The organism is Clostridium sp. MF28 (genome assembly GCF_002969175.1).
Taxonomy (GTDB): Bacteria; Bacillota; Clostridia; order Clostridiales; family Clostridiaceae; genus Clostridium; species Clostridium beijerinckii.
Genome location: NZ_CP014331.1, coordinates 4086237 through 4143907, shown reverse-complemented (window position 1 = coordinate 4143907; position 57671 = coordinate 4086237). Strand labels below are relative to the sequence as shown.

Annotated in this window: 47 protein-coding genes, 2 pseudogenes, 2 riboswitches and 2 other annotated features (2 of these 53 cut by a window edge); of the genes and pseudogenes, 3 read left to right on the top strand and 46 right to left on the bottom strand. The window is 30.3% G+C overall.

Features of this window, described 5'->3' with window-relative positions:
* Window positions 1-170, bottom strand: partial view of a diguanylate cyclase gene (locus AXY43_RS18255; RefSeq protein ID WP_105411915.1) — the start only. 5185 nt of this gene lie to the left of the window's left edge; the window shows 170 of its 5355 coding nt (coding positions 1-170); its start codon is at window positions 168-170; its stop codon lies beyond the left edge, outside the window.
* A 177-nt stretch (window positions 171-347) separates the two neighbouring features.
* On the opposite strand from AXY43_RS18255, the gene AXY43_RS18250 reads away from it, so the two are divergent.
* Window positions 348-1064 carry a polysaccharide deacetylase family protein gene (locus AXY43_RS18250; RefSeq protein WP_017212459.1) on the top strand — a complete coding sequence of 239 codons (717 nt, stop codon included), beginning with the start codon at window positions 348-350 and terminating at the stop codon, window positions 1062-1064.
* Between the two features lie 72 nt (window positions 1065-1136).
* Here AXY43_RS18250 and AXY43_RS18245 read toward each other — a convergent pair whose 3' ends face one another.
* From AXY43_RS18245 to thiF, 6 genes are all read right to left on the bottom strand, one after another.
* A complete protein-coding gene (locus tag AXY43_RS18245; RefSeq protein ID WP_011968000.1) occupies window positions 1137-1655 on the bottom strand; it encodes a tryptophan transporter in 519 nt (172 codons plus the stop codon).
* Window positions 1656-1831: 176 nt separating this feature from the next.
* Window positions 1832-2064: a binding site (T-box leader), on the bottom strand.
* A 46-nt stretch (window positions 2065-2110) separates the two neighbouring features.
* Complete coding sequence (locus AXY43_RS18240) at window positions 2111-3856, bottom strand: putative bifunctional diguanylate cyclase/phosphodiesterase (protein ID WP_011967999.1); 1746 nt, start codon at window positions 3854-3856, stop codon at window positions 2111-2113.
* Window positions 3857-4048: 192 nt separating this feature from the next.
* Window positions 4049-4240: a DUF4250 domain-containing protein gene (locus AXY43_RS18235; RefSeq protein ID WP_011967998.1), complete on the bottom strand. Its 192-nt coding sequence runs from the start codon at window positions 4238-4240 to the stop codon at window positions 4049-4051.
* An 89-nt stretch (window positions 4241-4329) separates the two neighbouring features.
* Window positions 4330-5196 carry a tRNA 2-thiocytidine(32) synthetase TtcA gene (locus tag AXY43_RS18230; RefSeq protein WP_011967997.1) on the bottom strand — a complete coding sequence of 289 codons (867 nt, stop codon included), beginning with the start codon at window positions 5194-5196 and terminating at the stop codon, window positions 4330-4332.
* A gap of 171 nt (window positions 5197-5367) precedes the next feature.
* On the bottom strand, window positions 5368-6030 hold the full coding sequence (locus AXY43_RS18225; RefSeq protein ID WP_023973634.1) for a thiamine phosphate synthase: 663 nt from the start codon (window positions 6028-6030) through the stop codon (window positions 5368-5370).
* Between the two features lie 7 nt (window positions 6031-6037).
* Window positions 6038-6841: a sulfur carrier protein ThiS adenylyltransferase ThiF gene (gene thiF, locus AXY43_RS18220; RefSeq protein ID WP_023973635.1), complete on the bottom strand. Its 804-nt coding sequence runs from the start codon at window positions 6839-6841 to the stop codon at window positions 6038-6040.
* 186 nt (window positions 6842-7027) lie between these two features.
* A riboswitch (TPP riboswitch) is annotated at window positions 7028-7135 on the bottom strand.
* Window positions 7136-7463: 328 nt separating this feature from the next.
* Here thiF and AXY43_RS18215 point away from each other — a divergent pair.
* Window positions 7464-8060 (top strand): ECF transporter S component, encoded by a 597-nt coding sequence (locus tag AXY43_RS18215; RefSeq protein ID WP_011967994.1) that lies wholly within the window; start codon window positions 7464-7466, stop codon window positions 8058-8060.
* A 267-nt stretch (window positions 8061-8327) separates the two neighbouring features.
* Here AXY43_RS18215 and clpB read toward each other — a convergent pair whose 3' ends face one another.
* Window positions 8328-10919, bottom strand: a complete 2592-nt coding sequence (clpB, locus tag AXY43_RS18210) for an ATP-dependent chaperone ClpB (protein WP_105411914.1) — start codon at window positions 10917-10919, stop codon at window positions 8328-8330.
* Window positions 10920-11184: 265 nt separating this feature from the next.
* Here clpB and AXY43_RS18205 point away from each other — a divergent pair, with 265 nt between their 5' ends.
* Window positions 11185-11571: a CBS domain-containing protein gene (locus AXY43_RS18205; protein ID WP_023973637.1), complete on the top strand. Its 387-nt coding sequence runs from the start codon at window positions 11185-11187 to the stop codon at window positions 11569-11571.
* 157 nt (window positions 11572-11728) lie between these two features.
* Here AXY43_RS18205 and AXY43_RS18200 read toward each other — a convergent pair whose 3' ends face one another.
* The 38 genes and pseudogenes from AXY43_RS18200 to AXY43_RS18020 all read right to left on the bottom strand — a co-directional run.
* Window positions 11729-12994 carry a transcriptional regulator gene (locus AXY43_RS18200; RefSeq protein WP_023973638.1) on the bottom strand — a complete coding sequence of 422 codons (1266 nt, stop codon included), beginning with the start codon at window positions 12992-12994 and terminating at the stop codon, window positions 11729-11731.
* Window positions 12995-13011: 17 nt separating this feature from the next.
* Window positions 13012-14322 (bottom strand): tetratricopeptide repeat protein, encoded by a 1311-nt coding sequence (locus AXY43_RS18195; protein ID WP_011967990.1) that lies wholly within the window; start codon window positions 14320-14322, stop codon window positions 13012-13014.
* 253 nt (window positions 14323-14575) lie between these two features.
* A complete protein-coding gene (locus AXY43_RS28055; RefSeq protein ID WP_011967989.1) occupies window positions 14576-14749 on the bottom strand; it encodes a hypothetical protein in 174 nt (57 codons plus the stop codon).
* Between the two features lie 221 nt (window positions 14750-14970).
* Window positions 14971-15921 (bottom strand): ribonuclease H1 domain-containing protein, encoded by a 951-nt coding sequence (locus AXY43_RS18190; protein WP_105411913.1) that lies wholly within the window; start codon window positions 15919-15921, stop codon window positions 14971-14973.
* A 101-nt stretch (window positions 15922-16022) separates the two neighbouring features.
* Window positions 16023-16984, bottom strand: a pseudogene (locus AXY43_RS18185) (YkvA family protein).
* Window positions 16985-17297: 313 nt separating this feature from the next.
* Entirely contained in the window at window positions 17298-18128 is an 831-nt protein-coding gene (locus AXY43_RS18180; protein WP_011967986.1) for a MetQ/NlpA family ABC transporter substrate-binding protein, read from the bottom strand.
* An 11-nt stretch (window positions 18129-18139) separates the two neighbouring features.
* On the bottom strand, window positions 18140-18778 hold the full coding sequence (locus AXY43_RS18175) for a methionine ABC transporter permease (protein ID WP_017212473.1): 639 nt from the start codon (window positions 18776-18778) through the stop codon (window positions 18140-18142).
* Entirely contained in the window at window positions 18778-19743 is a 966-nt protein-coding gene (locus tag AXY43_RS18170) for a methionine ABC transporter ATP-binding protein (protein WP_011967984.1), read from the bottom strand. Before AXY43_RS18170 ends, AXY43_RS18175 begins: the two co-directional genes overlap by 1 nt.
* A gap of 143 nt (window positions 19744-19886) precedes the next feature.
* A riboswitch (SAM riboswitch) is annotated at window positions 19887-20005 on the bottom strand.
* A gap of 423 nt (window positions 20006-20428) precedes the next feature.
* The gene (locus AXY43_RS18165; protein ID WP_023973641.1) at window positions 20429-23686 is read right to left on the bottom strand and encodes a bifunctional metallophosphatase/5'-nucleotidase; all 3258 of its coding nucleotides are present in this window, start codon (window positions 23684-23686) and stop codon (window positions 20429-20431) included.
* A 218-nt stretch (window positions 23687-23904) separates the two neighbouring features.
* Window positions 23905-24375 carry an SsrA-binding protein SmpB gene (smpB, locus tag AXY43_RS18160; RefSeq protein ID WP_011967982.1) on the bottom strand — a complete coding sequence of 157 codons (471 nt, stop codon included), beginning with the start codon at window positions 24373-24375 and terminating at the stop codon, window positions 23905-23907.
* 148 nt (window positions 24376-24523) lie between these two features.
* The gene (gene rnr / locus AXY43_RS18155; protein ID WP_023973642.1) at window positions 24524-26731 is read right to left on the bottom strand and encodes a ribonuclease R; all 2208 of its coding nucleotides are present in this window, start codon (window positions 26729-26731) and stop codon (window positions 24524-24526) included.
* A 434-nt stretch (window positions 26732-27165) separates the two neighbouring features.
* Window positions 27166-28524 carry a nitrogenase component 1 gene (locus tag AXY43_RS18150; RefSeq protein WP_039773292.1) on the bottom strand — a complete coding sequence of 453 codons (1359 nt, stop codon included), beginning with the start codon at window positions 28522-28524 and terminating at the stop codon, window positions 27166-27168.
* Between the two features lie 25 nt (window positions 28525-28549).
* On the bottom strand, window positions 28550-30082 hold the full coding sequence (locus AXY43_RS18145) for a nitrogenase component 1 (RefSeq protein WP_017212478.1): 1533 nt from the start codon (window positions 30080-30082) through the stop codon (window positions 28550-28552).
* Window positions 30083-30289: 207 nt separating this feature from the next.
* On the bottom strand, window positions 30290-31204 hold the full coding sequence (locus AXY43_RS18140) for a PLP-dependent cysteine synthase family protein (protein ID WP_039773290.1): 915 nt from the start codon (window positions 31202-31204) through the stop codon (window positions 30290-30292).
* Window positions 31201-32361, bottom strand: a complete 1161-nt coding sequence (locus AXY43_RS18135; protein ID WP_039773289.1) for a trans-sulfuration enzyme family protein — start codon at window positions 32359-32361, stop codon at window positions 31201-31203. Before AXY43_RS18135 ends, AXY43_RS18140 begins: the two co-directional genes overlap by 4 nt.
* 243 nt (window positions 32362-32604) lie before the next feature.
* Complete coding sequence (locus tag AXY43_RS18130) at window positions 32605-33477, bottom strand: radical SAM protein (protein WP_039773288.1); 873 nt, start codon at window positions 33475-33477, stop codon at window positions 32605-32607.
* Window positions 33478-33614: 137 nt separating this feature from the next.
* Window positions 33615-33962: a NifB/NifX family molybdenum-iron cluster-binding protein gene (locus tag AXY43_RS18125; RefSeq protein WP_011967975.1), complete on the bottom strand. Its 348-nt coding sequence runs from the start codon at window positions 33960-33962 to the stop codon at window positions 33615-33617.
* A 13-nt stretch (window positions 33963-33975) separates the two neighbouring features.
* On the bottom strand, window positions 33976-34821 hold the full coding sequence (locus tag AXY43_RS18120; protein WP_011967974.1) for a MetQ/NlpA family ABC transporter substrate-binding protein: 846 nt from the start codon (window positions 34819-34821) through the stop codon (window positions 33976-33978).
* A gap of 16 nt (window positions 34822-34837) precedes the next feature.
* Window positions 34838-35506, bottom strand: coding sequence for a methionine ABC transporter permease (locus AXY43_RS18115; protein ID WP_011967973.1), 669 nt, complete (start codon window positions 35504-35506; stop codon window positions 34838-34840).
* Entirely contained in the window at window positions 35503-36282 is a 780-nt protein-coding gene (locus AXY43_RS18110; protein ID WP_039773286.1) for a methionine ABC transporter ATP-binding protein, read from the bottom strand. Before AXY43_RS18110 ends, AXY43_RS18115 begins: the two co-directional genes overlap by 4 nt.
* Before the next feature lie 77 nt (window positions 36283-36359).
* A complete protein-coding gene (gene nifH / locus AXY43_RS18105; protein ID WP_011967971.1) occupies window positions 36360-37214 on the bottom strand; it encodes a nitrogenase iron protein in 855 nt (284 codons plus the stop codon).
* A gap of 120 nt (window positions 37215-37334) precedes the next feature.
* Window positions 37335-38633 carry an O-acetylhomoserine aminocarboxypropyltransferase/cysteine synthase family protein gene (locus AXY43_RS18100; protein ID WP_105411912.1) on the bottom strand — a complete coding sequence of 433 codons (1299 nt, stop codon included), beginning with the start codon at window positions 38631-38633 and terminating at the stop codon, window positions 37335-37337.
* A gap of 225 nt (window positions 38634-38858) precedes the next feature.
* Entirely contained in the window at window positions 38859-40187 is a 1329-nt protein-coding gene (locus AXY43_RS18095) for a nitrogenase component 1 (RefSeq protein WP_105411911.1), read from the bottom strand.
* Window positions 40171-41652 carry a nitrogenase component 1 gene (locus tag AXY43_RS18090; protein WP_105411910.1) on the bottom strand — a complete coding sequence of 494 codons (1482 nt, stop codon included), beginning with the start codon at window positions 41650-41652 and terminating at the stop codon, window positions 40171-40173. The genes AXY43_RS18095 and AXY43_RS18090 overlap by 17 nt, the downstream gene beginning before the upstream one ends.
* 289 nt (window positions 41653-41941) lie before the next feature.
* Window positions 41942-42094 carry a YezD family protein gene (locus tag AXY43_RS18085; protein ID WP_023973655.1) on the bottom strand — a complete coding sequence of 51 codons (153 nt, stop codon included), beginning with the start codon at window positions 42092-42094 and terminating at the stop codon, window positions 41942-41944.
* A 121-nt stretch (window positions 42095-42215) separates the two neighbouring features.
* Window positions 42216-42454: a binding site (T-box leader), on the bottom strand.
* A 233-nt stretch (window positions 42455-42687) separates the two neighbouring features.
* A complete protein-coding gene (secG, locus tag AXY43_RS18080; protein WP_017212495.1) occupies window positions 42688-42921 on the bottom strand; it encodes a preprotein translocase subunit SecG in 234 nt (77 codons plus the stop codon).
* 220 nt (window positions 42922-43141) lie between these two features.
* The gene (eno, locus tag AXY43_RS18075; protein ID WP_011967950.1) at window positions 43142-44434 is read right to left on the bottom strand and encodes a phosphopyruvate hydratase; all 1293 of its coding nucleotides are present in this window, start codon (window positions 44432-44434) and stop codon (window positions 43142-43144) included.
* A 388-nt stretch (window positions 44435-44822) separates the two neighbouring features.
* Window positions 44823-45428 (bottom strand): protein kinase, encoded by a 606-nt coding sequence (locus AXY43_RS18070; protein WP_023973656.1) that lies wholly within the window; start codon window positions 45426-45428, stop codon window positions 44823-44825.
* Window positions 45429-45805: 377 nt separating this feature from the next.
* Complete coding sequence (gpmI, locus tag AXY43_RS18065) at window positions 45806-47344, bottom strand: 2,3-bisphosphoglycerate-independent phosphoglycerate mutase (RefSeq protein WP_039773257.1); 1539 nt, start codon at window positions 47342-47344, stop codon at window positions 45806-45808.
* Between the two features lie 329 nt (window positions 47345-47673).
* The gene (tpiA, locus tag AXY43_RS18060) at window positions 47674-48420 is read right to left on the bottom strand and encodes a triose-phosphate isomerase (protein WP_011967947.1); all 747 of its coding nucleotides are present in this window, start codon (window positions 48418-48420) and stop codon (window positions 47674-47676) included.
* Between the two features lie 435 nt (window positions 48421-48855).
* Window positions 48856-50030 (bottom strand): annotated as a pseudogene (locus AXY43_RS18055) (phosphoglycerate kinase).
* 140 nt (window positions 50031-50170) lie between these two features.
* Window positions 50171-51172, bottom strand: coding sequence for a type I glyceraldehyde-3-phosphate dehydrogenase (gene gap, locus AXY43_RS18050; RefSeq protein ID WP_011967945.1), 1002 nt, complete (start codon window positions 51170-51172; stop codon window positions 50171-50173).
* A gap of 71 nt (window positions 51173-51243) precedes the next feature.
* The gene (locus AXY43_RS18045) at window positions 51244-52305 is read right to left on the bottom strand and encodes a sugar-binding transcriptional regulator (protein WP_031275614.1); all 1062 of its coding nucleotides are present in this window, start codon (window positions 52303-52305) and stop codon (window positions 51244-51246) included.
* Window positions 52306-52675: 370 nt separating this feature from the next.
* Entirely contained in the window at window positions 52676-54067 is a 1392-nt protein-coding gene (gene rpoN, locus AXY43_RS18040; protein WP_023973659.1) for an RNA polymerase factor sigma-54, read from the bottom strand.
* Between the two features lie 243 nt (window positions 54068-54310).
* Entirely contained in the window at window positions 54311-55147 is an 837-nt protein-coding gene (locus tag AXY43_RS18035; RefSeq protein ID WP_023973660.1) for a DegV family protein, read from the bottom strand.
* A gap of 20 nt (window positions 55148-55167) precedes the next feature.
* Window positions 55168-55629, bottom strand: coding sequence for a tRNA (cytidine(34)-2'-O)-methyltransferase (locus AXY43_RS18030; RefSeq protein ID WP_023973661.1), 462 nt, complete (start codon window positions 55627-55629; stop codon window positions 55168-55170).
* A gap of 272 nt (window positions 55630-55901) precedes the next feature.
* A complete protein-coding gene (locus AXY43_RS18025) occupies window positions 55902-57398 on the bottom strand; it encodes a VanW family protein (RefSeq protein WP_039770289.1) in 1497 nt (498 codons plus the stop codon).
* Between the two features lie 188 nt (window positions 57399-57586).
* On the bottom strand, window positions 57587-57671 hold the end of the coding sequence (locus tag AXY43_RS18020) for a glycoside hydrolase family 25 protein (protein WP_011967939.1). The gene runs 857 nt beyond the window's last position; only the last 85 of its 942 coding nucleotides appear in the window; its start codon lies beyond the right edge, outside the window — the gene reads right to left on this strand; its stop codon occupies window positions 57587-57589.

Genomic DNA, 57671 nt, shown 5'->3' with positions numbered 1-57671 from the left:
CTTGCGTCTCTCTCTGTATCTGTAACAATATAATTTGAAAAATTCTCTTCAATAACTATCTCATGCTCTATTAGATATTTATTATTTACATTTCTCAATTCTAATTCATCCCTTTTCTTCACTAACTTGAAGTTTACCAATCTATCTAAAATTATACCATATTTTAGCATAATCCTGAACACTATTATATCTAATTCAATTAATTATCTACTTTTTTACATAAATTCATATTTTTATAATTATATCTTCTTAATTATCATTGTAACCAAAAGTATATAAAGGCTTATAATATAAATTTAATTTTAGGACATAATACTTTTTGTAAAAACATTTAGGAAGGTGATAATATGAATCTAAAATCGCTAAAGAAATACATTCCTTTTGTTTTGATTATAATAACTATAATTAATTATCAAAATCTTCTTATGCATACGGTTCTTGCTGATGAAAAAAAAATAATATATCTAACTTTCGATGATGGCCCAGCTGGAAAGGTGACCACTAATGTTTTGGACATATTAAAACAAGAATCTGTTCCTGCAACCTTTTTCTTAATAGGAAGTCAAATCAAAGGACAAGAAGATTTAGTTAAAAGAATGTATAATGAAGGGCATGCCCTTGGTCTTCATAGTATGAGTCATAATCGAAATATCCTTTATCACTCTAATGAAGAATTTCTAAAAGAGATGTTGGATACCCAGCAAATAATTAATTCCATAGTTGGTATTAAGCCAACTATACTAAGATTCCCTTTTGGTTGTAATAATAACTGTTATAAAATTTCGCAGTCTATGGTGGATTTACTTCATCAAAATAACCTAAAAATTTACGATTGGAATACAGATAGTGGTGATGGTGCTCACCCTAATGCTAGTCCAAGTACATTTATTAAAAATTCCAAAAGTGACAAAGAGCGTGTAGTACTATTAATGCATTGTGCATATATGAGTAAAAATTCAGTAACGGCTTTACCTAGTGTAATTAAATATTATAAAGATAATGGCTATGAATTTAAAGCAATCGATGAAAATACTGATGAAGAATATCATTTCATGAAAAAATAATAATGGGTAAAATAAAGAAGCTATCTCAAAATTAATCCTTTTGAAATAGCCTCTTTAAATTATACAAAATATCTATTCTACCGCATAGCTTCCATTTACCGATGTAATCTTTTCAACAATTTTAAACATTATAATTCCTGATATTGTATTCACTATTATTGTTGGCACGACTACTGATATGAAAAGTACATTAAACGATAATCCTCCAGGTAATCCTACTATATTTGCTAGTAAAGTTAAAAATACTGTTCCGCTCACTAAAGTTCCTAAAGGTAATAATATTGATACTTGCACTAACTTATTAACTTTATTTCTTAAAGGCATTAATATCAAATACATGACATTACAAGTTATAAATTTATCTATAATATTTGGTAATTGTCCTCCTGGTGTTTTAGTTGTTAGTGCCGCAAACACTCCCATAATAATCCCACATAGTAATGTTGTTTTATAATCTTTATTAAACACTATTATTATAAATAACATTGCTAATGAGAAATCTGCCTGCATACCGAATGGTGGTGTAACCTGGTGTAATATTGCTCCTATTGCTATTAAAATTGCATTTGTTGCCATTTTCTTTGTATTCATAATAAAAATCCCCCTTGTTAATCTTTGCTTATTTTATTTTTAAGTTGAAACCACTTTCTTTCACAACATACTTATCACGCCCCAATATTTAAATATATTTCTTTGTTATGCTTCCAAATATAGAGTCTTTTGGTTAACAACTACTAAAAAAGAATATAAAAAAACCGTCCTATAATTAATAGGACGGATATTATCCGCGTTGCCACCTAGATTGCATAAAATGCCTCTCATTTCAGATACAAACATATCTTATTCGCTATAACGTGCGACTTACGGCTAAACTACTCTCAAAAGATTTCATCTCGCTCCTCAAAGGCCCATTCATCATTAACTACCGTACTGAAATCTCACCACCTTCAGCTCTCTTTAACATTGTTATATGATTACTATCCCTCTTCGTAGGATTTATTTTATAATCTTATATTATATCCTCAAATAGTGTTTGTCAACACTTTTTATAAAATTTCCTTACCGATTATATTCTTAATTGCGTCAAACATTCTTGGTTTACTGAAATAGTATCCTTGAACAACATCACATAATATTGTTCTTAAATATTCAACTTGCGATTTTTCTTCAACACCTTCTGCCACTACTTCTATCCCCAATTGATGTGATAAGTTTATTATATTCTCTACAATACATTTACTCTTAGGATTGTTCATCAAATCAATTACAAAACTCCTATCTATCTTTAGCACATCTATAGGTAATTTTGTCAAATAGTTAAGTGAAGAGTATCCCGTCCCAAAGTCATCTAAAGCAATGCTTACTCCTAATTTTTTTATCTCCTGAAGGATCTTAACGTTTCTATCAAATGATTTCATTAGCATACTTTCTGTTATTTCTACTTCTATATACTTTGGATGAATTTTATATTTCTTTATTAGTTTTTTAAAATCTGATAAAACGACATCCTCTCTGAGCTGCATTTCAGACAAATTAACTGCTATCTTAAAATTATCATTTCCCTCGTTTAAAAGACATTTCGTCTTTTTGAATACTTCTTCCAAAACAAAACTTCCAATTGGAATTATCATTTTTGAACTTTCTGCGATCGGAATAAATTCCGCCGGACTTACCATTCCAAATTCACGACTTTCCCATCTTGCTAAAGCTTCAAATCCGTTTACCAAAGAATCATCGAGTGATACTTTAGGTTGAAACATAACATATAATTCATTATTATTCAGTGCAGTTCTTAACCCTTTCTGCAAACTATAAACTCTATTTAGCTCATCAGAAAGGCTATCATCAAAAAAATCACACTCATTTTTACCATTTTTCTTTGCTTCATACATTGCTGCATCTGCATTTTTGAGTAATGTATTATAATCTATTCCGTGATCTGGAGATAGAGAAACACCAATACTTGCTGTTAAGTATATTTTTCTTCCATTCACTATATTAGGTTTTTCAAAAGACTTTGCTATAGCATTACCCAAAGTTATAATTTCTTGTATATCAATTATATTTGGCTTAAATAACAGAAAAGTATTGCCGCTATATCTTGATACTAATATATCTTCTGTAACAGATTCGACTATATTATAGCCCACTTCTTTTAACACTAAGTCTCCAAAATCATGCCCGTAGGAGTCGTTTACATATTTAAAATTATCTAAATCTATTATCAGCATCGCGGCTCTAGTATTACTATTAACAACATTTTGTAACATTTTGGCTACCGTGTTCTTGAAAAAATATTTATTAGGTAGCCCTGTAATTCTATCACTATGAATTATTGAATCTATTGTTTTATTGACCATAGATTCTTTCCAATTTTTCGTCAAAGAATCTATATCACCATATTCATTCTCTAAGTCCTTAAAGCAATAACTAGTTCCAGTAAAGTAATACTGTTCATTACTTTTAATTGACTTCCCGACAAGAATAAACTCAACAATGTTACCCCTAGGACTTTCCATCTTGTATTGTAGCTGCATTTGTTCTCTATTTATATAGTGTCTCTTTAAATCTTGAGAGAAAAAGCTTAAAACATTTTGTTTATCTTCTTCACCAACAAAATTTATAAATTGATCTAAAGTTTCATTCTTAGTATCATACTCTTCAAAAAAACTTTTCATTGTATCATCAATTATTAATTTAAGCTCTGATTGATTCCAAATTATATTAACGCCCAAAATTGGTATAGAATCAAATATTTCCTCATGATTTAATTGAAGTTCCTCCCTAATCATATATATACAATCCTTCACATAATTCTATAATTTGTACTATTCCTGTTTGTTAGAATCTTTAGATTTCTTATCATTTGCTAATGATGCTATTAAAGCTGCTGTTGCTGCTATAACAGTAATTAATTTGCCTGTCTTTTTTAAATTCATATAACATCACCTTCCTAACTTTATGAATAATTATTTATTAAGACTCTAATTCTTAAATTGATTTTCTTCTTCCTCGTATTTATATCCGATACTTATTAATATATTTATAATATCGTCTTTAGATAATTCTAAATCATCACAAAGAATATCTAATGAACCATATTGATCTCTTAATTTCATGTTTATTACACTTAACAATATGTTTGGATCACTGATCCCCATAGGATTATTTTCCATCTCTACTCTTCCTTTTCATCTATTGGTATATGGTTAATTATAGCATAGCATACATTTCCAAATTAATAAATACTTTTAGTTACTTAAGTCTACTCTTCATCGTAATAATCTAGAAAAGAATGCTTTTCTTCGCCCTTTTGCCAACCTAATATTGAATCCATACTAACATTTTCAGCTGCTTTAAAGATAGACTTTTCAACTCCGCTAAAATTCTTCTTTAATTCTTTAATAAGATCTTTTATTTCATATCTCTTATTACCTATTCTTTCAGCTGCAACCATACAAGCGCAATTCAATGGCCATATACCACTATAATTTATAAATCTTTTTATATACTCTTCCTCTATAAAATACATAGGCCTAATTAATTCTAAACCTTCAAAATTTTTAGCTTTTAATTTAGGCAACATTGTCTTAAAATTACCACCATATAAAATGTTTAGCATAGTTGTTTCAATTACATCATTATAATGATGTCCTAATGCAAGTTTATTACATCCAAATTCTTTTGCTTTTGCATAAAGAGAGCCTCTTCTCATTCTTGCACATAAATAACATGGGTAATCCTTAGCCATTTTATCAACAACATCAAAAATGCCTGATTCATACATATGAATTGGAATATTTAGATGCTCACAATTTTCTATTAGTAAATTTTTTATATCTGGATGATACCCTGGATCCATAGCTAAAAATACTAATTCAAATTTAACTTGACCATGTCTTTGCAACTCCTGAAATAATTTCGCCATAAGTATACTATCTTTTCCTCCAGAAATTCCAACAGCAATTTTATCTCCTTCTTGAATTAAATTATATTCTTTAATTGCCTTAACAAATTTTGACCAAATATGCTTTCTATAGCTTTTAATTATAGCTTTTTCAATCTCTTCTAGTGGCTTTTTTTCTCCATCTGGTATAATTCTTGGACAGCCTTTTCCTGCAATTGTACTCATTATTTCATTTCTCCTTATTATCTTAATAGTATCCAGATCATAGATACTAATTATTCTTGAATATATCTTTCTTTAAAGAGTTTATAATGAACACTTAAGATTTACAAGTGTTTTTAGGTTTTAATATTAGCTGATTTTAATTATTCGTATTTGTACTTTGATTTTCATATATCAAAGTAATGTTTCTTTAGAAAGAGATTTCACTAGTTCTTCAGGGTTTTTGTCTTTCATTAAACTAGACATTATAGCAATTCCACTTGCTCCAGCATCCAATACTTTCTTATAATTATCTTGATTTATTCCGCCTATCCCAATGACTGGAATGTCAATCTTCTTGGAAAGAGCCTCTATTTCCTTAATTCCTCTAGGAGGAAGACCTTTTTTACAATCAGTTTCAAACACATGGCCATAAATAACATAGTCTGCTCCTAATTTAGCCGCTTGTATACCTTCTTCGCAACTATGTATTGAAACGCCGATCATCTTATATATTTTATATTTATTCCCACTAAAATAAAAATTATCCACCATTTCTTTAGAATTTATTGCTCTTCCTGTGCATAACCTGTTACTAATATTTATAAAATCATTAAATGATAACTGAATTCCATCAACATTGGACTTTTTAGCAATATCTATATTGGAATTTAGTATTATTCTGATATTTGTATTTTTCAGTTCCTCTTTTACTTTCAAAACTAATATCATTAGCTCTTCACTGCTTAAATCTTTTTCTCGTATAATTAAGAAATCTAGATTAGATTCTGATATTTTTTTTATTTGATCAAAAAAGTCCCTACAAAGTTTTCTATTTGTTATTCCAATTACAGACATCTTTAGTTTATACCTCTTCTCCTAATATTAATCTAAGCGCCATATTTGCTTCATGACAAGCTGCGATACCAACCCTAGGTGCCATTAACCCCTCATTTACTTTTGCCTCATTTTTAAAGTCTCCACACATATATAGCCTTGTATTTATTTTTTTGCTAATTATTAGATTATTAGAATAATACCCTGCCATACCTGAGGCTGAAATAACCTTTGGTTTTTCTGTCTGAAGTAAAACTTCTCTAACTATCATCGCTTTATTTTCTGCGCCATCAAATGCTTCAATTACAATATCCATATCCTCAAATAAATCTTTAATGTTATCCTTATCTACATACGTATCAACAACTTCGATATTTATGAACGGATTGATTTCTAACAATATTTCTTTTAATGCATGGCATTTTTTCATTCCAATATGTCTTATAAAGTATTGTTGTCTGTTTAAATTACTAGGTTCAACCACATCAAAATCTATTATTTTTATATGTCCAACCCCAACTCTTCCCAACGCTAATGCTACTGTTGAACCAAGTCCACCAAGTCCAGCAATAGCTATCTTCGCCTTCTTAACTTTCTCATGAACCTTTGGAGTATGTCTACTTACCATTAGTGCCTCTAACTCTTCTTTTTTAGGCACCTCGCCTCTCTTAATTAAAGTAACTTTATCGCCTTCATTTAAAGAATAATCTTGTTTAATTGGAAAACCATTTAAAATAACTATATCCGCATCACTTTTTATCCTGCTTCTAACTTCAAATGCAGTAATTTCTCCCTCAATATCTATTTCTCTTTCATTTACTAAAACTTTCAAACTAATATCCCCAATCTAAATAAATTTTAAAACTTAATATATCTGTTCATTATTTACTCATTATTTTCTTATCAGTCTTTTTTCATAATTTGTACAACCAATGGGCAGAACCTCTACTTATTTGGCTTCCATAATAAATTACTAGATAATAAAAAGACTTACACTAAGGTAAGTCTTATAAATCTTCTAAAATATTTATTGCTTCCCTACGGTGGTATTAGCCACATCAGGTCAAAAGAGTTAAAGCAAATAAGCTTCTCTCAGCCAATTAAATTGGCACCCCTAGCCTTTTATACTATTCAATTTCTGTTATGGTTATATATTATCATTTTATTTCTTATAATTCAAATTTTTATGGATTAAATCCATAAATTAGATTTGTAAATTTATTCATATTTTGTATAAAAATCAACTTTTTCTAAGTTCATAGAATTAAATATAGAATCAGTAATTATTATTACTATATTTAAATTTATATTTTTAAAATATAATTGAACATTTTTTCTAACGTGGTAAAATAATATGTGTCGGTATTCAATTAGAAGCTGAACGGAAATTCGTATATATTATATATTTTTCCGAATTATATCCATATATCAAGGAATAAGAACGGAGGTACCTTATGGAAAGAGGCTATACTAAATCTAAATTTTCAGTTAGACAGATTGCAATGATCGGAATGCTTTCTGCAATTTCAATTTTCTTAGGATTAACCGGGCTTGGGTTCATACCAATTCCACCTGTAAAAGCTACTATAATGCATATCCCAGTTATTATAGGTGCGATAGTTGAAGGACCTATAGTTGGATCCCTAGTTGGATTAGTTTTTGGTTTATTCTCAATGTATCAAAATTTTACCGCTCCTGGTCCAACATCATTTATATTTTGGAATCCTATAATTGCATTAGTTCCTAGAGTCCTAATTGGAATTGTAGCATACTATGTGTATATACTTCTTAGAAAGAGATTTAAAAATCAAAGCATTAGTATTGCAATAGCATCAATCTGTGCTACATTAATTAACACTATAGGTGTTTTGGGTTTAACTTACGTATTTTACTTAGAAAGATACTCTGCTATTTTAAAGATAAATCCACAAACTGCTGGAATTGCAATTGCAACCATTGGTTTAACAAATGGAGTTCCTGAAGCTATAGTGAGTGCTGTAATATCAGTCCCTGTAATTGTAGCTATATTTAGAATTAAGAAAAAAATTTAACTAAACTCTAAACAAGTAAAATAAAATATTTTTTAAAGAATATAAATTATAAAGAGGCACTTGCTAAAAGCTGCCTCTTTTCTTGTTCTAATTATTGGTTACATATAAAACTATTATGAAGAATTAAAATATGGTATATAATACAAATATAACGATTCCTATTAACTACTCAAAAAGTTACTCACATTCTTTGATTATAATTTTCTAGAGAATAAAAATTCCTATAGATCACATTTATCTACAGGAATTTTACAAAACTTATTTTTACTAAAGTGGTTTTATTATTATTTCTTCATCTTTATTATCAATCATAACCTTAGATCCATAGCCTAGTTCGCCCTTAATTATCATCCTAGCGAGTCTATTCTCTAAAGTGTTCTGTATATATCTTTTTAACGGCCTTGCTCCATAAACCACATCATAACCTTCTCTTGCCATTATTGTTTTTGCTTTATCTGTAACTTCTATTTCGATATTTTTATCTTTTAACCTTAAACTTACTTCTCTTAAGAATATATCTATAATTTTCTTAATGCCAGACTCTGTCAAAGGTTTAAACATTATAGTATCATCTACTCTATTTAAAAATTCTGGTTTAAATCTTGATTTTAAAACACTCATTACTTTTGATTTTATTTCTTCATCAACGTGATCTTCATTAGTATTTTCTAATAAATATTCACTTCCGATATTTGAAGTCATAATTATTATAGTATTTTTAAAATCTACAGTTTTACCCTTATTATCAGTTAATCTACCATCATCTAATATTTGAAGGAATATATTAAACACATCTTCATGCGCTTTTTCAATTTCATCAAATAAAATTACGCTATATGGTTTTCTTCTTACAGCTTCTGTTAGCTGACCACCTTCATCATAACCTACATATCCTGGAGGCGCTCCAACTAATCTAGACACTGAATGCTTCTCCATATATTCCGACATATCAATTCTAATAATATTTTCTTCTGAATCAAATAAATTTCTAGCTAGTGTTTTTGCAAGCTCCGTTTTACCAACTCCTGTTGGCCCTAAGAATATAAATGATCCTATTGGTCTATTGATATCTTTAAGCCCAGCTCTTGCCCTGAGTATTGCATTAGTTACAGCTTCTATTGCCTCACCCTGGCCTATAACTCTATTACTCATATCATCTTCTAGTCTTAAAAGTTTTTCCCTTTCTCCTTCAAGTAAGTTAGTTACAGGAATTCCAGTCCATTTAGAAAGTACAGCGGATACTTCCTGCTCAGTTACTTCCTCTTTTAATAGAGCTCCCTCATAATTTTCTCTTAGTTCAATTTCTTTTTGCTTAATTTTTTCTTCTATAGCAGGAATCCTACTATATTGAATCTCAGCAACTTTATTATAATCAAAGTTTCTTTGCGCTACTTCTATTTCTCCTCTAGCATCATCTAGCTCACTTTTTAAGGTTTTAATAGCTGTGATTTGCTCTTTTTCTTTGGTATATTTTGCAGTCATTTCATCATTCTTTTCTTTTAATCCTGCAAGCTCTTTCTCTAAGTCATCTAACCTATTTTTTGAACCCTCATCTTTCTCTTTTGACAAGGCTTCTTTTTCTATTTCTAACTTAAATATTTTTCTTCTTATAACATCAAGTTCTGTTGGGAGGGAATCTATTTCAGATCTTATCATAGCTCCAGCTTCATCAATTAAATCAATTGCCTTATCAGGCATATATCTATCTTGAATATATCTGTCAGAAAGCTTTGCAGCAGCTACTATTGCTGAATCATGAATTCTAATCCCGTGATGAATTTCAAACCTTTCTTTTAATCCTCTTAGTATTGCAATTGTATCCTCTACTGTAGGTTCATCTATAATTACTGGTTGGAATCTTCTTTCTAAGGCTTTATCTTTCTCAATATATTTTCTATATTCATCAAAAGTTGTAGCACCTATACAATGTAACTCTCCTCTTGCTAATAATGGTTTAATCAAATTACCAGCATCCATTGCTCCATCAGTCTTACCAGCTCCAACTATTGTATGAATTTCATCTATGAATAGTAATATTCTACCCTCACTGCTTTGAACTTCTTTTAATACCGCTTTTAATCTTTCTTCAAATTCACCTCTATACTTAGCTCCGGCAATCAAAGATCCCATATCCAAAGCAAATATAATTTTATCCTTAAGGCCTTCTGGAACATCTCCTCTAACTATTCTTTCAGCTAATCCTTCAATAATTGCTGTTTTACCAACACCAGGTTCACCTATTAATACTGGATTATTCTTGGTTCTCCTTGATAAAATCCTTATTGTCCTTCTTATTTCTTCATCTCTTCCTATAACAGGATCTAACTTATGCTTTTTAGCAAGGTCAACTAAATTAGTTCCATACTTTGCTAATGCGTCATATGTCCCTTCTGGATCTTGCGTTTCAACTCTTTGGCTTCCTCTAACTTCAGAAAGAACTTTTAAGAAATTCTCCTTGGTTATATTATATTGCTTTAATATTTTAGAAACTTGATTGTTATCTATTTCTATAATAGCAAGCATTAAATGTTCAACACTAACATATGAATCTTCAAACTGTTTCGAAAATTCTTCAGCTTTAATTAACACTTCCTCTACTTTTCTAGTTATATATACATTGCCAACTCCTTCTCCTAAAACTTTTGGCATTGCATCTAATTCCTTATTTACTGACGCTTTTAAATTCTTTACTGATATACCCATTTTAGTAAGAATATTAGGGACTAACCCGTCCTCCTGCTCTACAAGAGCTGAAAAAAGATGAATTAAATCTATTTGCTGATGATTAAATTTAACAGCTGTAACATTGGCATCATTCAATGCTTGTTGAACTCTCAACGTCATTTTATCAATATTCATACTTATTCCTCCTAAATCTCTATGTTAAATTTCGAAATTATTATTAAAACTAGTTTATCACTATACCTAAATAATTCCTCTTTATCTATATAATAATACATAGGTCAAAGAAAGTCAAAGTTTATTTAGTCTTTTTTTTAATTTTTTTATCATCTAAAGATTTATTTTAAATTTTGTTGTTTTATAGTAAAATAGTAATATAAATATTATTAGCCTGTTATTTTACAGCTTAACGATATTAAACTTTTTTAAAAGAGGTGATGTTATGAAAATAAGTTCTATCATTAAACCAAATTTCCATACAATTAATGTAAACGATACTATAGATAAAGCTTTAGATTTTATGGACAAACTTAATATTAATGGAATGCCAGTAGTAGATGATAAAGAAATTGTAGTAGGAATGGTAGTAAAAGCTGATATATATAGATTCATGATACATCCAGGACATTATGTTAGCTGTCCAGTTGAGTGGGTTATGTCAAAATCAGTTATCTCTGCGCAATCTGATGAAGATCTACTCACTGTAGCTAAGCGTCTAAGAGAAAATGATATTATAACAATGCCTGTTATTGAAGACGAAAAAATTGTAGGAGTTATTAATATAGATGATTTATTAGATTACTTCATTGACTCTTGTTCAAAAAATTAGTAACAATAATATCCATATGAATTTAATAGCTTAAATATATCATTACTGATCTTAAAGGCTTAATTGTGAATATAAAAAAATAGAAGTGGCGATATTTTGTTAATCCATTATAATCGAATTAACAAAATATCGCCCTTCTATATATATTTACGAGAAATTAGATTTTTTTATCAACAGCTAATGCAAGATTAAAGTATTTTAGCGAATCCGCTGTAAGTCCAAGCTTATAATAAAGCTTACCCATATCTACATATCTATTTCTTCTTTCTTCTCTGGTACCAAATTTAAACAACGAATCTAATGATAGATTCATATATTTTTCTGCTTCCAAATGTTTGTCCATTTTCTGAAGAATTATACCTTTAAAATAATATGACTTCTCAATTAACTTTATATTATCAGTCATAATAGCTAAATTTAATGATTCTTCTGTAATCCTATAAGCTATCTCATACTCTGAATTATCAATTAATATTTTTGTACAATAATTCAAAAACTCCACATATTTTTCTACATTATCTTGTGGAAATATCTTTATTCCATCTTCTATTTCAGAGATTGCTTTTTCCTTTTCTTCTACTTCAAAATAATACTTTCCATAATTTCCATGGGATGCTGCCAGAGAAATAGGATTATATTTTTGATATTGAAATGCTTTCTTTTTATATTCATCAACATAATCTTTTTTAAGCTTAATGCATACTGTAGCATATATATGATATATTTTTCCCTTGCTTTCATCTGTTTTAAGGTCATCAACATATCCTATGATTTCTGATAAAATGCTATATGCTTCTTCAGATTTTCTTAAATTCTGATAACACAGAGCCTCATTGTAGCCTATTAAACAGTACTCTGAACTATCAAATCCATCTTCTTTCAATCTAAACATTTCTCTAAGCTTGCTGTAGTAAGAAATAGCCTCAATATATTCACCATTTTGAGATAAATAACGTGCCATATCTTTAAAGTAGATAGCTGTATTTTCTTCCGTATTATTTCTTTGATATAAATCATAATATTGAGAAACTATAAGCTGAATATTTTCAACCTTATTTTCTTCTACATAATACGAGAATAATATGTGTATTAATTCAAAAGCTAAATCATAATATTTATATTTTAGTGCATAGCTTAGGTTATCTTTCAACTTACTTTCAGAATCAGTATCGGAAGATACATTCCTCTTTATTATATTTAGATTATTTGAAATTTGTTCATATACGTCTTCTATTAAATAATCTACATCTATTTCTATCTTCTCAGCTATATAATTCAGTAATTCGGTATCTGCCTTAATCTTTCCATTTTCTATACAGCTCATCTTGGCAATTGAAATCTTATTTCCGCATAATTCTTTCAATGTTATACCTTTAAATACTCTAGCTCTTTTTATCTTTTCGCCAGTAGATAGTATTTCCAAATATCTCACCCACTTACTTATAATTTGTAATTTTCTAACTTTTCTGCTTCATCAAATAACTTTATTCCTTGATTTAAGTAATATGAAGCCTCTTCTTCTTCTTTTTTATCTATGAAATATTTTCCGACTCTCATAGCTAATTCAGCAGCCTTCGACAACTTTCCGCTATTTTTTGCTAGCACATATGTATCAATCAATACACTTTCTGCTTGTTCTGGTTTATCGTCAATATTGAACATAGTATATTTTATTAGTTTACATTCGATTTTTCTGTCTATATCATGCTCTTCAATTCTATTTTCTATATCTTTTAGTATTTTGCTACATTGTTCAGTATTCTTTAACTTCAGATAACTTTTACAAATATCTATTAGTATATCATTTATACATCCTACACGATTTTGTGTACTAATACTTTTTGATATATCATAATGCTTAAGAGATTCATCTAAATTTCCTAGTTCATAAAATAACTTTCCTAAATTATGTTCTATATTAACTATGCTCTTGTTATACTGTATCTTTTTATATACTTCTAATGTTTTCTTTGAATACTTTATTGCATTCGGCAAGTCACCTTTTTTATTAAATTCTTCTGCTAAAGAGAATAGATTTCTCGCATAATCTTCATCATTATAGACTTGTTCAAATCTATTTCTTGCTAGACAAGAATATTCTAAGGCTAAATCCAGTTCTTCTACATCGTAATATGTTCTAGCCATATTGTAGTATATTTCTCCCATTAAAAATTCATCTACAACCTTATTGTCTATATATACCTTTTCAGCCTGTTTTAAGTAACTACTAGAAGAATGATATGCCTTTAATTCTAAAGCAATATTAGCTAAATGTAGGAAAGTTTTTATTATCTGCTCATAATTATTATTTTTTACAAAAATTACATTTGCTGATAAAAAAAACTTCTGAGCCATAGGAAAATCTCTTTTATACATGTAGGATTTTGCTGTTATAAAATATATCATTGCTTTTCTATATTCTAGATTATATTTTTCACAGTAGTATAGAGCATTATCAATATATCTTTGACCTTTTTCGTAATCTCCCTGGAGTATGCATGATTCCCCTACCTGTTCGTAATATAAACTAATCTTTTCAGCTTGGCTTTCTTCTGATTCCATTAAATATTCTACATTTGTGTTCAATGCATCAGCTAAATATTCTAGCAAATCTACTGATGGATTCGAACGGCCAGATTCTACCAAACTTATTTGTCCTGGAGTTATTCTGTCTTTTGCCAAATCCTTCAACGTCATATTCAATTGTTTTCTTCTTCTCTTGATCTTTTCTCCCAATGATAGAATTTCCATCTTTTTAATCCTTCTCTATTCAACAAATTATTTAGTTATTTTAATATAATTTCCTTAATTATAACATAAATTTATAAAAAACTGCATAAAAATATAAATGTGCCCCAAATTTTATATAATTTAATTTTATTATCCATATTTATGTACAAAAGTATAAATACAATAAATAAAAATAAAAAGGCATGAGAGAAATTCATGCCCTTCTATTTTTATTATACCTAATTTTTACATATTATACTTTCTTTTTGTAATTCTATCTCATCCAATCATAAACTTCATGACCTACTGATTCAGCCATATTCCTCATTCTTCTGCCTGCTCTTCTCATTGTTTTTTGACTCCTTCTATCCATACGTGGCATTAGAGACATTTCGACAGCAACTCCAATTAAAAATCCAGTCATCATTCCCTTAGAAAATCTTTCCATAATAAACACCTCTTTAACATCAATTTATTTTCTATAAATATATTGTGTATTAATCAAAAAGTTATCCAAGTTAATTTATTCCATGATTATATACAGTTTTAAAAATATTCTAAAAAGTAACTATGCATATTACAATCAGCTTTCTATATTCCAGTCCTAATTAAGCACTTTTCTTATTTGCATTTTAAATGCAAATCTATTATTCCAACATATATACTGGTTTAATTATTATCAATGTACTCTTTAAGAAGATAAAAAATTAATTTTTCTTTTTCTTTGCTTAATAGCTTAGAAATTATCTTTTTGCCTTCGATATCGTTATTTCTATATAAACCAATAATTTGTTCAAATCTAATTTCATTGTCATCTTTCTTATCTACATTCAATATATTTTCCATTTGTAAATTTTCATCTTCGCCAATTAAAATTATATTATTTGAATGACTTGGAGCTATGCTTAAGATTTCTTCTTTAACCTTAGTACCAGAAACTCTTATAATATTTTTACTTAACCATTTTTCAACGGTTCTATCAGAAGTTATCCCTAAGCACTCTTTACATTTCTCATCAACAAGCTCGTTAAATAAATCTCCAGTATGACTATCAACTTTTACAAATATAATTTCCATTCCAGAATTTATTAACTCTTGCATCTTTTTATAATATTGCATAGATGATTCTTCTTTTCGTTCCCATGCTCCAGTTGCATGATGAGCTATCCCCTCGTAATCATGAAATAGAACTACTTTTTTTTGTCCATGTTCTAAAGCATATTCAACAGCTCTAACAGCTCCCTTAAGTTCGCCTGCTATTTGTCTTATATTTTTAGAAGAGCTATCTTTTTCAGCTCCGCTTTCTATATATTCTACAACATCATCATTAACACAAACTACCCCATAAGAATATCTTCCGTCAGAAGAATTATAACTTCCATCAACATATGCATGAAGACAGTCTTTTGGATAACTTTCATCACTCTTTTTTAGCATTCTATTTCCTTCGTTTAGATATGATTTTGCCTCTTCTATGTCTTCGAAACTCTTATACTTTGCTCCCTTTACCCCTTTTACATATGCTAAGCATTCATTCCAAGTATTGACTATTACATTTTCAACCTTTTTGTTATTTTTAATATCAAAACCATATTGTATTGCATAAACTTTTTTCGCCATATATTATTCCTTTCTCCGACCGTCTAACTTATTATTATACTTTTCATGGAATATTTATAAACTTATAATCTATATGTTATTAAATTTATAAATAATATTTTCTATAGTGATGATAATTCTTCTACAGCACTATATAATTTTTCAATATTTGCAGCATTTGTAAAGTTAGTTAGATATTCTATTCCTTTTTTTAATACTAAAAGTATATCATTTTTACCTTCCCAATTCTCTACTATTATCGATAATGGTATATCTTTAATAATCTTATTTAAAACAAAAAATATAACTCCAATATCATCAATCACGCCTATAAATGGTATACTATTAGGTATTATGTTAACTGGTACAGTTAATATGCTATTCCTGCCGACATTATAAGCTTAGTCTTTATAGATACTCTTTTATCCTTAAGTAATCTATATATTAAAGAAGCTATGTCTGGTAATACAAATATATACTCTTTATAATTTCTCACATTTTCAGATAATTTATTTGTAATTTTATTTCTTCCGACAGAATAGCAATCTTTAGTTTTATTTATAGTATCCAATGATGCTACATCAATCTCTTCTTCTTCACTTGTTTCTTCAACATCACTTTCCTTTATTAATTCTCCTAGTATTGAAACCTCAACATTAGAAATTTCAGCCCATACCTCTGATTTTTTCATGAAGACCTCACTAATATTTAGATTTATGTATGGTACATCTTGAAGTATTGTATTTATATCAATTATTACTTTATCTCTATCACTATCTATTCCATACTTTTTAAAAGCTTTTGCTAATTGCTTTAACACAAAACTTCTTAATATTCTGAAGAAACCAACATTTAATACTTTAACTTTAACTATCTTTACAGTAATTTTGTTATGAACACACCCAACTAATTGAACCTTTATATTGAAGTCTATATCTATTCCCTTTTTCAAAGTTCCTTCTAATATTATTCCATCATTAATAGTTACTGTTCTTAAATCCAACCCATCAACCTTAACAAATTCATTGATTATACTTAATATATCATTACCAGTTAATTTAACTTTTACTTCTGATATGTTCATTTTTTATTCCCCTTTAGAGTAAATTCTTACTTTATATATAAATTAAATCTAATTACTTTCCTAAATATACTTAAAAGTATACATTATTCCAGAAAATTATTAAAGATATGTTATATATAGAATCTACAATTTTTCTTAATACCAGAAGCCCCCATTTAACTTTCTTATAAAAAAAGAAGGCATGCCTTAATATCATTTTGTTGCCTAAATGATATTTGGCATAGCCTCTCTTCTTGTAATGCAGCATATTTATGCTGCAAATACTACTTATTATTCAATTTCTTTTTTGAATCTATATGTTCAAAATGAACTATTAAAATACTGGAATTACTGAACCATTATATTCTTTTTCTATAAATTCTTTTACTTCTGGTGATGTCATAGCTTTTACTAAAGCTTTGATTTTTTCTTGATTTTCATTACCTTGTTTTACAACAACTATGTTTGCATAAGGTTTAGCAGCTTCTGAAGCCTTATCTTCAATAATAATTGCATCTTTTGCTGGATTAAATTTAGCTTCTATAGCATAGTTTCCATTGATTACTGCAGCATCAACGTCATCTATTGCTCTTGGAACTGCTGCTGCTTCTAATTCATTAAACTTTAAGTTTTTAGGGTTTTCAGTAATATCCTTTGATGTAACTAGTTCTCCATCTTTAATTTTTATTAAGCCTTTTCCTGCTAATAATTTTAATGCTCTAGCTTCATTTGATGGATCATTAGGAACGGCAATTGTAGCTCCATCTTTAAGTTCATCTAAACTTTTTACCTTCTTAGAATATAATCCCATTGGTTCTAAATGTATTGCACCAACTGAAACTAGGTGATATCCCTTAGATGAATTTTGTTCATTTAAGTATGGAGTATGTTGGAAGAAGTTTGCATCTAATGAACCTTCTTCTACAGCAGTGTTAGGTTGATTGTAATCATTAAATTCTGTTATTTCTACTGTATATCCTTCTTTTTCAAGTAATGGTTTAGCTATATTTACTATCTCTTCATGTGGCTTTGGTGTTACCCCAATCTTTATTACCTTGTCATTTTTAGAATCTTTACTTCCTGAAGTAGCTGTGCCCCCGCAACCTACTAATCCTAGTGTCACTACTCCTGCTAAAACTACTGATAAAATTGATTTCTTTTTCATATTTATTCCCCCTATTTTGATAATTTATTGTAAAAATAATTGCCTATAAGCTGTAGTCCTTGTACTACTATGATTAACACAATACATGTTACTACCATATAATCAGTTTGGAATCTTTGATATCCATAGCTTATAGCTACTTGACCAAGTCCTCCACCCCCAATAGTTCCTGCCATTGCAGAATATCCAACAATGCTTATTATTGTAAGAGTAATTCCTGATGCTATTGAAGGAATTGCTTCTTTAAGCATTACCTTAAAGATAATTTGAGTGTTTGATGCTCCAAAAGATCTTGCCGCCTCTATTATTCCTTTATCGACTTCTCTAAGTGATGATTCTATAATTCTTGCTACAAATGGTGCTGCTGCAATTGTAAGTGGAACAATAGCTGCTTCTGTACCTATAGATTTACCAGCAATAAATCTAGTTAATGGTATTATTGCTACCATTAATATGATAACTGGAAAACTTCTTAATATATTAATTATTAAATCTAAAACTGTATAAACTATTTTATTTGGTTTTAATCCGTCTTTTGCAGTAACTGTTAATATTATTGCAGGTATGAATCCTAAAATAAGTGAACCTATCGTCGATGCAAAAACCATCTCTAGAGTTTCTATTAAAGCTTTTACTATTACCTGATTCATTATTCGATCACCTCCAATAAGATATCCTTATTTTCAAGGTACTTTATAACCTTGTCCTTATCCTCTTCGTTGATGTTTATTACAAGCCCACCTAATACTTCGCTCCTAAATTTTTCAAGTTTTCCCCAAACTATAGAAAAATCTATCTCTAATTCCCTTGCCATCTTTGTAATTAGTGCATTTTCAGAAGAATCACTTGGGAAGAATATCTTGATATTAACACCTTCTTCTGGTAATATTCCTTCATCTTCTTCTCCTAAGAATTTCTTTAATGATTTTCCTGGTTGTAAGAATAAATCTTCTGATCTTCCTTCTGCTTTTATTTTTCCACCATCTAGCAATGCAACTTTTTCACAAACTTCTTTTATTACTTCCATTTGATGAGTTACCATTACTATTGTAATCCCTAATTCTTTGTTTATTTTAGAAAGTAATGCTAAAATGTCTTTTGTAATTTTAGGATCTAATGCAGAAGTTGCTTCATCACAAAGTAGTATTTTAGGGTCTAACGCTAATGCCCTTGCTATTGCTACTCTTTGTTTTTGTCCACCACTAAGCTCTGACGGTTTGCTTAGCTTTTTGTCTGTTAATCCAACTAAATCTAATAATCTTAATACTTTGTCCTTAATTTCACTTTTGTTGTACCCCCACACTTCAAGAGGAAGAGCAACATTATCAAAAACATTTTTTCTTTGCATAAGATTGAAATTTTGAAAAATCATCCCCAAATCTTTTCTAAATTCCCTAAGACTTTTTCCTTCTAATGATGAAACCTCTTTCCCCATTACATTTATTGAACCTCCATCATAAGATTCAAGTCCATTAATGCATCTTAATAGTGTTGACTTTCCTGCTCCGCTGTGTCCTATTATTCCATAAATTTCGCCCTCTTTAATGCTTATTGATACATCTTTTATAACTTGTGTTTCCCCAAAATTCTTTACCACATTTTTGATTTCTATCAAACACATTTCCTCCTTTGACTTTGTTTTGTTAGTTTCCGGATAACTAAGGTGATGTAATAATTAACTTAATTATTAACGTTCACCTCAAAACAAAAGCGCTAGAGAATAAATCTCTAGCGCATAAAACACCATACAAATTTATCCTCTCATCTATCAGCTAAAAGCTGCTGGAATTAGCACCATATAAATATCATTTAGTAAAAAATAATATTTCGGTTGCCGGGTTTCAAAGGGCCAGTCCCTCCACCGCTCTCGATAAGATATTCAGATTATTTAATTTAGCTTTGACCTAATTATATACAACTTTTTTTAATTTGTCAAAATCTATAGAATAACCTTTTGCTCTTTCAAATCCAAGTATTGTAATCGGATTGGTTTTATTATATATACTTTCTGCATATATTGCAAGATTTTTTTATGAAATTAATTAATAAATTTAAGTTTATAGTATAAATATTAAATTATTTTATATTTATATTGTTAAATCTGTTGTATATGCTATATATTTCTATCAAATATTCAAAATCAATATCTAAGCTAATAAAAATATTAACATAAAAAATAATAGATATTCTACAATAAAATTTGAAACCATACACATGTAGATAAATCTATCTATGTGCATGGCTTCATTTTTACTAGAATTACTTATATATTTTATGCCTCAAAATAATTGCTTCATATCTTAGGCTGCTTTTTTCTGCTTATCTAAATTCAGTATCTCCCAATTATTTGAGCAATCTGGAGATATCTCTCCATGTTTTTTAATGTAGCTAGTCATTAAACTTCTCACTTGGCCATCATCACCAAGTGCTTTTCCTGAATCATAGACAATAATACTTGGATCAGTATTGCTTAATCCAGCGGCCTTCATAAAACCACCACCGCCATTAAATCTATAGTTGTTTATAGCAACTGTAAATTCATCTGAATCTTTTACTTCAACACCATTAACCTTTAAATTCTTTATTCTATTTCCTGATATTACTCTTCCTGTTTCCTTGTCGATAGTACATGCAGGTTGTGTTAAATCAATATCATATGTTGCACCATATAATTGATCCAAGTTATAATCTGGAATATTTAATATTGGATCTTTTATTACTGCTGCATTATCCCCTGTTGTTTGAGCATAATATCTAACTGAATATTCCATCCAGTCTTTCAATTGCTTTCCTGTCATTTTTACTCCATACAAAAAGTTTTCAAATACATATACTGCCATCATATCTTTTATTGTAACATCACCTTGAGGTATATATGCCCCAGAACTTAATGGTGCTGCAATTGATAATTGAGTCCCAGCACTTTCTTTTTGTACTTTATTAATGAGCTCCATAATTGCAGTAGGCTCTGTTAACTGTCCACTTCCTGTAAATTCTCCAGTTGAAGTTCCTATTTTTGTATCTACATATTTTAATGTTGTATCTTCATAAGGTTTAATTAAATCGACAATCTCCTGATCATCTACTATGCTATTATCAATAACAATGTTTTTTGTTGAAATTCCTATAAGCTTTGCATTTCCATCAAAGTTCATATCAACTTGTGCCAAACCTGTAGCTCCCTTAGTTGACTCAACTATTGGAACAACTTTACCTTCTGGATTCTTCTTAGTTAGATCATTTACTTTCAAATGTGTATGACCTGCTATAATTGCATCTATACCATCAACTTGTGTTGCTATTGCGTTAATTTCATTTTCTGGTATAACATCTGCATCAGTCTCTTGACCACTATGTGCTGAAATTATAACAACATCTGCGCCCTTGGCTTTTACTTCTTTAACCCACTTTTTAGATTCATCTACAAGGTCATTAAATACCAATCCATCGTAATGTTTTTTATCTTCCCAACTTGGTATGCATTTATTTTCTAAACCTATAACCGCTACTTTTACTTCTTTACCATTAACATAAAAACTTTTCATTATATATGGATCTACAAAATTTGTTGAATCGTTCTTATATATATTGGCTCCAAGTACTTCTATTCCTTCTGACTTATAGTCTTTAATCACTCTATTTAATACATCTAATCCATAATTGAATTCATGATTTCCTAGTGTCCACGAATCATACTTCATAGCTCCCATAACCTTTGCCATAGGGTGCTCTAAAGTAGTGTCTAAAATATCATAGTAATATGATAGTGGTGTTCCTTGAATTGTGTCTCCATTATCAATTAGCATCACATTATTATTATTTTCTCTTACACTTTTAACATATGATGAAACTTTAGCTAATCCCTGTGCTTTAGATGGTGCTTTTCCTGTTCCATAATCATAATTTAAAACTGTACCATGAACATCTGTTGTTGCTAATAAAGTTATTGAACTAGACATATTAACCATTCTTGGTATATCAGTATTAGGTATTGTATTTTTATCATTTTTATCTTTATTTTCTTTACACCAATCTATAAATGCATCTCTTACTAAAACATGAGTATCATTTTTAACATCTAATCCACCGTACTTTGTAAATGCAGTAAACGAATCTCCTCCTTGAGCCACAAAATCTGGAACTGCAACAGATAAACTTTCGTTATCACTAATAGGAGTTCCATCTTCTTTTGTGATAGATTTAACTCTTTGACCTGATGGAAGATTTGAATCATAGCCGAATTTAATTCCCGATACCTGTAACCCCTTACTGTTATCCGCAACAGCCTGCTCTAGAACTTCTTTTAATTGAGATTTTGTCATGCTTAATTTATAAATTGTGTTATCAAAAGGCATGAACTGCCACATAGTTCCGACTGTAATATTTCCTTGTGGAATATCTATTCTAAGACCTCCATTATTTTGAAATCCAACATCAGCTTTAATAGAATTTCTTGTAACGTCAGATGCCCAATTTCCTAAAACTGATGATCCATATGGAGAAGCATCTAATTTTCTTGTTAAATCCTTTTCTGTATTATACCCAATAACTTCACTCGTCATTGGCTCTATCTGTTTATTGGCATTATCTACAATTTTATCAACATCACTGTCTGTTTGTGGTGTTCCAGTTTTATATCCTTTGTCATTATCTAGCGCCACATAACTTGTTTCAAGATTTGGCTGATCAAATACGATTTTATTATCACTAGTCAACTTGAATTTAGCATCTATATATCCTTTACCGTTTGATCCCCCAATATATACTGGAATATTGGTATTCTTAGCAATTGCAGCAGTTTTAGTATGGCTATGTCCACCAAATACAGCATCTACATTCTGAAGGTTATTAGCTAAATCAAATACTGGCCCTGTTGCATTATCACCCTTATCACCTTCATGCACCAATACAATTACTACATCCGCCAATTTATCTTTCTTTATTTGTAGTGCAATAGGATTTATTTCACTTGCAAGGTCTGTAAATTTATAGTCACTCACAAATTTAGGTGATACACTCGTCTCTGTTTCTCTTGTTATTCCTCCTATAACGGCGATTTTTATGCCATCTTTAGTTATAATTTTATATGGATCAAATACACGCTTGCCAGTCTTCTTATCGTAAAGATTGCTGCAAACTATTGAATACGCTGCACCCTTCATTGTTGTATTTGTAGTTGTATCCAATCCCCAATCAAACTCATGATTTCCAAGAGTTGTTATCTCCATTCCAATCTTAGACATAGTCTCCTGAACAGGAACCCCTTTCATGATATTAGATGTTGCAGATCCTTGATACAAATCACCTCCACCTAAAATCAATGTCCTATCTTTATTAGACTCTTTCACTTTTTCTATTCTATCTGCTAAAACCCCTGCAACTTGATTTCCTGATGAATCATTAAGTGTTCCATGAAAATCAGTGATTTCGATAACGTCAAACATTTTTTCATTCTCAGTTGCATAAACTCTTATAGAAAACGAGCTAAATAAAGTAATTATGAAGAATAAGCTAGTAAAAATTGATATAACTTTTCTGAACTTTAGAAGTTTTTTCACAATTATTTCCCCCTTAATACTAATCTCATTTACATATTATTACTTACAAAAAATTATATGACACATATTTTTTCAATAGTATATTTATTGTAAATGTCACCCATTTATTATTCAGATTATTTCTATAATAATTTTATCTAGAAACCCCATATTATCTTGTATTCTAACCAAATAAAAAACTACCAAAAATATTTTTATACTTTCGGTAGCATGCTTAATTAATATTTATTCTTTTCCTTAATTGCTCTATCCATGTCCCTCTTATGAGCTTTTTCTAACATCGAGTCTCTCTTATCATAATTTTTCTTACCTTTACAAACTCCAAGCGCAACTTTAACTTTTCCGTCCTTCAAATACAATGATAGAGGTATTAAGGTATATCCATCTCTAGACACTAAACCATCAAGTCTTCTTATTTCATCTCTATGAAGAAGTAATTTTCTCTCTCTTAATGGATCTACATTAAATATATTTCCTTGTTCATAAGGAGATATGTGCATATTCTTTACAAATATTTCACCATTATATATATCTGCATAACAGTCTTTAAGATTCACTCTTCCATTTCTTATTGATTTAACCTCTGTCCCAACTAAAACCAATCCTGCTTCCATTGCCTCTTCTACAAAATAGTCATGCCTTGCTTTTCTATTTTCTGCTAATGAATTCTCATTTCTTTTTCTTGCCATCATAATCACCCGCTATGGTTATATTTCTACTAAAATTATATTATACCCATTTCTGTAAATCAACTTATTTTGAACATTGCTGATATGAACGCTCAAAATAAGTTTATATGCACAAATTTTTGCTCTTTCAGAACATTAAAATCATATCTTATACTTCAACTAACTTTTTTTCTACTTCGCTAATTTTTCCTTCTGATTCAAAATCTTTATCTGTTTCTTCTCTCTTTGGCTCTTGTGTAATCTTAAAAAATATCTCTCTATTTGTTATATCTACATTAACGCATTCTACTTTTACTTTATCTCCAAGTTTATATAACTTTTTAGTTCTTTCACCAATCAAGCTTAAATTTGCTTCATTGAATATATAATAATCATCATCTAGATCTGTTATATGAACTAAACCTTCAATGGTGTTTGGTAACTCAACGAATATTCCAAAAGATGTAACTGAAGATATAATTCCTTCGAATTCTTGACCAATTCTCTCTTGCATATACTCAGCTTTTTTAAGATCATCAACTTCTCTTTCTGCATCTTGAGCCTTTCTTTCCATTTCAGAAGATTGTTTAGCTGCATAACCTACTATATTTTTTAATTTATTTATTCTAGTTCCATCTACTTCTCCATGCAAATATTCTTTTATGATTCTATGAATTTGTAAATCAGGATATCTTCTTATTGGTGAAGTGAAGTGGCAGTAGTACTCAGCTGCAAGCCCAAAATGTCCGCTACATTCTGGTGCATATCTTGCCTGCATCATAGATCTTAATAAAAGTGTACTTACAACTGTTTCTTCGTTTTTTCCCTTAACCTTTTCTAGAATCTCTTGAAAACTTTTTGGTCTTATTTCTTCTGTCCATTGAATAGCATATCCCAAATTATAAACAAATTCTTTAAATTTAGCTAATTTTTCTTCATCTGGACTCTCATGTATTCTGTATACAAAAGGTAGATGAGTACCAAACATATGCTCTGCAACTGTCTCATTTGCTGCCAACATAAATTCTTCTATCATCCTATTTGATATTTCACGATCATACGGTTTAATCTCAATTGGTTTTCCTAACTCGTTAAGTGTTATCTTAGCTTCTGCTATTTCAAAATCAATGGCACCTCTTTTGGTTCTCTTATTTCTTAATATACCGCATAGCTCTTCCATCATTTTAAAGTCATCAACAAGATAGTCATATCTTTTTATAAGTTCCTCATCATTATCTCTTAATATCTTTGTGACATCTTTATATGTCATTCTCTCATCAGTTTTTATTACAGATTCTACAATTTCATGGTCTACAACTTTTCCTTTATGATCTATCTCCATGAAGCAAGTTAATGTTAATCTATCTACTCTAGGGTTTAATGAACATATTCCATTAGATAATTTTCTAGGTAACATCGGAACAACTCTATCTATTAAATAAACTGATGTTGCTCTTTTTAATGCTTCCTTATCTAATGGACTATTTTCTTTTACATAGTGTGTTACATCGGCAATATGAACTCCTAGTTTAAAGTTGCCATTACTTAATTTTTCGATAGATACAGCATCATCTAAATCCTTAGCATCTTCACCATCTATTGTTACCATTCTCAAATCTCTTAAATCTCTTCTGCCTTTATATTCTTCTTCATCAATTTCATCAGAAATACCTTCAGCATACTTTTGAACTTTTTCACTAAATTCTTCTGGAAGTCCAAGTTTTTTAATTATCATTAGAATGTCTATTCCTCTGTCACCTTTTCTTCCTAAAACCTCTGTTACAACTCCTTCAGCTTTTCTATTTTCCTCAGGCCATTTTGTTATCTTAACTGTAACAACATCTCCATCATTGGCACCATTCCTATCCTTCTTTGAGATGAATACATCTTTAGATATCCTTGGATCCTCAGAAACTACAAAACCAAAATTTTTAGAATCTTCATATACACCTACTATTCTAGTAGTGTTTCTTTCAATAATTTCTACTACTTCTCCTTCTCTTTTCTTGGTCTTTGTATCTTCTCTTGTTACTCTAACAGATATTTTATCACCATTCATAGCTCCATTTATACAATTGCTTGGTATAAATACGTCTTTTTGTCCCTCTTCTTCTGGAATTAAAAATCCAAAACCTTTTGAATGTGATTGAAGCGATCCTATAATAAGACCTTCTTCTTCATGATTCGCATTAGCTATCATATACTTGTCTTTTTTAGTTCTTATAATAAGTCCTTCATTTTCCATAGTTCTTAAAGTCTTTTTAAACGCATTATATTCATTTTTCTTTATATCAAATACAGCAATTAACTCTTCAATGTCCATTGGCCTATATGCAGGTTCTTTCATAAAACTTGCTAATGTTTGTTTTATTCCCATAATTTCTTCCTCCATTATACTATTACTATATTTTATTCCTATATACCTATATACTACCACAATAACCTTGTACAATATAGATTTTATCTTATTTTAATATTAGTATTGACATATATATTCTAATTTATTTATATACTATAGTTTAGTTAATTAAAAAATGGCAACATTTGAATTGTTTATATTATGTTGCAATAATAAATTTAATTTAAAATTCTGTTACTCCAAATGCTAAAATAAGTCTAGTAATAAAAAATCCAATTAAAATATACATATTTAGGCATTACTTAACAAAAATAGATATCCTCTTTTATCAAAAGGATATCTATAAATGACTTCATAATTAAACTATTTAAATTTTAGATGTGCTTAATAATTCGTATTATTTTCTTAAATTTTTTTACTTATTTTATGTTTAAAGATTTTTACAATAAATTTTATGCACTAGCGCTAATTGCAGTAGTATAAATCTTCTCTAATAAATTAAGCGCTCCTTTATATCCAATATAAGTTCTTGATAGTACTACTTCATAAGAGGCTGGAAAACCTACTTCAATAATTGCTCCCTTTAATTCTTTAGCTGTATCTCTTTCCCATGTAGTACCAAATATAATAGGCGGCTTATGCCCGAAGTCTGTCTGTCTTAGCAATTGTCCTATTACATATCCATCCTCTGCAAAATCAACATCTGCAGATACATCTTCTGCTAATTTACTATACTCACTCGCAATTGCTCTTCTATACTGCTCTGGAGGATTTTCAGTAATAATTTGTTTAGCCGGAATTAATCCCAGCTGGTTTACTAAAAATTTATTTAGAGCTAAATTATAAGCGCTATCTCCCACTACTGCATATTTAGCCGGTAAGCCCCACCAATATTCAGCATAGAAATCTGAAAAATGTTCTAAATAATAGTAGTAATTTTTTTCTTCATCTTTTATAAAATTTTCACTTTTTTGTTTATCTATTCCGGAGAAATCAACTACCTTACGCAAAAATGCACTTGTTTCCTTTGCTCCAATAGGAACAGTAGGGATGTGTAGAAATGGTTGTTTATATTTATTTTCTAGATGCTTAGCAGTGTCTAAGCCAAGCCAAGGCGAAATCACTAAATTAAACTGTGCTTTAGGTATATCTCTCCATTCGCTTACTCCTTTTGATTCTGGTCCAAATAGAATGTTTACTTTAAGCCCTGCTCCTTCAAGTACACGTTTTATTTCTGTAAGATCTCCACGCCAAAATGTATTTTGATATGGCAAAAGTGACCATACATTAATTAACCCTTTTTCTTTTTCTCCATCATATTCTCCAACATATTGATCTATAATAGCCTTTGTAACTAATTCGTGGCCTATAAAATTATTTCCTTTAAATCCACCAGTTTCCGCATATACAACAGGGGCTCCTTTTTTCTGAAATTCTCCAACAACTGCTCCTACATCATCTCCAACAATTTCACCTATACATCCAGTAAGAACTACAAATAATTCTGCATCCATTATCTTTAAGGATGATTTAATCAATTCTCTAAGACGATTTTCTCCACCAAATACAACCTCATTTTCACCTGCATTAGAACTCGGCGATACTGCTCCACCACTATATCCACCACCTTGAAAACCATTATAAAATGCGAGACCAGTATACTGCTTATCTGCACAACCAGGACCACAATTTACAATAGGCATTGCTCCAGGAATTGATGATACACTGTAAATAGCTCCTATAGCGCAACCATAACGCACTTGATTTATAGAATTTGTTTGAGTAATATTTACGTCTTTGTTAATCTCCATAACTTCCTCCTTTAAAAAATATCAATTATATTATTTTTTCATTTAATATTTCTGGTTTTTTTGCAAGAATATAAGGATCCTCTTGATCAAGCCACCATTTGGTATAAGGCAGCTTTACATGCTCTTTTAGGTCTTGATGAAATTTCCTATGGGCGAGTACATCCAAAACAGCTTCTCCTAAATTAACCATTCCATCATATCCAATAGCAAGATGTTCATCTCCGAGTGGAGCCGCTGGTATTCCTAATCTGGATGCCAATGGTGCGAGCCCATTATGCCTTATTAATATGAAGTCTGGATTTGTCTTTTTTAAGAGTCCATAAAATTGATATTGTTGTCTATTACTTACACTAAATGAAGGTACATCATCATAATTATCTATTAAAAATTTAAGAGAATCCTGCTTTGGATCTCCACTATCATAAACCGGGTCATGATGAAATACTAAAGAACCATTTACTTCAACTCCTAGTTCTCTTAAAACAGTAATTAAACCATGAGCATAAGCTGAACCAGTTGCAACATATCCTTTTACGCCTTTAAGTTTTTCCCTAAGTTCTTTTAACTTAGGTTTTATTCTTTCATGTTCTTTTTTGATAAACTCTTCAGCAAGTTCCTCTCTATGAGTGACTCTTGCTATTTCACGAATCCAAGCATCTGTACCTGCAAAGCCATAAGGTTGAGGTGCCTTTATTTCTGGAACACCAAATTCTTGTTCTAATGCTGCTGCCATATACGATGACAAGGTATAGCAAAACCCAACTGTTCCTGCTGCTTCTGAAAGTTGTGCAAGATCATCTACCGTTGCTAAATCTACAACATAATTTACTCTTAATCCTAGCTCTCCTAGCATTGGTGTAAATACATCAGATCCCCAAAGATTTATAACATTAATTAAATCTTCCTGCTTTTTAGGATTTTTACGTACAATTTTTCTAAGAATTCCATGTTGAGTAGCATCAAAACCTGTGCTCCAATGTTTTGATCTAAAGCCTTCACAGGCAAGTGGAATTACAGGTATGCCAATTTCATCTTCTGCTTCCGCAGCCACACTCTCCATATCTTCTCCAATGATTCCTGTTGCGCAAGATGTACCTAAAAAAATCGCCTTAGGACTATACCTTTCAAAAGCATCTTTAATTGATTGTTTTAACTTTTTAATACCTCCAAATACCATGTCACTTTCATCTAAGTTAGTACAAATAATTCTTATGTTTTCTACTGGTAAATTCCGAAGTGCAAGTCCATTTCGATAAATTGAATTATAAGGTACTTGCCCCACTCCACAACCAATAGGTGAATGTTGAATAAGCACTGCATCTCTTACGTTTCCAGCTTGACATTCAACCATCTGTTCGCTACAAACTGATCCTTGTGTAAAGGGTCCTTTCATTTCACAAAGTCTGCATTGTTTACCTCTGCCCTCGCATCCTCTGCGTTCATAAGAAGATTGCTCTGATAGTTCTGATGCCTTTCCATCCCATGCAATAATAGTTCCAAGTCTTTGTTCACGACTTTCAACCTCTGGAATATCCAGATTGATCTTTTTATATGCCATATCTTTTATCCCTCCTAAAATTTTATTTTATGAACAATAAAACTGAGTCTCTTGCATACTAAATAATGTATAATCAAGAAACTCAGTCTCTAGTTTTCTAGTCAACTTCGTTAATAAAGTTATCATAGTTAAGTTTTTTCCCATCCAAAATCAAAATCTTGTCCTTATATCTCTTATTTCCATAGCTTATTAATTTATTTATATTACTTAGTCATCAAACAATGTTGTACTTAGATATCTATCTCCCCTATCAGGAAAAACAACAACTATATTTCCACTATCGATTTCCTCAGATAACTTCAATGCTGCTGCGAGTATTGCTCCAGATGATGATCCAACTATTAAACCTTCCTTTTTAGCCAGTAACTTTACATTCTTAAAAGCCTCATCGTCATTAACCTTTATAACTTTATCAACTAAAGATATATCCATTGTTTTAGGAACAAAATCATTTCCTATACCCTCTATTTTGTAACTCTTATGCTCTCCACCGACCATTGTTGACCCTTCTGGATCTGCGAGTACTCCTTTAATATCCTTATCCTTTTCTTTTAGATATTTTATGATCCCCGTAAATGTGCCTCCACTTCCCGCACCTGCCACGAAATAATTTATATTACCATCTAATGCTTTATATATTTCAGGGCCTGTTGTTTCATAATGTGCTAGAGGATTATCTTCATTTTCAAATTGACCTAGGCTAATGCTATTTGGAATTTCTTTTAATAATTCACTAGCTTTATTTATAGCTCCAAGCATACCTTCTTCATCTGGAGTATTAATGATTTTAGCCCCCAAGGCTTTCATTAGCTTTTGCTTTTCTATTGAAAATTTGGTTGGTACTACAAAGATTATATTATAGCCTCTATTTATTGCCGCTAGAGCTATACCAAGACCAGTATTTCCTGCTGTTGCATCAACTATGGTATACCCCCTCTTTAAGCTTCCATTTCTCTCAGCCCCCTCAATCATTGTTACTCCAATTCTATCTTTTATACTGCCACCAGGATTAAAACATTCAAGTTTAGCAAATATATTAACATTTTTTTTAACATTGATATGTGTGAGTTTTATAAGCGGAGTATTTCCAATAAGTTCTTTTACATCACTTACATAATTCATATCAAACTCTCCTTAAATGCATTGTTTAAGTCCTCAATTAGATCATCAATATTTTCTATCCCTACTGACAACCTAACTAGATTATCGACAATTCCAACCTCCTGCCTTATTTTATATGGAATTGCTGCATGTGTCATGCTAGCTGGGTGACATATTAAAGATTCCACCCCACCTAGACTTTCTCCTAAAGTTATAAGTCTTAGTGAACTTAGAAACTTTTTGTAATCTATCTTTTCATTTATAACAAAAGATAATACTCCCCCAAAGCCAGATGCTTGTTTCTTATGAATTTCATATCCTTTCGAATCCTTTATTCCTGGATAATAAATTTTAGTTATATATTCACTTTGTGATAAAAATTGTGCTATTTTCTCTGCATTTTCATTGTGCCTATCCAATCTAACACCTAAAGTTTTTATGCCTTGAAGCAATATAAATGAATCAAATGGTCCAAGTACTCCTCCCGTTGAATTTTGTATAAAGTGTAACTTGTCCCAAAGCTCATCATTATTTACAGCTATTAATCCAGCTACTACATTACTATGACCGCCTAAATACTTAGTAGCACTATGAACAACAATATCCGCTCCAAATTCTAAAGGTCTTTGCAAATATGGTGACATAAACGTATTATCTACAACAGTAAGTGCTCCGTATTCCTTTGCAAGCTTACTAACCTCTTCTATATCAGTAATATCCATGAGCGGATTTGTTGGAGTTTCAATAAAAACGGCTTTTATACTTGTGTTGTCCTTTCCATTTTCTAAAATTCTTTTTACATCATTTAGTCTAGAAAAGTCAACTATCTCATATTGAAGATTAAAATTCTTAAATACTTTATCAATTACTCTAAAAGTTCCTCCATAAAGATTACTTGGAATTATCACTTTGTCACCGCTATGAAATAAAGATAAAACAGCCGTAATAGCAGCCATTCCGCTGCTAAATGCAAGTCCACCGCTTCCACTTTCCAGCAAGGCAATAGTTTTCTCTAATGCTTCCCTTGTCGGATTTCCAGTCCTTGAATATTCATATCCTTTATTTTTACCTAACTGTTCTTGCTTATATGTGGAAGTTTGATAGATTGGAACATTCACCGATCCTGTTGTCTCATCCCCATCAATTGCACCATGAACTAATAATGATTCTATTTTCATTTTTCTCTCCTCCTCAAGGTTTCGCTAGTGCAAAGTTTTCTACACTATTCTTTATTTCTTATATATAAAGGTTGCTACTATTTCTAAATATAAATTACTATATATTACTCATATTATTCTTATTTGTTTACTGTGTTTTAGGATAAATGAAATATTTATATTTTATTTATCTTAACGATTGTCATTATGAATCCTTAATAATTTTTTAATACTTGTTTCTATTCATATTAATCAACTAATTTCCTATCCATGAGAGAAAGTTTCAACAACTTCTTTATCATATAATTGACCATGTATATCTTGATTTTTACCTGGAACTCCACAGGCATCAGCTCTGCAATGTTTGCAGTGCCTAAATACATCAAGATATTCACCTGCTTCTCCTCTACATTTATCAAGCATTAGGCATGATGGCGCTTCAAGATGAGAAAGTTCGTTTTGTGGTATTAGTGGAATTATATTTAATATTGATGCTCCTAACCCCTTAGTTACTTTAGCTATCTCCTTGATATGTCTATCATTAATTCCTGGTATTAAGACACTATTTATTTTTACTATAACTCCTAATTCGCTAATCTTTTTAATACCTCTAAGTTGTGCATTTATTAACTTCTTTGCACCTTCTTCCCCTTCTAGTCTTTTACCATCTTCATCAATTACAAAAGAACATATATCTTTTTGAATCTTTGGATCAATGGCATTAACAGTAACAGTTATTGTCTCAACCCCAGCTTCAACAATCTTTTCAGCCTTTTCTTCCAATCTTAATCCATTGGTACTTAAGCAGTTAATAAGATGAGGAAATTCTTTTTTTACTAATTTAAAAGTCTCAAGAGCATGATCAGTTGCAAGCGTATCTCCTGGACCTGCAATCCCTACAACACTAATTTCTGGACATAACATTAATGCTTTCCTAACAGTTTTTACAGCCTCTTCTGGAGTAAGTAGTAATGAACTTACTCCTGGACGCACTTCTGATTTATTAAATCCCCTTCTACAAAACTTACATTGTATGTTACATGAGGGACTCACTGGTAAGTGTATCCTCCCATATTTAAAATGCGCCTCCCCACCTAGGCACGGATGAGTTTTTACAAGGTGGTCAAAATTCCCCATATAGTTCACTTCCTTTATTCTAACTTTGATCAAAATTTATTCATTATCCAAAGTTTAATTTTATAATCTAAGTCCTAATTTAATTGAATTCTTTAAATACTATTTACTTACTTGAATCATACTTATAACTTAGATTATTAATATAAATCTAAAATATTTACTTTTGAATTTAGCACTTTTTTTAGTATATCTTCTATAAAATAAGGTGCCTCAATTCCTTTTATTCCTTTCGCCTCAACCTCAGCTAAGGCTCCTTGTCCAATTCTCGCTACAAAGACTGCTTTACAATCAGATATTAATTCAATAGATTTACTTAAAGCATCCTCGGTGTGCTGAAATTCTTGGCACGATGGCTCATTAAATCTTGTCTCTACATACTTATATTCTTTATCATCCACTTCAACAATTAAGAATTGCTTTGTTCTTCCAAAATGTTGATTTACAACTTTTCCATCACTGCTTGCAAATGCTATTTTGTATGACATATCTTCCTCCTCTTTAAAATGCTGGAACTACCGCAGAACCATATTTTTCTTTAATAAAGTTTTTAACATCATCTGTAGTTAGGACTGAAATAAGTGCCTTGATTTCTTTTCTATCTTTATCTCCTTTTCTAACCGTAATTACATTTGCATAAGGAGAATCTCCATCTTCCCTAAGAATTGCTGTATTTGGATCAATTTTAGCATCTAAAATTATATTAGTATTTATTACTGCTCCCGCTAAATCTCCAAGAGATCTAGGTAATTGTGCTACATCTGCCTCTACAAATTGAAGATGTTTAGGATTTTCAGCTATATCATTTGGTGTCGCAGAATAATTTTCTAATCCACTTTTTAGTTTAATTAGTCCATTTTTTTCAAGAAGAACTAAAGCTCTATATTCATTTGAAGGGTTATTAGGTATACCTATCTTATCCCCATCTTGTAAATCATTTATTGATTTAAGTTTATTAGAATATAATCCTATAGGCTCAACGTGTATTTTTCCTGCCACTTCAAAGTCGTATCCTTTTTCTTTTGATACAGACTCTAAGTAAGGAACATGTTGAAAATAATTTGCATCAATTTGCTTTTCATCCAATGCCGGATTTAGCTGGCCTTCATCATCAAGGGTCACTATTTCTAAGTTAATACCTTGTTCCTTTAGTTTTGGCTTAATATGCTCTAATATCTCAGCATGCGGTGTTAATGCTGCACCTACTTTTAAAGTCACTTCGCTCTTTTCAGTTGTTGTTGATGCACTTGTAGCTTTGCTTGCATCTTCTTTGTTAGCTGAGCATCCAGCAAATACTCCTACTAAAAGTAATCCACTTGTAATTATTGATAATAATTTTTTCTTCAATTTAATCCCTCCATATTTATTCAAACTTAAATCTCTTCTTATTAATTGACTTTGCGATGAGATCTCCAATAAGCTGTATAGCTTGTACTATAATAACTAGAATAACTACAGTCCCTATAAGTACATCTGTACGAAATCTTTGGTAGCCAAATCTTATAGCTAAACTTCCAAGTCCACCAGCACCAATTGCACCTGCTATAGCTGTAAAGCCTATTATTCCTATAATTGCTATAGTTATTCCTCTTACAATTGAAGGAAGAGCTTCTGGAAGCAGAACTTTTTTTATTATATCAATAGGAGTTGCACCCATTGATTCTGCAGCTTCTATTTTTCCAAATTCAACTTCCTTTAAGCTGTTTTCAATTATTCTCGCAATAAATGGAGCTGAACCTATTGAAATAGATACTATTGCTGCATTTGCACCTAATGTGGTCCCAACAATAAATTTTGATAATGGCAATAATATAATTATTAATATTATTTCAGGCGTGGATCTTATTACATTAATTAAGAAACCAGCGATTTTGTTAACTTTATATAAAGGAAAAATTCCGCCTTTATCCGTAACAACCAATAATACTCCAATTGGCACACCTATCAAAAAGGCTACTATGGATGAAAGCAATACCATATATAAAGTTTCCTCTGTTCCAACTAAAAGCAATTTAACTAAATCATTGCTCATATTCCTTCCCCCCCTGAAAATTTCCTATTATTTTGAAATCCTTCTGTTATTGTTATAAATTTCTTTAAAGTATCACTTTTAGGATTTAAAAATAAGTTTTCTGTATTCCCCTCTTCTACTATATGACCATCTTCTAAAACTACCATATTATTAGTGCAATACCTTAACACATCTAGTTCGTGTGTTATTATCACTATTGTTAAGCTTAACCTTTGGTTTATATTTTTCAAAAGTTCTAAAATTGAAAAGGTGGTTTGTGGATCTAAAGCAGAAGTTGCTTCATCACTTAAAAGTACATCCGGATCATTAGCCAAAGCTCTTGCAATGCCAACCCTTTGTTTTTGCCCTCCACTTAGTTGAAGTGGATATGAATCCCTTTTTTCTGACAATTCAACTAATTCCAATATCTCTTCAACTCTTCTCTTTATTGCCTCTTTCTTATATCCTGAAATTTCTAATGGAAAAGCAATATTTTCATAAACAGTTTTTGAATCAAATAAATTAAATTGTTGAAATATCATACCTATTTTTTTTCTAGCACTTCTTAATTCTTTTCCATTTAACTTAGTTATCTCATTTTCTCCAATGATTATATTACCAGAATCGGGTTTTTCAAGGCCATTTAAACAACGTATTAATGTCGATTTACCTGCGCCGCTAAAACCAATTACTCCAAATATATCCCCTCGCGCTATTTCTAGGCTTATATCTCTCAACACCTCAACTTTTCCTGTTGGAGTATTAAATGTTTTACTTATATTCTTAACAGTTATCATAAAATTGCCTCCCATTACCTCGAATAGTGATGTTTTAAGTCTTCCTATTCCTTATAATATGTCTAAAAGATTTTAAACTAAATTATATAATCCTCATCTAAATCCATTAATCCATATTCTATTAAAATTTCTTCGAGTCTGTCTTGAGTCATTGGTTTTGGAATTACAAATAAATCATTTTCTTCTATCTTTCTAGCTAATTCTCTGTACTCATCAGCCTGTTTATCTTCTGGGTTAAACTCTATGACAGTCTTTTTTCTTATTTCAGCTCTCTGAACAACATTATTTCTTGGTACAAAATGAATTAATTGTGTTCCAAGTTCCTTTGCAAAAGCTTTTAACAGGTCAAGCTCTCTATCAACATTTCTGCTATTACATATTATTCCTCCAAGTCTAACTCCACCTTTTAGCGCATACTTTTGAATTCCTTTGGAGATGTTATTTGCAGCATATAATGCCATCATTTCACCGCTTGCAACTATATATATTTCTTTTGCTTTACCTTCTCTTATAGGCATTGCAAAACCTCCACATACAACATCCCCAAGAACGTCGTAAAATACATAATCTAAATCTTCAGTGTAGGCTCCTAACCTTTCAAGCATTCCAATAGAGGTTATAATTCCTCTTCCTGCGCATCCAACTCCAGGCTCTGGGCCTCCAGATTCAACGCATTTTATACCTTTAAAGCCTGTCTTCATAATGGCTTCAAGCTCTATATCTTCTCCTTCTTCTCTCAAAGTATCTAAAACAGTTCTTTGAGCTAGTCCCCCCAATAATAATCTTGTTGAATCTGCTTTAGGATCGCAACCAACTACCATTACATTTTTCCCAAGCTCTGCAAGCCCTGCTGTTAAATTTTGAGTAGTTGTTGATTTTCCTATTCCCCCCTTACCGTAAATTGCCACTTGTCTTAAAGTTTTTTCTGCCATTGCTATATTCTCCTTTTTTATAAATTATTAAAACTTATCGGCATATAAAAATATGAATTTTTTTAATTGGTCATTTCTCTATTTTAATATACCTAAAGTATTTTTAAACTTTCCCTATAATTAGCTTAAAGCCTCCTTAAATGCTTGTCTTAAATCATTAATTAAATCTTCAGAATCCTCAAGGCCAATTGAAAGCCTAATAGTTTCTTGAGGAATTTTTGCTAATTTTAATTGTTCTTCTGTTAATTCTCCATGGGTTGTTTTAGGTACATTAACTATTAAAGATCTTGCATCTCCAACATTTGCCTGATAACTAAATAGTTTTACTGAATTTATTAATTTATAAATTTGTTCTGTATTTCCTTTAAAACCAAAAGTAAAGGTTGATCCTACTCCTTTAGCAAAATATTTATTTGCTAAAAATTTATATGGGCTTCCCTCGATTTCAGGATAATTTATCCAGGCAACAGATTCTTCATTTTTAAGATAATCTATTATTTTTCTTGTATTATTAATTTGCTTCTGGACCCTTTCAGATAGTGTTTCTAAACCTATTAATATCAAATAAGCATCAAAAGGACTTAAAACTGCTCCAAAATATGTTAGATAATCTAATCTGATTTTTCCAGCAAATGCACTTTCTTTAAATACATCTATATAACTTCTTTCATTTCCCTCTAAATCTTTTAGAGTAAAGTACGGTTCAGAAAACTGAGGATACCTTCCATTTGCCCAATTGAATTTACCACTATCAACTATTACTCCTGCAATCACGTTTCCATGGCCGCTTAGGGCTTTTGTTGCTGAGTATATTACTATATCTGCTCCATATTTAATAGGATTAAATAGATATGGTGTTGCGAATGTATTATCAACAATTAGTGGAATATTATTTTCATGTGCTATCTTAGCGATTGCTTCTATATCATATAATGCTGCATTAGGGTTGCTTATAGTTTCTATAAAGATTGCTTTTGTGTCTTCTTTTATAGATTTTCTAAATTCCTCAATATCATTGTCATCTTCAATCCTGTCAATTTGGATTCCGAACTTAGGATAAAGTTTTTTTAAAGCATCTACGGTTCCACCATACAATTGATGTGTTGTTAAAATTCTTCCTCCCCCTTCTGCTACTGCAAGTAATGCATAAGTTATAGCTGCCATTCCTGATGCAACGCCTACCGCTGCTATGCCACCATCCAAAGAAGCTATTCTATTTTCCAAGACACTAACTGTTGGATTTCCAAGTCTGCTATAAATAAAACCTTCTTCTGAAAGACTCGCTAACCTATCAAATCTTTCTGCTTCACCTACTTCAAAAGATGCTGTTGCATATATCGGTACTGATACAGCATCATTATGTTCCTTTGGATTGTATCCTCCTCTAACTTTAATAGTATCGAACTTGTAATTACTCATCTTTCTCCCTCCAAATTTATCAATTATTGATGTTAATTTGCATTAATAATTCTTATAAAAACGCTCATATTTAAAACCTCTATAAATCCATATAATCCCTTTCATCTTTTATATTTGGTTGGCTTAAATCCATCTCAAATCCGCTATTTATCTATAAATATTTATATATTTTTATAGATAAATTCTTATCTAGATACATATTTAAACTCTTATATATTTTCATACTTATCTATAGGTGTTTAGCACTCTATCATATATATCCTCAATTGCTCTAAGCCCACCATTGTATCCAGCATAACCACAATTTAATACAAGTCTATACGTTACTGGCACACTAGCGATAAGCAAATCTGCATTTAATTTTGCCGCTAAATCTCTATCCCAGCCACTTCCAAGTATTAAAGCCCTGCCTTCTTGAAAATCTTTTTCTTTTTCCTTTTCTATTTCCAATTGAACTGCGCCAGCATCTACATTAAATTCAACTTCTGCTGATCTATACTCAGATATATTCTTAAATTCTTTTATTATAAATTCTTTATATTGTTCTGGTGTATCATCAATAATAAATTGCTTTCCAGGAAGTATACCCAGTTCATTTAATAAAAATTTAGAAAAACCTAAGGAATATGATGAATCCAAAATACTGTAGAATTTTCTAGGTAATCCATATCTAAACTCAAGCATAAAGTCCGCAGTTTTTTCTATATGAAAATAAAATTTTTCTTCCTCTTTCTTTATAAAATTCTCAACTTTATTTTTATCTAAATGCCCAAATTCACCAATTTGTCTTAAAAATCTTGATGTAGCAATTGCTCCTATTGGCAAGTATGGAAAATGTACATATGGTGTTTTATATTTATTTTTTAGATGTTCTGCAATATTTAATCCTACCCATGAACTTGCAACTATATTAAACTCTGCATTAGGTATTGTCTTCCATTCTTCAATGCCATTAGATTCATTTCCAAAAAGTATATTTACTTCTAAACCAATACCTTCAAGAACTCTTTTTATTTCTTCTAAATTTCCACTCCAATATGGATCTTGGTAAGGTACTGTTGCAAATACATTTACGAGCCCCTTTTTTACTCCATTGCTATTTTTGAATTTATCTACATATTGATCTATTATTGCATTGACAACTTCACTATGACTTACGTAATTATTGCTTTTAAATCCACCTGTCTCTACATATACAATAGGTTTATCTCCTTCTTGATATTTTGACGTAATACTTCCTACATCATCTCCAACAATATCTGATGTGCATCCAGTAAGTACCACATACAAATCAGCATCTATTACTTGGAAAGCTCCATCAATAACATTCTTAAGTTTTCGTTCCCCACCAAACACTACATCAGCTTCTGTAGCATTAGTACACGGAATTGTATTTCCTCCAGCATAGCCTTCACCTTGTCCTATTAAAGAACTGATTTTATTACTGCATCCTGGTCCAGAATGTAGTATAGGAACTCCTCGTTTTATGGCTATTACTGTTTGCTGTGCTCCTAAAGCACAGGAAAATCTAGGTTGTTCAATAATTTTCGACACTACTATTACCTCCTAAGAAAGTAAATGGATCTTGATCTAGCCACCATTTTGTATAAGGCATAGTACTATGCTTGGCTAAATTACTTACAAATTCTCTATTATCAAGGGTTTCAACTATTCTTGAAGCATAATTTAAAACTCCCTGATATCCAAAACCAAATTGCTCATCCCCAATTAATAAAGTTGGTATTCCAAGCTTTGCCCCCCACATAGTCATTCCACCATGTCTTGCAATCATAAGATCTGGTTTTACTCTGTTTAATATATTAACCAATTCATAGGCTTGTTTATTACAAACATTGTAGTGCTTGATATCACCATAAATATTGACTGTTTGAGCTAAAGCATCCGAAGTTTTATCTTTATTGTCATATAGAGGATCATGATGAAATATTGCTGCCCCTTGAACATTTAACCCAAGCTCTCTAAGCATTGCTATTATTGCATGTCCATGAGCCGCTCCCGCTGTTACATATGCTGTCTTTCCTTTTAGTTTGTCTCTATATTCTTCAAGTTTAGATAGTACCCTTTCATGCTCTTCTTTTATAATTTCTTCAATTTCTTCCTCTTTGCCTAATACTCTACCAATCTCTCTCATCCATATATCTGTTCCTTCTATACCATAGGCTGGTGGAGACTTTATTTCTTTGACTCCATATTCTTGTTCTAAAGCTGCCCCTAAATAAGTACTAAGGGATGGGCATATATGGATTGTTGCTACTGCCTCTGAAATATACTCAAGTTCTGCAACCGTTGAAAATGGTACAATATATTGTGCTTCATAACCCAATCTATTTAAAAATTCATCAAAAATATGACTTCCCCAGAAATTAGCTACATTGATTTTATTTGTTTTCTTTCTAGGCGGCTTTACTAACTTTCTTAAAATTGAGTGATAAGCAGCATCAAAGCCTGTTGTCCATATTTTAGATCTAAACCCTTCACAAGAACATGATATAACTGGTATACCTAGCTCTTTTGACAAATTTTCAGTTATCGCATCTACATCCTCACCTATGATCCCAGATGCACAAGAAGTTGTAACAAAGATTGCATTAGGTTTGGTTCTTTTATATGCTTCTCTTACGGTATCCTCTAATTTCTTAGCTGCACCGAAAACAGTATCTTTTTCTTCAATGCATGTACTAAAATATCTTCCTATTGTAGCCGGAAGCTCTCTTTTCATCTGTTCGACTCTATAAGTAAAATTAAATCCAAAGAAATCACCTGCGCATCCTATAGGTGCATGATTAACAACAACTGCATCTCTTATCATAGATAATTGACAAAAAGCATGACCTGCGTTACATCCCATACATTGAGAAAATTTTCTTGAACTATCTTTCAATTTTCCCGCATGAGCACATGTGACAAGTTCCTTGGCTGATCCATTAAAGCCAGTAATTGAACCTAACCTTGTCTCCCTTATAGTCACTGAAGATTCTTTTAAATTAATTGTTCCCATAATTACGACTTTCCTCCTTAAATTATTTAAAATAACATTTTTCTTAAAAAAGAAAAGAGGACATACTTCTATTAATTAGAAGTATGTCCTCTAGCTTTCCAGTCAGACTTACTTAAATATTATTCTTTTCCATATCCTCTTATTCATATAAGATTGCTGTGTTTTTATATAATATATTCCCTAAACTCAAATTTGTCAATCTCTTTTTTGAGTTTATTATGCTTAAAGCTCTCATTAATCTTTATACTCATAATATATAATCATACTTCTCTAGATGCTAACTAAAATACTATCTCATTCTTATTTTTTCGTTCTTGTCCACCTGTATTACTACTCCATCCTGTATTATTAACGTTATTGATCCAAATCTTATTTTTTCAACCATCTTTAGTATTTCCTCTAGTTTTTTATTTTCCATAATTTCTTTACTATTAATATCCATATAATCCCCTCCACAATTTGATATATACAAATTATCTATATATAATTATTTACAAATCATATATTTCCCCAGAAATTTGGCATATAAATTTCTCCTAAAAAAATAAACTACCTCTGCAAAAAACAGAGGCAGAAAATTTCCGCGGTTCCACTCTGATTGTTATTATTAATGCTTAAATACATTTTTATTCAACAACATCTTTATGTGCTATATCAGGCACACCTGCTAAGCCTACTTTTAACTTCAACTTAGTGCTCCAGGATGCATTCAACTAGGTTCAATTTAGAATTCCTCACAGCCTTTTGAGAATTCCTCTCTAAAAACTTCCACTAACTTACTTGTTCCCTTCATAGCATTAATCTTTTATAATTATATTAATATTTATTCATATTATTCCTATTAAATTACTACGATTTATTTTTATTTAATTATATTCCATATAGTTGCAATTAGTCAATACGTTTTATATACCACTTTATTAACCATTTGACTAAATTTATTATTTTATGATGATAATAAGTTTCTATGATTATATGGACATCCTAAAATTTAAAAATAAAAAAAAGCTACCTAAGTAAAGTAGCTTATAGTTATTATTTTATTAAATTTAATAAAACTGTATTAATTGCAAACAACGCCATAAAAATAACTGTTAATCTCACAAGAATTACTTCTTTAGTTCTCGATTTATTTTTTGCAAAGAATGTATCTTTTGTGCTTCCTTGTATTAAACCACTTAACGCATCAGCTTTACTAGGTTGCATATAAACAGTTATAATAGTAGCTAAGCCTAATATTCCTTCAAAAATTAATAATATATTTTGCATAGGTAACACCTCCTATAATGATCAATAACATACGTTTAATAATATCACATTTATTTACTTATTACAACTTATGTAATAAAAATTACATTAAGATCAAATTATTTAGAATTTAGAAAAAAGTTATAAGAACTATATTCCTATAACTTTTCCTAATAAACTTTATTATGATTTATTCTTAAGCAAAATTACTTCTTACTTAAAAATTATCTTTAATAATAATTTATTTTATATTAAAGAAAGCTTTTCTGCCTCTGTACTCAGCAACATCATTTAACTCTTCTTCAATTCTTAACAATTGATTATACTTAGCAACTCTTTCTGATCTAGCTGGTGCTCCAGTCTTTATTTGACCTGCATTTACAGCTACAACTAAGTCAGCTATAGTTGTATCTTCTGTTTCTCCTGATCTATGAGAAACAACTGCTGTATATCCAGCTCTATTTGCCATTTCTATAGCATTTAATGTCTCTGTTAATGTACCTATTTGATTTAGCTTAATAAGAATTGAATTAGCTACACCAAGATCAATACCTTTTTCAAGTCTTTCTGTATTAGTAACAAATAAATCATCACCAACTAATTGAACTTTCTTTCCTAATCTTTCAGTTATAAGCTTCCAACCTTCCCAATCTTCTTCTGCCATACCATCTTCAATTGAGATAATTGGATATTTATTAACCCAATCTTCAAAGAAATCAACCATCTCTGCTGATGTTAATGTTCTTCCTTCATGTTCTAATACGTATTTACCATCTTTATAATATTCTGATGAAGCAGCATCAATTGCTATAAAGATTTCTTCTCCAGCCTTATATCCAGCTTTTCCTATTGCTTCAATTATTACATCAAGAGCTTCTTGATTTGATTTTAAGTTTGGTGCAAATCCACCTTCATCACCAATACCTGTTGAATAACCTTTATCATTTAAAATTTTCTTTAATGTGTGATAAACTTCAGCACACATTCTTAACGCTTCACTAAATGTAGGTGCTCCTGCTGGCATTATCATAAATTCTTGTAAATCTACAGAGTTATCAGCATGTGATCCACCATTTAATATGTTCATCATAGGGACTGGCAATACTTTTGAATTAACTCCACCAATATATCTATATAAAGGCATATCTAATGAATTTGCAGCTGCATTTGCAACAGCTAATGAAACTCCTAATATAGCATTAGCACCAAGCTTACTCTTATTGTTTGTTCCATCTAATTCAATTAGCATTTTATCAATGTAAGTTTGTTCAAACACATTGCATCCAATTAATTCTTCTGCAATAATTTCATTTACATTTCTAATTGCATTTAAAACACCTTTTCCTAAAAATTTATCTTTATCACCATCTCTTAATTCTACTGCTTCATACATTCCTGTTGAAGCTCCTGATGGAACTGCTGCTCTTCCAATTGTTCCATCTTCTAAATATATTTCTACCTCTACTGTTGGGAAACATCTTGAGTCTAAAATTTGTCTTGCAACTACATCTACAATTTCTAAATAATCTTTCATTTAATATTACCTCCTCATTTTTATAATTGTATTGAGAATTCTTATCAATATAATTATAATACATAATTTACTAAATAAAAAGCTTTTTATTTCATTTACCATAATATTATTGGTAAAATAATTTAGGAATATTCATATTATTTTTTATGTAAATATAAAACTGACTTATATGATCTAATTAGATCAAAAATCAAACTTACATAACATAACTTATTTGTTTAATTTATATAATTCTTCTTAACATATTATCCGATATAATATTTTATATAAATTCCATTAGAGATTTACTCAAAATGATACTAATGTCATAAAGTTTATAATTGCTTTACTTAAAACTCATTACATTAAATATTCATTTTGAGTTATCTTCTCCTATATCTTTATATATTTAATCATCATCTAATATCGATAAATTTTTTGCCCCACAATATCTTCTAAATTTTAATTCCCATGATGCAGCTTTCTTTGCGTCTATTTTTTTTATACATTCAAAAAATTCATCCAATACACCAACTTTGCATAATCCTTTCATTAAGTGTCTTGGATAATCAACCTTTCTAGTATACGCCTTTTTAGGATCTATTATCATAAGTTTTTCATCCTCTGAGACATAAACATCTTTACATCTTATATCTAATTTCTTAAATTTAAGTCTCTTGAACTCTAATAATAGTTCATATATGTTTCTAACTAATCTTTCACTTAATCCATTTTCCTTAATATGCTTATCAAGCCTTATTCCATCCACCAAGTCCCTTATCACATAGAATTTTCCTCGCTTATACATATAGGGAAAGTATTTTGATCCATTAGTTTTAGCAAGAATACTGCCTTCATCATTACATACCTTTTTCCTCAGAAATATTTTGATAGCTTTTTTATTTGGCAACTCATAAACCACACCATTGTTTCCCTCACCTAGATACTTAGCCTCTCTAAATAATTTTTCTGTATACTCATCAAAATCAGCAGAATATGCAAAATTCTTTTTCATATTATCAATCCTAAATCTTTTTTACTAATATATTAATTTTATGCTTACTTTATGCAATTCTGATTAAATCCTTCTTTAAAATCTTGTCTTTCTTACCTTATCTAAGTAGATTTATATTTAGTCATATATATTTTTAAATTCACACTTACTGATAAAATTCTTGCAATATTTTCAGAATTATCATAAAGAATTATTTTTGCAATATATATCATAAGTTTTAATTCATGAAGCTTATAATTTAGTGTATACAACATTGTTTTTTTAATGACAACTCAAATTTTAATAAAGAAATTTCAAAAAATTATATTTTTTCTAAAATAAAAAACTGCCTGAAACAATTTTAAAATTATTTCAAGCAGCTTTTTTATTAATTAAAATTACTTATTTACTATTAGATTTTCTCCAGTCATTTCTGTAGGAACTTCAAGTCCTAATTGAACTAACATTGTTGGAGCAATATCAGCAAGTTTTCCGTTGCTTAATTTCTTACCTTCAGTATCATTTGCAACCCAAACAAATGGCACTTCATGTGTAGTATGCGCTGTATATGGGGTTCCTGTTGAAAAATCTATCATAGTTTCAGCATTACCATGATCCGCAGTGATAAATAAGCATCCATTCTTTTCTAAAATTTTATCTGCAATCTTTCCTACACATTCGTCAACTGCTTCGATTGCTTTAACTGCAGCCTCAACAACTCCTGTGTGACCTACCATATCTGGATTAGCAAAGTTTAGAATTACCATATCATACTTATCGCTATCTAATCTATCTAGTAATTCATCTGTTACTTCATATGCACTCATTTCTGGTTTTAAATCATAAGTTGCAACCTTTGGTGAAGGTATAACTTTTCTGTCTTCACCTGGATTTTCTTTCTCTACTCCACCGTTAAAGAAGAAAGTAACGTGAGCATATTTCTCAGTTTCTGCTATTCTTAATTGATTTAAGCCCTTATTACTTACATATTCTCCAAGAGTATTACTTAAAGTTTGAGGAGTATATGCAACATTTACTCTTTCTAGAGTCTTATCATATTGAGTCATTGTTACAAAAGTAAGATCTAGAGTTTCTCTCTTGAATCCTGCAAATTCTTTATCATTAATAGCTCTAGTTATTTCTCTTGCTCTATCTGGTCTAAAGTTAAAGAATATAACTGAATCTCCATTTTTAATATTTGCAGTTGGATTACCATTTTCAGTTACAACTGTTGGTAATACAAATTCATCAGTTTTATTATCATGATATGATTTTTCTATAGCTTCAGTTGCACTACTTGCAGTTTCACCTTTTCCTAAAACTAAAGCATTATATGCAAGCTCAACTCTTTCCCATCTATTATCTCTATCCATTGCATAGTATCTACCACTTACAGTTGCAATCTTACCTACCCCTACTTCGGCCATCATCTTTTCAGTTTTTTCAATGAATTCTTGTCCTGATGAAGGTGGAACATCTCTTCCATCCATAAATGCATGAACATAAACATTTTGAACTTCTTCTTTTTTAGCAAATTCTAAAAGACCTCTTAAATGTTCTATATGTGAATGAACTCCACCATCTGATAATAAGCCCATTAAATGTAAAGACGATCCTGTCTTTTTAGCATTAGTCATAGCTAATTTTAATGATTCGTTCTCAAAAAAATCTCCATCTGCTATTGCTTTTGTAATTCTTGTTAATTCTTGGTATACTATTCTACCAGATCCGATATTTAAGTGACCAACTTCTGAATTACCCATTTGACCTTCTGGTAATCCAACAGCTAAGCCACTAGCTTGTAATTGTGAAGTTGGGTATTTTTCGAATAGTTTATCTAAATTTGGCTTTTTCGCTAAAGTTACAGCATTTCCTTCTGATTTTGGTGCAATCCCAAAACCATCTAATATCATTAACATAACAGGTTTTTTTGACATTTCCTATCCCTCCAAATATTTTCACAAAATATACTATAAAATTCTTAGATTTCTTTATTAAATTAATATCTGTAAGTTAACTAAATAAATTTATTTGTTATAAATAGATAATATTAAATATTATCATTTATTATGTTTTACATACTATTAATATCTTAAATTATATTATTTTTTTACACTTAATGCAACTTTATAAAGATTTAAAGTAAATTTATGTTATTATAATATAAATGTTTTATGAATTACTTTAATATCAAATTATTATTTACTTAAAAAAAGCTGTCTTAGTGCGATTTTCGTCATTCTAAGACAGCTTAAAAAATTTAATACTAATAATTAACTATTGCAGCGAAATCAGCTGGAACTAAGCTAGCTCCACCAACTAATGCTCCGTCTATATCAGACATTTCCATTTGTGCTTTTATTGTATTTGGTTTAACTGATCCACCGTATTGAATTCTTGTTTTTTCAGCTGATTCTGATCCATACATTTCAGCAACCATAGCTCTTATAGCTTTGATTGTTTCATTTGCTTGTTCATCAGTAGCAGTTTTTCCTGTTCCAATTGCCCAGATTGGTTCGTAAGCAATAACAAGTTTTTCTACTTGTTCATTAGTTAATCCAGCTATATCAGCTTTTATTTGAGCTTCAATAACTTTATTAGTAGTTCCGTTTTCTCTTTGTTCTAAAGATTCTCCACAACAAAGTATTGGAGTAATATTATGTTCGAAAGCTTTCTTAACTTTTTTGTTTAATGCTTCATCAGTTTCATTGAAGTATTCTCTTCTTTCACTATGACCTAAAACAACATAATCTATTCCCATAGCTTCAAGCATTCCTGGAGCAACTTCTCCTGTGAAAGCTCCACTTTCTTCAAAATGCATGTTTTGTGCAGCAACCTTTATATTTGAACCAGCTACAGCCTTTTTAACAGCATCTAAACATACAAATGTAGGACATACAACTACATCACATGTAGCATCTTTAACTAATGGCTTTAATTCTTCTACCATTTTAACTGCTTCATCAATAGTTTTATTCATTTTCCAGTTTCCTGCGATAATTGCTTTTCTCATTCCACTCACCTCATAATTTTTTTATTAATGAAACTTATAAATTGTCTTAATTATATTATGAATCTATATAAGCTTAAGGAAAGTGATCAAATTTCCTTAAGCTTATTATATATCTACAAAAATTACAAACTAAATATTTAAGAATGGCTCCTTGGCCTTGGACCCACCAAATCCCGTCGAATTTGCTTCCTAAAAAAATAGCTTATTACTTTTTTTGAATATATATTCCCTAACTATTCAAATATCTTACTTAACCATCTAGCATCTTCAAAAATCTATTACTTAAATATAAGAGATATGTTTACACTCTTGTGGATAAGTTCAACTTAAATTCATTAGGGGGCAATCACTACCTATCAAGTTTCACTATATAATCTAACTAAACTTATAAACTTCTTTTGAAAATATTATTTATTCAAAACCAATTATTTAAAATTAGTCGTTTAATGCAGCGATTCCTGGTAATACTTTACCTTCTAAGAATTCTAATGATGCTCCACCACCTGTTGAAATGTGAGTCATCTTATCTCCAAATCCTAAAATATTAACAGCAGCAGCTGAATCTCCACCACCAATTATAGTAGTAGCATCTGCATCAGCCATAGCCTTAGCACTGCAATTGTTCCTTTATTATAGTTTTCGAATTCAAATACACCCATTGGTCCATTCCAAATTACAGTCTTAGCATCTTTAATTGCATCAGCATATAAAGTTTCTGTCTTTGGTCCAATATCCAATCCCATGTTTCCTACTGGAATATTTTGATCTTCAGTAATTGTAGCTTCTACATCTTTAAATTCTGCAGCAACTCTGTGATCTACTGGTAATAAGAATTTAACTCCTTTTTCAGCAGCCTTAGCAACCATTTCTTTAGCATATTCAAGTCTATCTTCTTCAACTAATGAAGTTCCGATTTCATATCCTTGAGCTTTTAAGAATGTATAAGCCATTCCTCCACCGATAATAATTGTGTTAACTTTATCTAAAAGATTGTTTATAACAGCGATTTTATCAGAAACTTTAGCTCCACCTAAGATAGCAACGAATGGTCTTACTGGACTTTCAACTGCATTTCCTAAGAATTTTAATTCTTTTTGGATTAAGTATCCACATACAGCTGTATCTAAGTAATCAGTTACACCAACAGTTGAACAGTGAGCTCTATGAGCTGTTCCAAATGCGTCATTAACAAATACATCAGCTAATGAAGCTAATTCTTTAGAGAATTCTGGAATGTTCTTAGTTTCTTCTTTTCTGCATCTTGTGTTTTCTAATAAAACGATGTCTCCATCTTTCATTTCTGAAACTGCTTTTTTAGCGTTTTCGCCAACAACTTCTTCATCCCTAGCAAAAACAACTTCTTTCCCTAGCATTTCGCTTAATCTTGTAGCTACTGGTGCTAATGATTTTGAAGCATCTTTTCCTAAATGTGAACAAAGAATAACCTTTGCACCTTTTTCTACTAAATATTTAATAGTTGGAAGAGCTCCTACCAATCTATTTTCATCAGTTATAACTCCATCTTTAAGTGGTACGTTAAAGTCACATCTTACTAGTACTTTTTTTCCACTCACTTCAATATCTTCAATTGTTTTCTTATTGAAATTCATTTATTTTCACCTCTGATATTTATTTTATTGATTATTCCTTCATTTTAAAATAGTCTGGCTTTATAGCCTTATACTACAAAACCAGACTTATTTACTTTAACATAAATTTGCGCTCTTTATGTTCTAAGATATAATTCAAATTACTTTAAGTTAGCGAAGTATCCTAAAGTTCTGATTAATTGGTTAGTGTATGACATTTCGTTATCGTACCAAGCAGCTACTTTAACTAATTGTTCTCCATTAACTTCCATAACTTTAGTTTGAGTACCATCGAATAATGAACCGAAGCTGCTTCCGATTATATCGCAAGAAACTATTTCATCTTCAGTGTATCCGAAAGATTCAGTTGCAGCAGCTTTCATAGCAGCGTTAACTTCATCTACAGTAACTTTCTTAGATAAAGTACAAACTAATTCAGTTAATGAACCAGTGATTGTTGGAACTCTTTGAGCACCACCATCTAATTTTCCAGCTAATTCTGGAATAACTAATCCGATTGCTTTAGCAGCACCAGTTGAGTTAGGAATGATAGAAGCTGCAGCAGCTCTAGCTCTTCTTAAATCACCTTTTCTGTGTGGAGCATCTAAAGTATTTTGATCGTTAGTGTATGAGTGAATTGTAGTCATGAAACCTTTTGTTAATCCAAAATCATCACTTAATACTTTAGCCATTGGAGCTAAACAGTTAGTAGTACATGAAGCACCTGAAATAACTGTATCTTCTGCCTTTAAGATGTCGTGGTTTACATTGTAAACTACTGTTGGTAGATCATTTCCTGCAGGAGCTGAAATAACAACTTTCTTAGCACCAGCTGCGATATGAGCTGAAGCTGATTTCTTTGATGCAAAGAATCCAGTACATTCTAAAACGATATCTACGTTTAATTCTCCCCATGGTAAGTTTTCAGGCTTAGCATCAGCAGTAACCTTAATTTCTTTTCCATTAACTACGAAAGCTCCTTCTTTAACTTCGATTTCTCCATCGAATCTTCCTTGAGCTGAATCATATTTAAATAAATGAGCTAACATTTTAGCATCTGTTAAGTCGTTGATTGCAACCACATTAAATTCAGGGTTGTTAATCATTAATCTTAAAGCTAATCTTCCTATTCTTCCAAAACCATTAATTGCTACGTTTACCATTACAATTACCTCCTAATAATGCTTTTCTTTTTTATAAAAATAAATTTTACAAACTAATTCAATAACTGAATTTAACTATTTAGTTTACTTAATATTCCTTTGGCTGCTGCCTCATCTGTAACTAAAACACCATCATTGTCGTTATATTCAGTTGCAATAATTGACTCTACTTTATTTTTCCCACCTGCTACTGCAATATGTGTTTTTATTTTTCTTGCTTCATTAATTTTAATTCCAATTGCGGTAGTTTCTGAGATTATTTTCGAATCTTTATTAAAATAACATCCAAATGCTTCTCCAACAGCTCCATTATTAATCAAATTATCAATTTCTTGCTGTGGTACACCTCTTTTTCGAGCCATTTGCACCGCGTTACCTATACCATAAATTAGTACATCTGCCTTATGTATAGTATCTATAACAACTTTTACCGCCTCTTCTTTAAGCAAGGTGCCTATTATATCTAGACTCAAATTTTCTGAGATGTGAAGCATCTTATAAGTACCATTTAATTTTTTTGCCAAAGTGGCTGCTAACGTATTGGCCTGGGTTTCAACCTTTTTCCCCATTCCACCTCTAGCTGGTACTACTTGTATCTGAGATAAATTTGTTACTCTTGGAAAAGCTTCTACAACTTCTTTTAAAGTGCTCCCGCCTGTTAATGCTATAATAGAATTATCTTTTAGCACATCTTTAACATAATTAGCACATGCTTTTCCTAAATCCTTTAAAACTAAAGGATTTTCTTCTACATCTCCTGGGACTATGATTACTTTTTTTAAGTTAAGAGAAGATTGTATTTTCTTTTCAACTTCTGAAAGACCTTTTATTTCATGAATGAAATCATTTAGTTTGTGTATAATCTCTACGCCTTCACTTGTAACTGTCATTCCAGAAGTATTTATCTCAATTAAACCTTGTTCTTTTAAAAAACCTATTTCTGTTCTAACTGTTCTTTCACCAACATTTAACATATCAGCGAGTACTCTTCGTCCTATAGGTTGATTATGAAAGATTGTTCTGAGTACGTTATACCTTTTCTCCAATGTATTTACAAGCTCAGGAACTATCTTCTTTTGTAATTCTAATATTTCCTGCAACTCAAACACTCCTTTGGTCACTACGTGTCCCATATCATTTCATTACGTCCCACATCTATTATTATAAAACACCTTTTTGAAATTTTAAAGTCTTTAGGAAAACTTTTTTTATAATATTTCAAAAAAAACAAAAAAACCCTAACAAAATAAATTATTAGCAAACTTTTTTCTAGTTTTATACAGCGTTTCATATTTAATATTATTACGCTTAATAATAGCTATGTGAAATAGTATTTTTGAATTCAAGAACCATTTTATCAACTGTCAATATTAATTACAGAAAAAGTAATCATGAACTTTATATATTACTATACTCAAAGTTAACATATTCTTAAAACGTAATTGAATATTGACAATTGAATTTTTAACATTAAAATTTTAAAGTAATTATTTTATGGAATTTTTATAATCTCTTCCTTGCAGAAGATGATTTAATACCTAATTCCTCTCTATATTTTGCGACAGTTCTTCTAGATATATTCATATTTTTTTCTACTAACATAGAACTTATTAGTTGATCTGACAAAGGCTTACTTTTATTCTCTTCTTCTATTATTTTCTTTATTTCATTTTTTATTTTTGAAGTTGCCATATCTTCATTATTATTTGAGGATAACCCACTTGCGAATAAATCTTTTATTTTAACTGTTCCATAACTTGTTAAAACATATTTATCTTTAATTGCTCTACTTACAGTAGATTCATGAAGATTGATTATTTCTGCAACTTCTTTTAATGTCAAAGGTTTTATATACTGTCTTCCAAACTTAAAGAAATCATTTTGCTTTTCAACAACACATTCTAACACCTTATATAATGTATTTTTCCTTTGCTCTATTGACTTAATTAAGAAAAGTGCTTGATTAATTTTTTCCTTAACGTAAGTGTTTGTTTCCGAATCTTGATTATTTCTTAAAACATCTCTATATGTTTTATTTATCATAAGTCTTGGCAAAACACTTTCATTCATCAAAATGAAAAATTCACCATCAACATTCTTTATTTCAGCATCAGGAATTATATAATTAACCTCTTCTCCTGTATAAAATCCTCTTGATGGTTTAGGTTCCAGCTTTTTTATTAAATCACCATATCTTTGAGCTTCTCTTGGATTTATATTAAGGTCCTTTGCCACAGTTTCATATTTATTTTCCGCAATATTTTCTAAATGATTTAAAATTATCTTTTCTATTACATCATCTAAAATATTTAATTTTAGACTCTGGATAAGCAGACATTCCTTGATATTCCTAGCACCTATTCCATATGGTTCCAACGCCTGTACCACATCTAATGCCTTATTAACTATCTCTTCAGGTATATTCAATTCTTCTGCAAGTTCTCCTGTTGATATTTCCAAATACCCTCTATAATCCAATGATTCAACAATATAATTACATATATCTAACATATATTGATCTATGTCGGCTTCAATCAACTGCTCTTGTAAATATTCTTTTAGTGATACTTTTTTCTCAATGAAATTTAATGGCGAAACTTCTTCATTAGAATAATTTGTTTCTGATCTATCCTTGTAATTATCAGAATATAATTCTTCAACTAATTTTTTATGATCGTATTTGTCTTCTATATTAACGTCTCTGTTTATCTGTTCATCATCATATGAGCTTATTTCCTCATTAACCTCTAACACTGGATTTTCCGAATATTCATTGTCAATATATTCTCTCAAATCATGAAGAGACATTTGTAAAAGCTTTATGGATTGTTGCATATTTTGAGTGAGTACTAATCTCTGTTCCTGGGTCATCTTCATGTTATAATCCAAATTCATAAGTTTCCTCCTTATAATTTATATAAATTATTTTTAATTAAACGTATTCATTAAATTTATTGAAGTAATCTCTCTTTCTATTAGTATACCTCCTATTCTGTAAATATTGCAAGTCCACTATATGTAACTATGAAAATTAGGTCTGGTAAAATAAATATAAAAACATGCTTATATACTACTTATATCAACTATGTTTAAATATAAATTGTAGCTAAAAGCATGTTTTTTATTTATTAATTAAATTTATTTATTTAAAAAAACTAATCCACAGCAGCCAGGTCCAGAATGTATACATACAGTTGATCCAACTGGACATTCAATAAAGTTAACACCATTGTCCTTCATATATGTTCTAAGTGCTTCCTTTACTTCAATATTATTTACGTCAATCAATATTACAGGTACTTCATCATCTAACGTCGCGTTTTCTAAATCACTAATAATTTTCTTAATCGCCTTTTTATTTCCTCTAATTTTATCTTTAACTGACATTATACCATCTTTTATTTCAAGTATTAATTTTATTCCAAGCATTCCACCAACCATGCCAGCAGTTTTTGAAATTCTTCCGCCTCTCACGAGGTATTCTAAAGAATCAAAGTAAACTGAAAGCTTAACTTTATTTCTAATGCTATTTAATTTTTCTTCAACTTCTGAAATGTTATAACCATTTTCTCTGAGCTTAACAGCTTTTAATACAAGTATTCCTAAAGCGGCTGTTACATTCTGAGAATCAACAACTATTATATCTTGGCTTTCTAGCATTTCCTTAGCAATACATGCCGATTGGTATGTTCCACTCATCATAGAAGACATATGAATTGATATAATTTTACATCCTTCCGCTAAGTACTTCTTATATATTTCAACAAATCTATTCGGAGTAACTTGAGCTGTAGTTGGAAGTATATTTTCATTTCTAATTCTTTCAAAAACTTCATCCGTATTTATCTCAACACCATCTAGATAACTTTCTTCACCAAAGTTTATCAATAATGGCAAAACTTCTATATCGTATTTCTCATATATATCTTTTGGCAGATCAGCAGTGCTATCTGTTATAATTTTTATCTTTTCCATATATCTTCATTCCTCTTCAATTATTTCATATTAGGAAATCCTATCTGCCTTAAAGCTTCATAAGCCACTATAGCTACTGTATTAGATAAATTTAAACTTCTAGTACTTGATTTTATCATTGGAACCCTAAATCCAATATGCCTATTATGCACCTCTTCAGGAACTCCACTAGATTCTCTTCCAAACATTATAAAATCCCCTTCTTTGAAGGAAATTTCATCAAAATGCGTTTCTCCATGTGTAGTGGATAAATATATTGTTTTATCACCATATTTTTTCAAGAATTCTTCATAGTTATCATGTATTTCTAGATCTAAATCTTTCCAATAATCTAAACCTGCTCTTCTCACTTGCTTTTCATTTATTTCGAACCCAAGAGGTTTTATTAAATGCAACTTGCTGCCTGTTAAAACGCAAGTTCTTGCAATATTTCCAGTATTCTGAGGTATCTCAGGTTCATATAATACTATATTTAAATTCAAAACGTCACCTTCTCCTATTTTGTACAAAAATTATTTCACTTTAATTTAAAATTATACTATATGGTTCATAACAAGTCAAAAATAATAATTGCTTAACCATAGAAAAGTCTTTCACTATAAAAGGTATATTATTGTGTATTCTAATCAGTAAATTATTAAATATATTAAAGTTGTTTTAACCTTAATAAAACTTAAGCATATTTTCTTTAATTAATCTTAATAATTCCTAAAGAAAATATGCTTTGAGTTTTTTATAAATATTAAATTTTTATCTATTGTGTTGGTTGAGCTACAGGTGGTTCTGCTGTTGGCTGAGCTACTGGTGGCTCTGCTGTTGTTTCTGGCTGTTGAGTCGCATCTACAGGTTGAGTTCCTTTTTTGACTACTATCCCTACACTTGCATAAGTATCTGTTGATACTACTTCTCTATTCACTTCAGAACCATTTTCATAAGTTATCTGATATGCTCTTGCTCTATAACCAGTCATTCCAGCTCCCTCTGTTACTTCTTGTCCTACTGGTAAACTGCTATCATCTACCACTTTTGTTTCTGGTGGTATTGTTTCAAGAATTTCACTTGCCATATCATATGTTCTTCCATTTAAAGCACTAGGATCTCCATATATACTGTAAGTCACTACTTTACCTGACGTATTTCCTTGAATATATATAGGAAAATCATATGTGTTTTTAAACTTATAATCTAAATATCCATATGAAACAGTGGCATCAAGCCCAGGTTGTGCATAACCAACAGCCATGGAATGATTTGTTCTTTCAATAGACCTTAGGTTTGCTTTCATAGCAGCTCTATAAATAGTGGTCGATACTTGACATATTCCACCACCAATTCCGGGCTCTATTTTATTTCCAACATATGTTCCAGCTTCCTTATAACCTCTTTCAGCTGTTCTAGGTCCTACAACGTCATTAAAACTAAATATTTCTCCTGGCATAACTATTGTTCCGTTTATTGCTGAAGTAGCTATTTCTATGTTATTACATCTTCCTTCCGGCGATGTGGAATAATTTGATGAAAAAGTACCCATTACTCCTTTTATCTTGGATAGATCTTCTTGAGTTATTTTAGGTTTTGTTACTTCTAAATCAATTGATACTGAATTATCAGAATTAATATCTCCATTTATATTTTCTTTCAACTTCTGATCTAGTGTATCTAAATTAACTGTCTTTCCTTCTGTCTCTGGTTTAATCACAATATTATTCTTTTGTATGCTAACTGCTGCATCTTTAGCAGGTTGATTAACAGCTATCTGAAGTTTTTCCTCGTATTCCTTCAAATTTTCTTCATTATAAGAAAATTTGATTGGAACCTCCTTGCTCTTACTATTATTACTCTTTATGCTTATATATCTGCTTAAGACCCCATCTTTTTTTCCAAGTTTATAAGCCTCTTCAACAGTTGCATCTATATCATATTTAGGATTAATATCAGAGTAAATAAGTTCATATTGTTTGTCCTCTATTTTAATAGATAACTTTTTATTTTCTATAGATGTTACAAATGTTTCGGTAAGCTTATTCTTAGCTTCTTCTTTAGTCATTCCTCCAATATTTACTTCTTGTACAGTTACTCCCGGATATATTTTATCATCCCACTCCTTAACTATACCTTTTATAGCTATTGAGTATGCAATTAGTGCAGCAGCTCCTACTATAATTAATGTAAATATTGCGAGCATAATTTTCTTCTTTTTATTATAATTGTTTTTAGAAGCGTTTGCTCTTTTGCCGGTGCGTTTTTCCACTCCCTTATTCTCCTTTCAAGGAATTAAATATCATACATCTTCTATGTTTAATATTTATTTTGAGTACATTTATCGATAGCAATTTACATATTTTTCAAATTGTCATCAATGTTTTCATTATATCATATTCCAACTATCAATAGAAATATGATTATATTCCCATATAAGCTGAAATACGATACTATTTATTATAGATTTACTTTTGCACGAGTTTTTGAAGTTTCTCCATCATAATCAAAAGCTTCAATTGATACTTCTACTGGTGCATTTTTC

Bases quoted from the DNA above. Each gene is read 5' to 3' on its own strand.
- AXY43_RS18250 (WP_017212459.1), top strand. From the start codon at position 348: ATGAATCTAAAATCGCTAAAGAAATACATTCCTTTTGTTTTGATTATA.
- AXY43_RS18245 (WP_011968000.1), bottom strand. From the start codon at position 1,655: ATGAATACAAAGAAAATGGCAACAAATGCAATTTTAATAGCAATAGGA.
- AXY43_RS18240 (WP_011967999.1), bottom strand. From the start codon at position 3,856: ATGATTAGGGAGGAACTTCAATTAAATCATGAGGAAATATTTGATTCT.
- AXY43_RS18235 (WP_011967998.1), bottom strand. From the start codon at position 4,240: ATGGAAAATAATCCTATGGGGATCAGTGATCCAAACATATTGTTAAGT.
- AXY43_RS18230 (WP_011967997.1), bottom strand. From the start codon at position 5,196: ATGAGTACAATTGCAGGAAAAGGCTGTCCAAGAATTATACCAGATGGA.
- AXY43_RS18225 (WP_023973634.1), bottom strand. From the start codon at position 6,030: ATGTCTGTAATTGGAATAACAAATAGAAAACTTTGTAGGGACTTTTTT.
- AXY43_RS18215 (WP_011967994.1), top strand. From the start codon at position 7,464: ATGGAAAGAGGCTATACTAAATCTAAATTTTCAGTTAGACAGATTGCA.
- clpB (WP_105411914.1), bottom strand. From the start codon at position 10,919: ATGAATATTGATAAAATGACGTTGAGAGTTCAACAAGCATTGAATGAT.
- AXY43_RS18205 (WP_023973637.1), top strand. From the start codon at position 11,185: ATGAAAATAAGTTCTATCATTAAACCAAATTTCCATACAATTAATGTA.
- AXY43_RS18195 (WP_011967990.1), bottom strand. From the start codon at position 14,322: ATGGAAATTCTATCATTGGGAGAAAAGATCAAGAGAAGAAGAAAACAA.
- AXY43_RS28055 (WP_011967989.1), bottom strand. From the start codon at position 14,749: ATGGAAAGATTTTCTAAGGGAATGATGACTGGATTTTTAATTGGAGTT.
- AXY43_RS18190 (WP_105411913.1), bottom strand. From the start codon at position 15,921: ATGGCGAAAAAAGTTTATGCAATACAATATGGTTTTGATATTAAAAAT.
- AXY43_RS18180 (WP_011967986.1), bottom strand. From the start codon at position 18,128: ATGAAAAAGAAATCAATTTTATCAGTAGTTTTAGCAGGAGTAGTGACA.
- AXY43_RS18175 (WP_017212473.1), bottom strand. From the start codon at position 18,778: ATGAATCAGGTAATAGTAAAAGCTTTAATAGAAACTCTAGAGATGGTT.
- smpB (WP_011967982.1), bottom strand. From the start codon at position 24,375: ATGGCAAGAAAAAGAAATGAGAATTCATTAGCAGAAAATAGAAAAGCA.
- rnr (WP_023973642.1), bottom strand. From the start codon at position 26,731: ATGGGAATAAAACAAACATTAGCAAGTTTTATGAAAGAACCTGCATAT.
- AXY43_RS18150 (WP_039773292.1), bottom strand. From the start codon at position 28,524: ATGGAGATTAACAAAGACGTAAATATTACTCAAACAAATTCTATAAAT.
- AXY43_RS18145 (WP_017212478.1), bottom strand. From the start codon at position 30,082: ATGGCATATAAAAAGATCAATCTGGATATTCCAGAGGTTGAAAGTCGT.
- AXY43_RS18140 (WP_039773290.1), bottom strand. From the start codon at position 31,204: ATGAATTATGTAAGTGATGTAAAAGAACTTATTGGAAATACTCCGCTT.
- AXY43_RS18135 (WP_039773289.1), bottom strand. From the start codon at position 32,361: ATGAAAATAGAATCATTATTAGTTCATGGTGCAATTGATGGGGATGAG.
- AXY43_RS18130 (WP_039773288.1), bottom strand. From the start codon at position 33,477: ATGGGGAATTTTGACCACCTTGTAAAAACTCATCCGTGCCTAGGTGGG.
- AXY43_RS18125 (WP_011967975.1), bottom strand. From the start codon at position 33,962: ATGTCATACAAAATAGCATTTGCAAGCAGTGATGGAAAAGTTGTAAAT.
- AXY43_RS18115 (WP_011967973.1), bottom strand. From the start codon at position 35,506: ATGAGCAATGATTTAGTTAAATTGCTTTTAGTTGGAACAGAGGAAACT.
- AXY43_RS18110 (WP_039773286.1), bottom strand. From the start codon at position 36,282: ATGATAACTGTTAAGAATATAAGTAAAACATTTAATACTCCAACAGGA.
- nifH (WP_011967971.1), bottom strand. From the start codon at position 37,214: ATGGCAGAAAAAACTTTAAGACAAGTGGCAATTTACGGTAAGGGGGGA.
- AXY43_RS18100 (WP_105411912.1), bottom strand. From the start codon at position 38,633: ATGAGTAATTACAAGTTCGATACTATTAAAGTTAGAGGAGGATACAAT.
- AXY43_RS18090 (WP_105411910.1), bottom strand. From the start codon at position 41,652: ATGGGAACAATTAATTTAAAAGAATCTTCAGTGACTATAAGGGAGACA.
- AXY43_RS18085 (WP_023973655.1), bottom strand. From the start codon at position 42,094: ATGGATATTAATAGTAAAGAAATTATGGAAAATAAAAAACTAGAGGAA.
- secG (WP_017212495.1), bottom strand. From the start codon at position 42,921: ATGCAAAATATATTATTAATTTTTGAAGGAATATTAGGCTTAGCTACT.
- eno (WP_011967950.1), bottom strand. From the start codon at position 44,434: ATGAAAGATTATTTAGAAATTGTAGATGTAGTTGCAAGACAAATTTTA.
- AXY43_RS18070 (WP_023973656.1), bottom strand. From the start codon at position 45,428: ATGAAAAAGAATTTTGCATATTCTGCTGATTTTGATGAGTATACAGAA.
- gpmI (WP_039773257.1), bottom strand. From the start codon at position 47,344: ATGTCAAAAAAACCTGTTATGTTAATGATATTAGATGGTTTTGGGATT.
- tpiA (WP_011967947.1), bottom strand. From the start codon at position 48,420: ATGAGAAAAGCAATTATCGCAGGAAACTGGAAAATGAATAAAACTATT.
- gap (WP_011967945.1), bottom strand. From the start codon at position 51,172: ATGGTAAACGTAGCAATTAATGGTTTTGGAAGAATAGGAAGATTAGCT.
- AXY43_RS18045 (WP_031275614.1), bottom strand. From the start codon at position 52,305: ATGGGACACGTAGTGACCAAAGGAGTGTTTGAGTTGCAGGAAATATTA.
- rpoN (WP_023973659.1), bottom strand. From the start codon at position 54,067: ATGAATTTGGATTATAACATGAAGATGACCCAGGAACAGAGATTAGTA.
- AXY43_RS18035 (WP_023973660.1), bottom strand. From the start codon at position 55,147: ATGGAAAAGATAAAAATTATAACAGATAGCACTGCTGATCTGCCAAAA.